50 protein-coding genes (1 of these 50 running past the window's edge) are annotated in these 57671 nt (G+C 62.0%); 30 read left to right on the plus strand and 20 right to left on the minus strand.

Annotated features, from left to right (window positions below; genetic code table 11):
- The 3 genes from L6D82_RS13250 to L6D82_RS13260 all read left to right on the plus strand — a co-directional run.
- A partial coding sequence (locus tag L6D82_RS13250) for a hypothetical protein (protein WP_236189515.1) occupies window positions 1–248 on the plus strand: 248 nt, incomplete at its 5' end.
- 227 nt (window positions 249–475) lie between these two features.
- A complete protein-coding gene (rhtA, locus tag L6D82_RS13255; protein WP_085744902.1) occupies window positions 476–1363 on the plus strand; it encodes a threonine/homoserine exporter RhtA in 888 nt (295 codons plus the stop codon).
- A 168-nt stretch (window positions 1364–1531) separates the two neighbouring features.
- On the plus strand, window positions 1532–1813 hold the full coding sequence (locus L6D82_RS13260; RefSeq protein WP_007955851.1) for a hypothetical protein: 282 nt from the start codon (window positions 1532–1534) through the stop codon (window positions 1811–1813).
- Between the two features lie 10 nt (window positions 1814–1823).
- Here the strand turns inward: L6D82_RS13260 and L6D82_RS13265 are convergent, their stop codons facing one another.
- Entirely contained in the window at window positions 1824–2393 is a 570-nt protein-coding gene (locus tag L6D82_RS13265) for a TetR/AcrR family transcriptional regulator (RefSeq protein WP_236189517.1), read from the minus strand.
- 91 nt (window positions 2394–2484) lie between these two features.
- On the opposite strand from L6D82_RS13265, the gene L6D82_RS13270 reads away from it, so the two are divergent.
- Both L6D82_RS13270 and L6D82_RS13275 read left to right on the plus strand, forming a co-directional pair.
- Window positions 2485–3213: an SDR family oxidoreductase gene (locus tag L6D82_RS13270; RefSeq protein ID WP_236189519.1), complete on the plus strand. Its 729-nt coding sequence runs from the start codon at window positions 2485–2487 to the stop codon at window positions 3211–3213.
- 33 nt (window positions 3214–3246) lie between these two features.
- The gene (locus tag L6D82_RS13275; RefSeq protein ID WP_102718538.1) at window positions 3247–3837 is read left to right on the plus strand and encodes a 2-hydroxychromene-2-carboxylate isomerase; all 591 of its coding nucleotides are present in this window, start codon (window positions 3247–3249) and stop codon (window positions 3835–3837) included.
- On the opposite strand, the gene L6D82_RS13280 is transcribed toward L6D82_RS13275, so the two are convergent.
- Window positions 3834–4832 carry a zinc-dependent alcohol dehydrogenase family protein gene (locus L6D82_RS13280; protein WP_236189521.1) on the minus strand — a complete coding sequence of 333 codons (999 nt, stop codon included), beginning with the start codon at window positions 4830–4832 and terminating at the stop codon, window positions 3834–3836. The two genes, L6D82_RS13275 and L6D82_RS13280, sit on opposite strands and share 4 nt — an antisense overlap.
- A gap of 112 nt (window positions 4833–4944) precedes the next feature.
- Between L6D82_RS13280 and L6D82_RS13285 the strand changes: the two genes are divergently transcribed.
- Window positions 4945–5853: a LysR family transcriptional regulator gene (locus L6D82_RS13285; protein ID WP_236189523.1), complete on the plus strand. Its 909-nt coding sequence runs from the start codon at window positions 4945–4947 to the stop codon at window positions 5851–5853.
- Here L6D82_RS13285 and L6D82_RS13290 read toward each other — a convergent pair.
- From L6D82_RS13290 to L6D82_RS13305, 4 genes are all read right to left on the minus strand, one after another.
- Window positions 5846–7654, minus strand: a complete 1809-nt coding sequence (locus L6D82_RS13290; RefSeq protein WP_102718535.1) for an aminopeptidase P family protein — start codon at window positions 7652–7654, stop codon at window positions 5846–5848. The genes L6D82_RS13285 and L6D82_RS13290 overlap by 8 nt on opposite strands.
- 57 nt (window positions 7655–7711) lie before the next feature.
- On the minus strand, window positions 7712–8878 hold the full coding sequence (locus L6D82_RS13295; RefSeq protein WP_236189525.1) for an aminotransferase class V-fold PLP-dependent enzyme: 1167 nt from the start codon (window positions 8876–8878) through the stop codon (window positions 7712–7714).
- Between the two features lie 206 nt (window positions 8879–9084).
- The gene (locus tag L6D82_RS13300) at window positions 9085–9699 is read right to left on the minus strand and encodes a LysE family translocator (protein ID WP_236189527.1); all 615 of its coding nucleotides are present in this window, start codon (window positions 9697–9699) and stop codon (window positions 9085–9087) included.
- A 101-nt stretch (window positions 9700–9800) separates the two neighbouring features.
- Entirely contained in the window at window positions 9801–10070 is a 270-nt protein-coding gene (locus L6D82_RS13305; RefSeq protein WP_085744911.1) for a hypothetical protein, read from the minus strand.
- A gap of 389 nt (window positions 10071–10459) precedes the next feature.
- Here L6D82_RS13305 and msuE point away from each other — a divergent pair, with 389 nt between their 5' ends.
- Genes msuE through L6D82_RS13325 form a run of 4 tightly spaced genes read left to right on the plus strand, consistent with a single transcriptional unit; the run spans window position 10460 to window position 14504 of the window.
- The gene (gene msuE, locus L6D82_RS13310) at window positions 10460–11023 is read left to right on the plus strand and encodes an FMN reductase (RefSeq protein WP_134021129.1); all 564 of its coding nucleotides are present in this window, start codon (window positions 10460–10462) and stop codon (window positions 11021–11023) included.
- 10 nt (window positions 11024–11033) lie between these two features.
- A complete protein-coding gene (gene ssuD / locus L6D82_RS13315) occupies window positions 11034–12179 on the plus strand; it encodes an FMNH2-dependent alkanesulfonate monooxygenase (protein WP_102686421.1) in 1146 nt (381 codons plus the stop codon).
- A gap of 10 nt (window positions 12180–12189) precedes the next feature.
- Window positions 12190–13377 (plus strand): acyl-CoA dehydrogenase family protein, encoded by a 1188-nt coding sequence (locus L6D82_RS13320; protein WP_007955826.1) that lies wholly within the window; start codon window positions 12190–12192, stop codon window positions 13375–13377.
- A 23-nt stretch (window positions 13378–13400) separates the two neighbouring features.
- Window positions 13401–14504: a sigma-54 interaction domain-containing protein gene (locus L6D82_RS13325; protein WP_127799091.1), complete on the plus strand. Its 1104-nt coding sequence runs from the start codon at window positions 13401–13403 to the stop codon at window positions 14502–14504.
- Here the strand turns inward: L6D82_RS13325 and L6D82_RS13330 are convergent.
- Window positions 14501–14866, minus strand: coding sequence for an antibiotic biosynthesis monooxygenase (locus L6D82_RS13330; RefSeq protein ID WP_085744915.1), 366 nt, complete (start codon window positions 14864–14866; stop codon window positions 14501–14503). The genes L6D82_RS13325 and L6D82_RS13330 overlap by 4 nt on opposite strands.
- Window positions 14867–14956: 90 nt before the next feature.
- On the opposite strand from L6D82_RS13330, the gene soxR reads away from it, so the two are divergent.
- The gene (gene soxR, locus L6D82_RS13335) at window positions 14957–15415 is read left to right on the plus strand and encodes a redox-sensitive transcriptional activator SoxR (protein WP_085744916.1); all 459 of its coding nucleotides are present in this window, start codon (window positions 14957–14959) and stop codon (window positions 15413–15415) included.
- Window positions 15416–15451: 36 nt separating this feature from the next.
- On the opposite strand, the gene L6D82_RS13340 is transcribed toward soxR, so the two are convergent.
- The 3 genes from L6D82_RS13340 to L6D82_RS13350 form a co-directional block, all read right to left on the minus strand.
- Window positions 15452–16222 carry a MetQ/NlpA family ABC transporter substrate-binding protein gene (locus tag L6D82_RS13340; protein WP_039770347.1) on the minus strand — a complete coding sequence of 257 codons (771 nt, stop codon included), beginning with the start codon at window positions 16220–16222 and terminating at the stop codon, window positions 15452–15454.
- A 72-nt stretch (window positions 16223–16294) separates the two neighbouring features.
- Window positions 16295–16960, minus strand: coding sequence for a methionine ABC transporter permease (locus L6D82_RS13345; protein WP_129973792.1), 666 nt, complete (start codon window positions 16958–16960; stop codon window positions 16295–16297).
- 2 nt (window positions 16961–16962) lie between these two features.
- Window positions 16963–18177: an SfnB family sulfur acquisition oxidoreductase gene (locus tag L6D82_RS13350; RefSeq protein ID WP_236189536.1), complete on the minus strand. Its 1215-nt coding sequence runs from the start codon at window positions 18175–18177 to the stop codon at window positions 16963–16965.
- A 283-nt stretch (window positions 18178–18460) separates the two neighbouring features.
- On the opposite strand from L6D82_RS13350, the gene L6D82_RS13355 reads away from it, so the two are divergent.
- From L6D82_RS13355 to L6D82_RS13400, 10 genes are all read left to right on the plus strand, one after another.
- The gene (locus tag L6D82_RS13355; protein WP_236189537.1) at window positions 18461–18919 is read left to right on the plus strand and encodes a VOC family protein; all 459 of its coding nucleotides are present in this window, start codon (window positions 18461–18463) and stop codon (window positions 18917–18919) included.
- A gap of 141 nt (window positions 18920–19060) precedes the next feature.
- Window positions 19061–19936 carry an alpha/beta fold hydrolase gene (locus tag L6D82_RS13360; RefSeq protein ID WP_236189538.1) on the plus strand — a complete coding sequence of 292 codons (876 nt, stop codon included), beginning with the start codon at window positions 19061–19063 and terminating at the stop codon, window positions 19934–19936.
- A 253-nt stretch (window positions 19937–20189) separates the two neighbouring features.
- Entirely contained in the window at window positions 20190–21392 is a 1203-nt protein-coding gene (locus tag L6D82_RS13365; RefSeq protein WP_102686427.1) for a PepSY-associated TM helix domain-containing protein, read from the plus strand.
- On the plus strand, window positions 21389–21928 hold the full coding sequence (locus tag L6D82_RS13370) for a thiamine pyrophosphate-binding protein (RefSeq protein ID WP_102686428.1): 540 nt from the start codon (window positions 21389–21391) through the stop codon (window positions 21926–21928). Before L6D82_RS13365 ends, L6D82_RS13370 begins: the two co-directional genes overlap by 4 nt.
- The gene (locus tag L6D82_RS13375; protein WP_102686429.1) at window positions 21925–22266 is read left to right on the plus strand and encodes a hypothetical protein; all 342 of its coding nucleotides are present in this window, start codon (window positions 21925–21927) and stop codon (window positions 22264–22266) included. The genes L6D82_RS13370 and L6D82_RS13375 overlap by 4 nt, the downstream gene beginning before the upstream one ends.
- On the plus strand, window positions 22263–22829 hold the full coding sequence (locus L6D82_RS13380; RefSeq protein ID WP_102686430.1) for a DUF6162 family protein: 567 nt from the start codon (window positions 22263–22265) through the stop codon (window positions 22827–22829). Before L6D82_RS13375 ends, L6D82_RS13380 begins: the two co-directional genes overlap by 4 nt.
- A gap of 35 nt (window positions 22830–22864) precedes the next feature.
- Window positions 22865–23794: a metal ABC transporter substrate-binding protein gene (locus L6D82_RS13385; RefSeq protein ID WP_064598220.1), complete on the plus strand. Its 930-nt coding sequence runs from the start codon at window positions 22865–22867 to the stop codon at window positions 23792–23794.
- On the plus strand, window positions 23791–24534 hold the full coding sequence (locus tag L6D82_RS13390) for a metal ABC transporter ATP-binding protein (protein WP_102686431.1): 744 nt from the start codon (window positions 23791–23793) through the stop codon (window positions 24532–24534). Before L6D82_RS13385 ends, L6D82_RS13390 begins: the two co-directional genes overlap by 4 nt.
- A complete protein-coding gene (locus L6D82_RS13395; protein WP_033059198.1) occupies window positions 24534–25433 on the plus strand; it encodes a metal ABC transporter permease in 900 nt (299 codons plus the stop codon). Before L6D82_RS13390 ends, L6D82_RS13395 begins: the two co-directional genes overlap by 1 nt.
- Window positions 25434–26333, plus strand: a complete 900-nt coding sequence (locus tag L6D82_RS13400) for a metal ABC transporter substrate-binding protein (RefSeq protein ID WP_102686432.1) — start codon at window positions 25434–25436, stop codon at window positions 26331–26333. It begins immediately after the preceding gene.
- Between the two features lie 205 nt (window positions 26334–26538).
- Here L6D82_RS13400 and L6D82_RS13405 read toward each other — a convergent pair whose 3' ends face one another.
- The 5 genes from L6D82_RS13405 to L6D82_RS13425 all read right to left on the minus strand — a co-directional run bounded on the left by L6D82_RS13405 (window position 26539) and on the right by L6D82_RS13425 (window position 30997).
- Window positions 26539–26763, minus strand: coding sequence for an MbtH family protein (locus L6D82_RS13405; protein WP_007917715.1), 225 nt, complete (start codon window positions 26761–26763; stop codon window positions 26539–26541).
- Window positions 26764–26846: 83 nt separating this feature from the next.
- On the minus strand, window positions 26847–28259 hold the full coding sequence (locus L6D82_RS13410) for an aspartate aminotransferase family protein (RefSeq protein ID WP_102686433.1): 1413 nt from the start codon (window positions 28257–28259) through the stop codon (window positions 26847–26849).
- A 142-nt stretch (window positions 28260–28401) separates the two neighbouring features.
- Window positions 28402–28887, minus strand: a complete 486-nt coding sequence (locus L6D82_RS13415) for a GNAT family N-acetyltransferase (RefSeq protein ID WP_085744930.1) — start codon at window positions 28885–28887, stop codon at window positions 28402–28404.
- Window positions 28888–28994: 107 nt separating this feature from the next.
- The gene (locus tag L6D82_RS13420; RefSeq protein WP_236189548.1) at window positions 28995–30317 is read right to left on the minus strand and encodes an ATP-binding protein; all 1323 of its coding nucleotides are present in this window, start codon (window positions 30315–30317) and stop codon (window positions 28995–28997) included.
- Window positions 30317–30997, minus strand: a complete 681-nt coding sequence (locus L6D82_RS13425; protein ID WP_236189556.1) for a response regulator — start codon at window positions 30995–30997, stop codon at window positions 30317–30319. Before L6D82_RS13425 ends, L6D82_RS13420 begins: the two co-directional genes overlap by 1 nt.
- Window positions 30998–31309: 312 nt before the next feature.
- Here L6D82_RS13425 and L6D82_RS13430 point away from each other — a divergent pair, with 312 nt between their 5' ends.
- The 4 genes from L6D82_RS13430 to dsbG all read left to right on the plus strand — a co-directional run bounded on the left by L6D82_RS13430 (window position 31310) and on the right by dsbG (window position 35454).
- On the plus strand, window positions 31310–31981 hold the full coding sequence (locus tag L6D82_RS13430; RefSeq protein ID WP_085744932.1) for a hypothetical protein: 672 nt from the start codon (window positions 31310–31312) through the stop codon (window positions 31979–31981).
- Between the two features lie 124 nt (window positions 31982–32105).
- Window positions 32106–33836: a protein-disulfide reductase DsbD gene (gene dsbD / locus L6D82_RS13435; protein WP_102686436.1), complete on the plus strand. Its 1731-nt coding sequence runs from the start codon at window positions 32106–32108 to the stop codon at window positions 33834–33836.
- The gene (locus tag L6D82_RS13440; RefSeq protein ID WP_064378572.1) at window positions 33836–34708 is read left to right on the plus strand and encodes a TlpA disulfide reductase family protein; all 873 of its coding nucleotides are present in this window, start codon (window positions 33836–33838) and stop codon (window positions 34706–34708) included. The genes dsbD and L6D82_RS13440 overlap by 1 nt, the downstream gene beginning before the upstream one ends.
- Window positions 34684–35454, plus strand: a complete 771-nt coding sequence (gene dsbG / locus L6D82_RS13445; protein ID WP_007955786.1) for a thiol:disulfide interchange protein DsbG — start codon at window positions 34684–34686, stop codon at window positions 35452–35454. The genes L6D82_RS13440 and dsbG overlap by 25 nt, the downstream gene beginning before the upstream one ends.
- 32 nt (window positions 35455–35486) lie before the next feature.
- Here the strand turns inward: dsbG and L6D82_RS13450 are convergent, their stop codons facing one another.
- Window positions 35487–36299, minus strand: a complete 813-nt coding sequence (locus L6D82_RS13450; RefSeq protein ID WP_236189566.1) for an alpha/beta fold hydrolase — start codon at window positions 36297–36299, stop codon at window positions 35487–35489.
- 120 nt (window positions 36300–36419) lie between these two features.
- A complete protein-coding gene (locus L6D82_RS13455; RefSeq protein ID WP_236189575.1) occupies window positions 36420–49421 on the minus strand; it encodes a non-ribosomal peptide synthetase in 13002 nt (4333 codons plus the stop codon).
- A gap of 380 nt (window positions 49422–49801) precedes the next feature.
- Between L6D82_RS13455 and L6D82_RS13460 the strand changes: the two genes are divergently transcribed.
- Window positions 49802–50356: an RNA polymerase factor sigma-70 gene (locus L6D82_RS13460; RefSeq protein WP_236189582.1), complete on the plus strand. Its 555-nt coding sequence runs from the start codon at window positions 49802–49804 to the stop codon at window positions 50354–50356.
- A gap of 73 nt (window positions 50357–50429) precedes the next feature.
- Here the strand turns inward: L6D82_RS13460 and L6D82_RS13465 are convergent, their stop codons facing one another.
- The 3 genes from L6D82_RS13465 to L6D82_RS13475 all read right to left on the minus strand — a co-directional run bounded on the left by L6D82_RS13465 (window position 50430) and on the right by L6D82_RS13475 (window position 53043).
- The gene (locus L6D82_RS13465; protein ID WP_102686439.1) at window positions 50430–51443 is read right to left on the minus strand and encodes a GNAT family N-acetyltransferase; all 1014 of its coding nucleotides are present in this window, start codon (window positions 51441–51443) and stop codon (window positions 50430–50432) included.
- 87 nt (window positions 51444–51530) lie between these two features.
- On the minus strand, window positions 51531–52328 hold the full coding sequence (locus L6D82_RS13470; protein WP_102686440.1) for a substrate-binding periplasmic protein: 798 nt from the start codon (window positions 52326–52328) through the stop codon (window positions 51531–51533).
- Between the two features lie 91 nt (window positions 52329–52419).
- A complete protein-coding gene (locus L6D82_RS13475; RefSeq protein WP_007955773.1) occupies window positions 52420–53043 on the minus strand; it encodes a TetR/AcrR family transcriptional regulator in 624 nt (207 codons plus the stop codon).
- A 193-nt stretch (window positions 53044–53236) separates the two neighbouring features.
- Between L6D82_RS13475 and L6D82_RS13480 the strand changes: the two genes are divergently transcribed.
- The 4 genes in view from L6D82_RS13480 to atuD are tightly spaced (at most 29 nt apart) and all read left to right on the plus strand, a layout consistent with a single transcriptional unit that may run on beyond the window.
- Window positions 53237–55027, plus strand: a complete 1791-nt coding sequence (locus L6D82_RS13480; RefSeq protein WP_236189584.1) for an acyclic terpene utilization AtuA family protein — start codon at window positions 53237–53239, stop codon at window positions 55025–55027.
- A 12-nt stretch (window positions 55028–55039) separates the two neighbouring features.
- A complete protein-coding gene (locus L6D82_RS13485) occupies window positions 55040–55909 on the plus strand; it encodes an SDR family oxidoreductase (protein WP_129972571.1) in 870 nt (289 codons plus the stop codon).
- A 3-nt stretch (window positions 55910–55912) separates the two neighbouring features.
- Window positions 55913–57529 carry an acyl-CoA carboxylase subunit beta gene (gene atuC, locus L6D82_RS13490; RefSeq protein ID WP_236189600.1) on the plus strand — a complete coding sequence of 539 codons (1617 nt, stop codon included), beginning with the start codon at window positions 55913–55915 and terminating at the stop codon, window positions 57527–57529.
- Window positions 57530–57558: 29 nt separating this feature from the next.
- On the plus strand, window positions 57559–57671 hold the 5' portion of the coding sequence (gene atuD, locus L6D82_RS13495) for a citronellyl-CoA dehydrogenase (RefSeq protein WP_102718490.1). The gene runs 1045 nt beyond the window's last position; 113 of the gene's 1158 nt are visible here — the first part of the coding sequence; it begins with the start codon at window positions 57559–57561; the stop codon falls past the right edge of the window.

A 57671-nucleotide genomic window follows, 5' to 3' on the forward strand; every position in this document is an offset into this window, starting at 1 on the left:
CAACCGAGGCGCGCATTCTACAGCAGCCTCATTTGCTGTCAAGTGATTATTTTCAGAAGTTTTCGAAGATTTCTTCAACAACTTCAACCACTTGCGCTTCCGATCTCTCGTTAGCGGGAGGCGAATTTTACAGCGTTACACGCTGCTGTCAACACCTCTTTTTCTCCGCTTTCGACCGAGAAGATCGAACCGTTGAAAGCGCCGAACAAGTCGACATTTCCAACTGCTTCCAGGCTTCGATGAACTGAAGCGACCCGCTTTCGAAACCTACTTAACTCATTGAATCTCAAGGAGTTTTCCGTTTCGACTGCGCCGGAAGTGGGGCGAATTATAGAGACTCAAAATCTGCCGTCAACCCCTAATTTGCGTTTTCTATCAAGAGAGGGAAAAAGGCTGCTCCTATATAGACGCGAACGCAGTGAGTGCGCACTATATTGCCCAACACACCAGCTACTTCCTCGGATGATGCCACGCAATGAACGACCAACCTCGCAGCCTTGCCTCAACCCTGTTCCCGGTTGGCCTTCTATTAATAGCTATGGCATCAATCCAGTCCGGCGCTTCGCTGGCTAAAAGCATGTTCCCCATCGTGGGCGCCCAAGGCACAACGACGCTGCGTTTGATTTTCGCCAGCGTGATCATGCTGTTACTGCTCAAACCCTGGAGGGCGAAGCTGACAGCCAAGTCGCTGCGCACAGTGATTGTCTACGGGATGGCGCTGGGGGGGATGAACTTCCTCTTCTATATGTCGCTACGCACTGTTCCGCTCGGCATCGCAGTTGCCTTGGAGTTTACCGGCCCGCTGGCGGTCGCCATCTATGCCTCACGTCGCGCAATCGACTTTGTTTGGATTGCCCTGGCTGCAATCGGCTTGTTGCTATTGATACCGACTGGCGCTACGTCCGCGGGCATCGATCTGGTCGGTGCAGGTTATGCACTGGGAGCCGGCGTTTGCTGGGCGCTATACATTCTGTTCGGCCAAAAGGCCGGCGCAGATAACGGCGTGACCACCGCAGCGCTTGGCGTGATGATCGCAGCCCTGTTCGTCGCCCCCATCGGCATCGTCCATGCCGGCAGCGCACTGCTGACTCCGGCATTGATCCCGATCGCTATCGGCGTCGCGATCCTGTCTACCGCCCTCCCCTACACACTGGAAATGGTCGCCCTCACCCGCATGCCCGCCCGCACTTTCGGCACGCTGATGAGCATCGAACCGGCCTTTGGCGCGCTGTCGGGCCTGCTATTCCTTCAGGAATACCTTTCTTTGTCACAATGGATGGCGATCCTGTGCATTATTCTGGCCTCCGTCGGTGCAACCATGACCATGGGCAGCACTGCCAAACCCGCCATCGCCGCGGATTAAAAGGGGATTGAACGAAGGTCTGGCATTTGGCGCTCATTTAGGCCATGTTTAGCCTCGCAACCCAATGCCAGACATGGATTTTTTCGGATAGGGACATCGGAACGCGTCAAGCGAGAGCGCATACAGGCAGACCCGAGCGCCAGACTCGAGGCCGCCATAAGGACGGTAATGAAACGAATTTTGATACTGATCGCCATACTCGCCGTTGCGGGCTGCGCGGCGACGTCGAAGACCCAGGTCAAGCATGGCAAGAAAGGGCTGCACATCAACTGTTCGGGGTTGTCCTCTTCTTGGGACAAGTGCTACGCCAGCGCTGCAAACTCTTGCGCGCCGAAGGGCTACAAGGTAATCGCCAAATCAGGCGATACCGTGGAAGAACCGGGTGATTACCCCTTCGGCCTCAACCCCGCCGGCTATACCAGCCGCAGCATGATCGTCATCTGCAAATAAACCATCGCCACTAGTGCGTTCGCGAAGCGGCGAGCTGGTGTCCGATCTCCTCATGACAGGACTTCAGCATCCGTTGCTGAATCTTCGGTGACGCCAACATACGCGCCACCACCAGTGCCCCGACACATTGCGACAGAATCGCCCAGGCCAGGCTGTCGCTTTCCAGAATCTGCGCCCAACTTTCCTGAAGCTTACAAATCCACAGCTCGGCCTGCTCCCGCACAACAATATCCGACCGCGCTATCTCGACGCCCAGTGCAGGCAATGCGCAGCCCAGCTCAGGCTGCTCGACATGGGCCATGTTCAGATACAGTTTCAGGCACCGCTCCAGCCGTTCGCGATCCTGCGTACCCTGCCCGCCCAAGCGTTCAAGACTCTGGCACAACTCGCGCTCGACGATAGCCGCGAACAGGGCGTCCTTGGACGAGAAATGGCTGTAGAACGCCGCCCCGCTCAAGCCGATCGCCTTCATCAGGCCATCGACGCCCATTGATGAAAACCCGGTCTTTTTCGCAGACAGCGAGCTGCTTTGCAGGAGCTTTTCTTTGGTTTCCAGCTTGTGACCGGCGGAATACCGCATGTATTTGTCCTCACATTGAGTGCCTTGACGCTGAGCAAATCCTAGCATAACGTTCGTTCACTTAACGATCGTTTACTAAAGGGATCCACCCATGAATAACAAGAAGGTCGTATTGGTTGTCGGTGCAGGTGATGCCACGGGCGGCGCCATCGCCAAGCGGTTCGCCAAGGAAGGTTTCGTCGCGTGCGTCACGCGGCGCAGCGCCGACAAATTGCAGCCCTTGGTGGAAGCCATTCAAGCGAACGGTGGCGAAGCCCACGGTTTTGCCTGCGACGCGCGCAAGGAAGAAGACGTAATTGCGCTGATCGAAGATATCGAAACCCGCCTCGGGCCGATTGAAGCATTCGTCTTCAACATCGGCGCAAACGTACCCTGCAGCATCCTCGAAGAAACCGCACGCAAGTATTTCAAGATCTGGGAAATGGCCTGTTTCTCCGGATTTCTTAATGCCCGGGAAGTCGCCAAACGGATGGTGACCCGTAGCCGCGGCACTATCCTGTTCACCGGCGCAACTGCCGGATTACGCGGCGCCTCAGGCTTCGCCGCATTCGCCGGAGCCAAGCACGGTATCCGGGCTCTGGCACAGAGCATGGCCAGAGAGCTTGGCCCGATGAACATCCATGTCGCCCACGTCGTGGTCGACGGCGCCATCGATACCGACTTCATCCGCGACAATTTCCCTGACAAATATGCCACCAAGGATCAGGACGGTATTCTCAATCCCGAGCACATCGCCGAGAACTACTGGTATCTGCATAGCCAGCCACGGGACGCCTGGACGTTCGAACTGGATCTGCGTCCGTGGAACGAGCGCTGGTAATCCCCCCAATAACAAAAACAGAGTGCAGCGAACATGAGCAAAACCGTGGAGTTCTATTTCGATCTCGGCAGCCCCGCCACCTACCTGGCGTATTCCCAACTGCCGAAAATCTGCGCTGAAACCGGCAGCCAGTTGATCTACATTCCGATGTTGCTGGGCGGCGTCTTCAAAGCCACCGGCAACGCGTCGCCGGCAATGATCCCGGCCAAGGGTCGTTACATGTTTCAGGACCTGGACCGTTACGCCAAACGCTACGGCGTGCCCCTGAAATTCAACCCGCATTTCCCGATCAATACCCTGATGTTGATGCGTGCGGTCACCGGCATTCAACTGCGTGATCCCGATCGCTTTCAGGCGTTCATCGATTGCCTGTTCAAAGCGCTGTGGGTTGAAGGCCGCGCCCTTGATGAACCGTCAACAGTTGCCGCCGTGCTCACCGAACATGGCTTCAATCCTGAAGAAGTACTGGCATTGACCAACGATGAAGCAGTCAAGGCTGCGCTCAAAGACAACACCGAAACCGCCGTGAAGCGTGGCGTCTTCGGTGCGCCGAGCATGTTCATCGACAACCAGTTGTTCTTCGGTCAGGACCGGCTCGACTTCGTTGTGGAAGCCCTTCGCTAAATCTCCACGACCACACGCCCCTGAGCTGCTTTCGCTGCCAGCAGCTCATGGGCTTCTCCGGCGGTTTCCAGCGTGAACCGATGCGGATCGAGCATAGGTCGCAGCTGACCGGACTCAATCAGCGCGGCAGCCTGTCGCAAAATCTCGCCATGATGCTCACAGCCCCTGCCGGTCAGTAACGGCAACAAGGTGAACACGCCCGAATACGTCGCCCCACGAAACGACAACGGCGCAAGACTGTGCTGCCCCCAACCGAGGCAACTGAGTACATGCCCGCTGTAGATCCGTGCGGCCTTGAACGAGGCGTCCAGCGTATCGCCCCCGACCGTGTCATAGACAATGTCGAACCCCTCCCCCGCCGTGAACTCGGAGACATAGTTCTCCACCGAGCTCTCTCGATAATCAATGAACGTCGCGCCATACCCCTCGATGATCGAGCGTTGTCCCGCAGAACCCGTTGCATACACTTCAGCACCGAATGCACGGGCCAGTTGTACAGCCACATGCCCGACGCCGCCCGCTCCACCGTGAATCAATACTTTATGCCCCGCACTCATCCGAGCCCGATCCACCAGGCCTTCCCACGCCGTGACCAATATCAATGGCAGGCTCGCGGCCTCGCGCGGGCTCAGGTTCAAAGGCTTACGCGCCAGCAGTCGTGCGTCCACCACTGCAAACTCGGCCAACGAACCTTGCGCGCCACCAATGCCTGTGGCCAACGCATACACCTCGTCGCCCGGCGCCCAATTCTGCACGCCCTCACCCACCGCTTCGACCACACCCGCCAGATCCAGCCCCAATACCGCCGGCAACGGTTGCCGGGCATGGGCGGCCTGCCCCGCACGGATTTTCAGATCCAGCGGATTCACACCGCTGGCCTTGATCCGCACCAGTACCTGCCCGGCCTCTGCCACGGGGCGCTCAAGGGAAACCAAGCGTAACGGCCCGTTCGCGGTGTCCACTATCAGGGCTTTCATGTTGAGTGAGTCAGTCATTTCGGTCATTCCTGTGGGAGAAAGTGAAGCCATGCTCCCGCAGCAGACCCATGCCGATAAGACGTCAAATGACTATAGTGAGCATGCCGAATCGGCATGAATGAGGCGCTTCATGGACAAGCTCAACGCAATGGCCATCTTCGTCCGGGTGGTCGAACGCGGCAGTTTCTCCGCCGTTGCCCGGGAACTGCACACCACCCAGCCGACCATCAGCAAAGTCCTGCGCGCCCTTGAGAATGAATTGGGCGGCAAGCTGATTGCCCGCAGTACACGCAAGCTGTCACTGACCGATGAAGGTCAGCGGTACTACAACGAATGCCGAAATATCCTCGCCGCCGTGGATGCCGCCGAGCACAGTTTCCAGTCCGGCAGGGAAACCGTGGCCGGTCCTTTACGGATTGGCTCCTCCGTCAGTTTCGGCCGTTTGCAGATCGCCTCGCGACTGGCGGAATTTCTGCAGCGCTATCCGCAGGTGCAGATCGACCTGCAACTGAGCGATCAGAATCTGGATCTGGTCAGCGAAGGCCTGGACGTCAGCCTGCGCATCGGTGAGCTGAACGACAGCGGCATGATCGCCCGACGCATCGGCACCACCCACCGGCTCACGGTGGCGACGCCCGATTACCTGCAACGCCACGGTCACCCACAATCACCTCAGGATCTTGCGCAGCACAACTGCCTGCAATTCAACCTGCTCAGCACTCAGAACCTGTGGACCTACGAGAGGGATGGCCAGCACCACGACGTACGCATCCAGGGCAACGCCCAGAGCAACAACTCGGAAGCGATCCGAGAAATGGTCTTGGGAGGATTGGGGATTTCGCTGTCACCGGTCTGGCTGTTCAGCGAAGATTTGAAGGCGGGTCGAGTGGTCGCCCTGTTGCAGGACTACCAGACGTTACCGCTGCCGATTCACGCCGTGTCCCCGGCGAACCGTCGCCAGTCCGCCAGGGTCAACGCGTTTGTCGATTTCATAACCCAGGCGCTGGCTGCAGCGCCCGAGCTTCAACCTGTTAAATAGCAGCAGTACGCGTGTTCAACCATTGCAGTGCCGCGCCTTCAAGCAGCGGACTCAGGCGCTCGCGCACTTCGGCGTGATAGGCGTTAAACCACTGTTTCTCTTCCTGCGTCAGCAACGACGGCTCCAGGCAGCGAGTGTCGATCGGGCACAGGGTCAGGGTTTCGAACTTGAGGAACTCGCCGAACTCGCTGCTTCCCGCTTCAACGTTCATCGCCAGGTTCTCGATCCGCACACCCCAGCGGCCCGGTCGATAAGTGCCCGGTTCAATGGAAGTGATCATCCCTGGTTGCATGGCAGTTTGCGGCGCCGGCGCCGCCTGATAGGCGATCACCTGCGGACCTTCGTGAACGTTGAGGAAATAACCCACGCCGTGGCCGGTGCCATGACCATAGTCGACGTTCTCTGCCCAGATCGGCGCGCGGGCAATCGCATCCAGCAGCGGCGACAGAATGCCTTTCGGGAAATGTGCGCGGGACAAGGCAATCACGCCTTTCAGCACACGAGTGCAATCGCGCTTCTGCTCTTCGGTTGGCGTACCAACAGCCACCATACGCGTGATGTCGGTAGTGCCGCCCAGGTATTGACCACCGGAATCGATCAGCAACAATCCATCACCCTCGATCACCGCGTGCTCCTCCGGGGTGGCGTGGTAATGCGGCATCGCGCCGTTGGCGTTGAATGCGGCGATGGTGTTGAAACTCAGCGACACATAATCCGGACGACGCTCACGAGCAGCAGTGAGTTTCTCGTCAATGGTCAGCTCGGTAATGCGCTCGCGACCCCAGGCCGATTCCAGCCAGGTGAAAAACTCGCACAGCGCCGCGCCATCCTGCTCCATCGCCTGACGAATGTGCCCGGCATCCGCCAGGCTCTTCTGCGACTTGGCCAGTGTGGTCGGGTTCAGGCCTTCGACCAGCTTCACGCCAGTGTCGAGGTTATCCAGCAGACCGCTGGTGACTCGCGCCGGATCCACCAGCAGGCTCGCGCCACTCGGAATAGCACGCAAGGCGTCAGCGACTTCGCTGTAGTCACGCAGGGTCACGCCGTCTTTTTCCAGCACCGCACGCAGCTCAGCATCGACCTTGCTCAGTGCCACAAACAGCGTGGCTTGTTGCTGGCTGATCAGCGCGAAGGAAACGAATACCGGATTGAACGACACATCGCCGCCGCGCAGGTTGAACAGCCAGGCGATGTCGTCGAGGGTGGCGATGAAGTGCCAGTCAGCACCGCGCTCCTGCAGGGTTTCGCGCAGTTTGCCGAGTTTCTCGCCACGGCTGACAGTCGCCTGCGGTGGCAGGTGCTGGTAGATCGGCGCATTCGGCAGCGCCGGGCGATCGCTCCAGACTTCTTTCAACAAGTCGATGTCGGTACGCAGACTGGCGCCCCGCGCTTCGAGCTTGCTGCCCAGCGTACGCGCCGACGCGACGGCCATCACTGCGCCGTCGACCGCGACCACGCCACCTTCCGGCGTCTGCTCGGCCAGCCAGTCCAGCGGGCTCGGCTGACCCGGTTGCAGTTTCACCAGTTCGATACCGCTGCCCTTGAGTTCCTTGGTCGCCTGTTCCCAGTAGCGACTGTCGGCCCAGACCCCGGCGAAATCGGTGGTGACAATCAACGTGCCGACCGAGCCATGGAAACCCGACAGCCATTGCCGGCCCTGCCAGTAACCCGGCAGATATTCCGACAGGTGCGGATCGGCGGACGGCACCAGCAACGCGTGGATACCTTCGCGACGCATCAGTTCACGGGTGTGCGCGAGGCGCTGGGGAACCGTTCCTTCGGTCAAAGTCTGGGTACTCATCATGTCTCCTGCCAATCACTTCATCGTTATTGTTCGGTGCCGTTCGAAGCCGGCTCGTTAAAGCCCTGTCGCCCAGAATGCCGGAGCACTGGCGCAGGCGGTCTTGATCAGATCTACAGCCTTGTCGATGTCCTCGGCGGTGGTGAAACGACCGAGGCTCAGACGAATCGTGCGTCCCGCCAGGTGGGCGTCATGCCCCAGTGCCAGCAAGACGTGGGACGGTGTGTTGCTGGCGGAATTGCAGGCCGAGGTCGCGGAAAACGCGATCGAATGGCTCAGCGCCGCCGGATTGAACTCGCCTTCGCTGAAGGTCAGGCTCAAGGTGTGCGGGATACGTTGGGTGGAACTGCCGTTGAGGCGTACGCCGGGCAGGCTCAACAGTTGTTCGAGCAGTCGCTCGCGCAGCGCGACGATGGTTTTCTTCTCGTCATCGAAAGCCTCGGCGGCCAGGGCAAAAGCCGAGCCCATGGCAGCAATCTGGTGAGTCGCCAGGGTACCGGAACGCAAGCCGCCCTCGTGGCCACCACCGTGAATCTGCGCCTGCAACCGCTGCTGCGCACGCGGACCGACGTACAGCGCGCCGATGCCTTTGGGGCCGTAGAGCTTGTGCGCCGAGAACGACATAAGATCCACCGGCCATTGCGCCAGATCGATCGCGACCTTGCCGACGCCCTGGGCCGCATCGACGTGGAACAACGCTCCACGCCCACGCACCACTTCGCCGATGGCCGGGATGTCGTTGACGGTGCCGAGTTCGTTGTTGACCAGCATCAGCGACACCAGAAAGGTGTCATCGCGCATCGCTTCGCTGACCGCTTGCGGGGTAATCAGGCCTTCGGCGTCCGGTACCAGATAGGTCACGGCGACACCGGCGTCCTGCAATTGCCGGGCGGTGTCGAGGATGGCCTTGTGTTCAATCTGACTGGTGATGATGTGCCCGCCGGACACACCACGAGCCTGAGCCACGCCTTTAAGGGCGAGGTTGTTGGATTCTGTAGCGCCGGAGGTCCAGACGATCTGCTGCGCCTGGGCGCCGACCAGTTCGGCGACTTGCCGGCGAGCGTTCTCGACCGTTTGCCGGGCCTGCTGGCCGAAGGCGTGGGAACTGGAGGCCGGGTTGCCGAAGTTACCGTTGAAACCCAGACACTCGATCATCACCTGGATGACCCGCTCGTCCACCGGGGTGGTGGCGGCGTAATCGAAATACAGCGGACGTGTGTTCATAAAAAGACTCGCAGAGCGTGTTCCGGGATCAGGAAGCTCGTGTCTACAAACGGCACGACGCAGCCTTGTGAGCTGCGTCCGGGTTCGAGAGCGTCATCAATACCTGATCGGATGCCGTTAAAGAAGAACAACTTCATTTAAAAGTGCGTAGGAACGCTCCTGAACGCGACTTTAACAGGCATCAGGCCGGCGGTTGTAGCACTGCGTCAGCTAAAGCTTTCAAGGAGTAACGGATACAGCGAAATCACCAGCAGCGCCGCCATACCCCAGTTGAACACCCGCAACCAGCGGCGATCCTTCAGTACGTTGCGCAACAGAGTCCCGCACGCGGCCCAGACGCCGACGCTCGGCAGGTTGATGATGGCGAACACTGCCGCAATCACGATCACGTTGGTGAAATAACCCTGCATCGGCGTATAGGTGCTGATGGCACCGATGGCCATGATCCACGCCTTGGGATTGACCCACTGGAAGGCTGCCGCACCGAGATAGCTGATCGGTTTTGCCTCGCCCTGCTCGCTGTCGCCGACGGGGCCGGAATGGGCGATTCTCCACGCCAGGTACAGCAAGTACGCCGCGCCGACGTAACGCAGAACCGTATAAAGCAGCGGATAAGTCTGGAACACCGCGCCCAGGCCAAAACCCACCGCCACCACCAGCACGAAGAAACCGCAGGTAATGCCGAGCATATGGGGGATGGTGCGGTTAAAGCCGAAGTTCACGCCCGATGCCAGCAACATGGTGTTGTTCGGCCCCGGTGTGATCGAGGTGACAAGGGCAAACAGGGCGAAGCCCAGCAGCAGGTCGAGCGAGAGGGTCATGGCAGGCAGTCCGTCAGGGTCATTCAGGTGTTGACCCTATCCCACGGCGCCGTGCAAACCCACGGACAGTTGGGTAAAACTTCAAGCAGTACAGTTATGAATCAGCTTGGACGACCGTGCAGCTGTACGGCCCGCTCGGCGCTCATCTCACCTTTGCTATCAAACCCGAAAGTCTTCTGTGGCTGGCCGAGCAATTCGGCTTTTTTCGCATGATATTCCTCAAATGACAGACCGCGACGGTTCAAGGTTTCAAGGGCCAGTTCGCGGGTTTCTTCCGCCGTGTAAGGGCGCAGTTCCGGGGAAACATGGCTCGCGCAACCGGCGAGAACGGAGACAGCGAGCATCAGCGAAACAGTCAGTAAACGATTCATGGGAGCGTCCTGGCGAGCAGTGTGGGTCGATGGAGAAAGGCTACGCCCGGGCACGCTTTGGCAGAAATCAACGCTCTCAATAGTGGCTATCAGAATTCGAACAGTATCCCCGCTTTATATTCTAAAAAGACCTATCAATATCAATTAACAGTCTTTTACGGAATAACAGTCAGCCTTTATAAATCCCTCATCGCGTTCGGCACTGTTGCTCCAGCAACTGTTTCCCAGGCAACAGTGGTTCAACAAACCGGCCTGAAAGTCACATGAGCACAGCCACCGAAAACGCTCAAAGCCCCGGAATACGGGCCTTACAGGAATTGGTACAGCGCTTGCTCTGCTCCAGTGACTACTCACTGCTCGCCGAGCAACTGTTGAAAAAGGAACTGACCATGTCGCGTCCACTGAAAGTCGTCGCCCTGTCCGGCGGAACCTGGCGTCCGTCCCGCACCCTGGTGCTGACCCAAGCCCTGCTGACCGAATTGTCCGGGCACCTGCCGGTCGAGAGCCATCTGATCGAACTCGGTGACATCGCCCGCCCGCTGGGCGCCGCACTGTCCCGTCAGGAACTGCCGGCCGAGATCGAAGCCGAGCTGCAGGCCATCGAGCAGGCTGATCTGCTGATCGTGGCGGCGCCGGTATATCGCGGCTCCTATCCGGGACTGCTCAAGCATTTGTTCGACCTGATCGACCTGAATGCGCTGATCGACACGCCTGTGCTGCTCGCCGCCACTGGTGGCAGCGAACGCCATGCGCTGGTGCTCGATCACCAGTTGCGCCCGCTGTTCAGTTTCTTCCAGGCCGTGACCCTGCCGATCGGTGTGTACGCCACCGAAGCCGATTTCGCCGACTACCAGATCACCAGCGAACCGCTAAAAGCGCGCATCCGCCTGGCCGCCGAACGCGCCGCGCCGCTGTTCGGCACTCACCTCAAACCGTTGCTGAAGATCGCTTAAGGAGCAGTTCATGGATGTTTTCTGGTTCCTGCCGACCCACGGCGACGGTCACTATCTGGGCACCACCCAAGGCGCGCGCCCGGTCACCCTCAATTACCTGAAACAGGTGGCGCAAGCCGCCGACAGCCTCGGTTACCACGGCGTGCTGATTCCCACAGGGCGTTCCTGCGAAGACTCGTGGGTGATCGCCTCGGCGCTGGTGCCGCTCACCGAACGCCTGCGTTATCTGGTGGCGATCCGTCCGGGAATCATCTCGCCGACCGTCTCGGCGCGCATGGCCGCGACCCTGGATCGACTGTCCAACGGCCGCCTGCTGATCAACGTCGTGACCGGCGGCGACCCGGACGAAAACCGTGGCGACGGCAGTTTCCTCAGCCACAGCGAACGCTACGAAGTCACCGACGAATTCCTCAAGATCTGGCGCCGCGTATTGCAAGGCGAAGCAGTGGATTTCGAAGGCAAACACCTGAAGGTGCAGAACGCCAAAGCCCTGTATCCACCGGTGCAGAAACCTTATCCGCCGCTGTATTTCGGCGGCTCCTCCGACGCGGCTCACGATCTGGCCGCCGAGCAGGTCGACGTGTACCTGACCTGGGGCGAACCACCGGCCGCCGTCGCCGAGAAACTCGCCGATGTACGCGAACGCGCCGCGCGTCACGGGCGCAAAGTGAAGTTCGGCATCCGCCTGCACGTGATCGTGCGCGAGACCGCCGAAGAAGCCTGGAAAGCCGCCGACAAACTGATCGAGCACATCAGCGACGAAACCATCGAGGCCGCGCAGAAATCCTTTTCGCGCTTCGACTCCGAAGGCCAGCGGCGCATGGCCGCCCTGCACGACGGGCGCCGCGACAACCTGGAAATCGCCCCCAACCTGTGGGCCGGCGTCGGCCTGGTGCGCGGCGGTGCCGGTACTGCATTGGTCGGCGATCCGCAGCAGGTGGCGGCGCGAATCAAGGAGTACGCAGACCTCGGCATCGAGAGTTTCATCTTCTCCGGCTACCCGCATCTCGAAGAGGCCTACCGCTTTGCCGAGCTGGTGTTCCCGTTGTTGCCCGAGCCATATGCAAGCCTGGCTGGACGCGGCGTGACTAACCTCACCGGGCCGTTCGGCGAAATGATCGCCAACGATGTACTGCCCGCCAAAGCCAACACCTGAGGAAGACCGAGTGACTGCCAAACCGCAAAGCACCCTGCTCTCCCCATTGCAGACCGCCCGCCAACTGGCCGCCGAATTTGCCCTGACCGCTGTCGAGCGCGACGAACGCGGCGGCACGCCAAAAGCCGAACGCGACGCCCTGCGTGATAGCGGTCTGCTGGCCCTGAGCATTCCCACCCGTTACGGCGGCCTCGGCGCGCGCTGGAGCGAAACGCTGGAAGTGGTGCGCGAGTTCGCCAAGGTCGACAGCTCGATCGCCCACGTCTTCGGTTTTCATCATTTGATGCTCGCCACCGTGCGGCTGTTTTCTCGCCCGGAACAATGGCAGCCGTGGTTCGAACAGACCGCGCGGCAGAACTGGTTCTGGGGCAACGCGCTCAATCCGCTGGACACCCGCACCGTGGTCAAGGACCTCGGTGGCTGGCGCGAGTTTTCCGGCAAGAAGAGCTTCTGCTCCGGCGCCAGCGATTCGCAGATGCTGATCGCCTCGGCGGTGGATGAAAGCAACGGCGGCAAACTGCTGATCGCGGCAATCCCCAGCGGCCGCAGCGGCATCACCCTGCACAACGACTGGAACAACATCGGCCAGCGCCAGACCGACAGTGGCAGCGCCACGTTCGAACGGGTGCGGGTCGAAGAATCGGAACTGCTGCTGGATCCGGGGCCGCTGAGTACACCGTTCGCCTGTCTGCGCCCGTTGATCGCACAACTGACGTTCACCCACATGTTTCTCGGCATTGCCGAAGGGGCTTTTGAAGAAGCGCGGCAATACACCCTCAGCGAAACCCGTGTCTGGCACAAATCCTCGGTGCGCGAGGTACGTGAGGATCCTTATGTGCTGGCCCATTACGGCGAGTTTTGGGTCGCCCTCGAAGGCATCCGATTGCTGGTGGAACGCGCCGCTGCGTTGCTCGACGAGGCCTGGGCCAAAGGCCCGAACCTCAGCGCCGAAGAACGCGGTCACCTGGCCACGGCGATTGCCACCGCCAAGGTCGCCGCCAGTCGCCAGGGCCTGGAGATTTGCAGCCGACTGTTCGAAGTCACCGGCGCCCGTTCGACCCACGCGTCGCTGCGCCTCGACCGACACTGGCGCAACCTGCGCACGCAAACCCTGCACGACCCGCTGGATTACAAACTCCACGAGCTGGGCGACTGGGCGCTGAACCAGTCCCTGCCGGTGCCGACGTTCTATTCCTGATTTCCTTTCGTGGAGCGAGACCCATGCAACTGCTGACCCTGCCGCCTTCACCCGCCCTGGCCACCTCAATCCGCGCCACCGCCCAGGTGTTCGAAGACCCGAAATCCCAGGCCCTGCTCGCGCATCTGCAACAGGTCGCACCGAGCGAAGCCAGTGTGCTGATCATCGGCGAAACCGGCACCGGCAAGGAGTTGGTAGCGCGGCACATCCACAACCTGAGCAACCGGCGCAATCGGCCGTTCATTGCGGTGAACTGCGGGGCATTTTCCGAATCGCTGGTGGAAGCCGAACTGTTCGGCCACGAAAAAGGCGCCTTCACCGGCGCCCTCAGCGCCAAGGCCGGTTGGTTCGAAGAGGCGGATGGCGGCACTTTGTTCCTCGATGAAATCGGCGATCTGCCGATGGCGATTCAGGTCAAGTTGCTGCGGGTCTTGCAGGAGCGTGAAGTGGTGCGCCTGGGTTCGCGCAAGAGCATCCCCATCGATGTGCGGGTGCTGGCGGCAACCAACGTGCAACTGGAGAAAGCCATCAACGCCGGGCATTTCCGCGAGGATCTGTATTACCGGCTGAACGTGGTCAATCTGGAACTGAGCCCGTTGCGCGAGCGGCCCGGCGACATCCTGCCGCTGACCCGGCATTTCATCGAGGCCTACAGTCAGCGCCTGGGCTACGGACGCATCACCATCAGCCCCGGCGCCGAACACAAACTGCGCGGCTACAGTTGGCCGGGCAACATCCGCGAACTGGAAAACGTCATCCATCACACGCTGTTGATCTGCCGTAACGGCGTGATCGAACGCGACGATCTGCGCCTGTCGAACCTGCGCATCGACCGTCCCGACGATCAGCACGCGACCGCCGACGACTCACCGGAAGCGCTGCTGGAACGCGCCTTCCAGAAACTCTTCGAACAACAGGCCGGCGCCCTGCATGAGAAGGTCGAAGACGCGTTGCTGCGCGCAGCTTATCGCTTCTGCCATTACAACCAGGTGCACACCGCGTCCCTGCTCGGCCTGAGCCGCAACGTCACCCGCACGCGGCTGATCAAGATCGGCGAACTGGCGGTGAACAAGCGGCGGCCCACGGAAAACCTGCAAGGCGAGCGCTTGATCCAGCTGTCGATCTAGCCGACCAGTTGGCAGTGCAAACCGTCGTCGTGACTGCGGGCGATGCTGCTCAGCACCTGGAATGAACCGAAGGTCACGGTGCGCGCCTGATGGGTACGAATCAGTTGCCAGAAATCCTGCTCGCCGGATTCGAAACTCTGGAACGCCGCCTCCCCCGCCTCGCGGGACTGCCATTGCAGAAAGCTCAACACTCGCCGGCCATCGTCGCTGGCCTGGACGCTGGCGCTGACGAAGCCGGCGTAACGCTGGGCCAGACGTTCGGTCTGCACCGCCAGCGCCGAGACCAGCGCCGGTTGCTGGCCGGGTTCGATTTCAAATTCGATCAATTGGGTAAAGCTGCGGTTTTTCGCTGGTGCTTGCATGACATCCCCACTCTGTCAGACGAATCTTGCGATTCGAAGGCCTGCAGGGTAAAACCTCGAGTTAACTAGAGGTCAAGGGGCATTTTGCAAATGATCACTGCGGAAAATGTGCACAAACAACTGACCGTCGGCGAAGTCGCGGCCCGCAGCGGCGTGGCGGTCACCGCCCTACATTTCTATGAATCGATAGGCTTGATCAAAAGTCAGCGCAACGCCGGCAACCAGCGGCGTTATCCACGGGAAGTGCTGCGGCGGGTCGCGTTGATCAAAGTGGCGCAACGCCTGGGCATTCCGCTGGCGGAAATCGGCGAGGCGTTAAAACAGCTACCGGACAACCGCGCACCGACGGCGGCGGACTGGAAAGTGTTGTCGGAGCAGTGGCGGCGGGAGCTGGACGAGCGGATCAATCAGTTGATGCTGTTGCGGGACCGGCTGACCGGTTGCATCGGTTGCGGATGCCTGTCGATGGAAGCCTGCCCACTGCGCAATCAGGGCGATGTGCTGGGCGAGCAAGGGCCGGGGGCGCACTTTCTCGACGTACCCAAGTGAGGGTTCCCATGCCGTGGGAACCCTCAATTCGATCCATCAGAAGCCCGGCGCAATCTGCCCTTTGTAGCGGGTCAGAATGAACTGACGCACTTCATCGGAATTCAACGCCTTGGCCAGTTTCTGCAGGCCCGGGTCGTTGATGTTGTCGGGACGCGCGACCAGAAACTCGATGTACAGGCTCTTGCCTTTCTCGACGATCAGCGCGCTGTTGGTGTCGATCCCGGCTTCCAGCGCGTAGTTGGCGAACACGAACGCCAGGTCCACCTGACTCACTGAACGAGCCAGCAACGCGCCTTCCAGCTCACGGATTTTCAGGTGCTTGGGGTTTTCGACGATGTCGCGCTGGGTGGCCAGGGTGTTGCTCGGATCCTTGAGCTTGATCAGCCCCGCCTCGTGCAGCAGCACCAAGGCGCGACCGGTGTTTACCGGGTCATTGGGGATCGACACGCTGGCGCCGTCCTTCAGCTCCGAGATGTTTTTGATTTTGGTCGAGTAAGCACCGAACGGTTCGATGTGCACGCCGACCACCGGCACCAGATCGGTGTGGCGAGTCTTGTTGAAATCATCGAGAAACGGCCGGTACTGGTAGTAGTTGGCGTCAAGGTTTTTCAGCGCCAGTTGCTGATTGGGCTGGATGAAGTCGGTGAAGACCTTGATATCCAGATCCACGCCTTCCTTGGCCAGGGTCGGTTTGACGAATTCGAGGATTTCCGCGTGCGGCACCGGGGTGGCACCGACGATCAGTTTTTCGTTGGCATGGGCGCCGAACGACAGAACGGCAGCCAGTACGGCCAGGGTCTTTTTCATGCTGTGCTCCAAGGCAGATTTGAGTGGCCGTCGTGGGGTGAACGTGGGGCCTTTATGGGTGAACTTGTTTTTTCAGCGTCGGCTGTAGTGCGCCACCAGGCGGTCGCCGGTCATTTGCAGGGCCTGCACCAGAATCAGCAGCAACACCACGGTGACCACCATCACGTCGGTCTGAAAGCGCTGATATCCGTAGCGGATCGCCAGATCGCCGAGCCCGCCGCCACCGATCACGCCGGCCATCGCCGTGTAATCCACCAGCACGATGGCGGTGACCGTCACCGCCGCCAGCAACCCGCCGCGGGCTTCCGGCAGCAAGGTGTGGCGAATGATTTGCCAGGTGTTGGCGCCCATCGCCTGGGTCGCCTCGACCACGCCGCGATCGACTTCGCGCAACGCGGTTTCCACCAGCCGCGCAAAGAACGGCGTGCAGCCGACCACCAGCGGCGGAATGGTCCCGGGCACGCCCAGCGATGTACCCACCAGCAGCGTGGTGAGTGGAATCAGCACGATCAGCAAAATGATGAAAGGCAGCGAACGCAGCATGTTCACGATCACCGACAGCACCCGGTACAGGCCGACCGTTTCATGCAACTGGCGCTTGCCGGTGAGAAACAACAGCAGCCCCAGCGGCAAGCCCAGCAACACCGTGAACAGCAGCGCCGCGCCGAGCATGCTCAGGGTGTCGAGACAGGCCTGGGCGATGTCGGCCCAGTAAAGGTGCTTGAACCACTCGGCCATGATCAGGACCAGTCGTGGCGCGGTGGTTTGACGCCCTTGAGCAGCCAGTTGCCGACCACGTGGTACTTCCAGCGCACCGGATCATGCAGCGTGTGAACCCGGGCGTTGCGCCAGTGGCGGTCGAAGTTGTGCTTCTTCAGGGTCGAACGGGTGCCGCCGAGTTCGAACAACTTGTTGCTGGCCTCGATGGCGATTTCGGTGGTCAGCACTTTGGCCTTGGCTACCGCGAGTGACGCCAGTGCGACGTTGTCTTCATCGGGTGCCGGACGTGCGGCGTCGAGCGCCCAACCGGCGCGTTCCAGCAACGCCTCGGCGGCTTCCAGACGGATTTCCAGTGCGCCGATCTGAATGATGGTCAGCGGATCTTCGCTGGCCTTGTCCACACCCGCATCGATCCATGGCCGGGCGAACTGGCGGACAAATTCGACCGTATCGCGCAGCGCCGCACGGGCAATGCCGGCGTCGATGGCAGCGGTGGTCAACTGGGCGAACGGCCCGGCCAGGGTCGGGTTCTCGTAGGAACGGTACGTCGGAAACAGATTGAATGGCGCCACTTGCAGATTTTCCGCCAGCACCGTGCCGCTGGAGGTAGTGCGCTGGCCGATGCTGTCCCAGTCATCGACGATCACCAGCCCTTTCGTGCCGCGCTCGACGAAGGCCAACTGGCCCTTCTGTTCTTCATCCAGCGCCAGCACCGCCAGCCAGTGGGCGTAGAGCGAACCGGTGCAGTAGCCCTTGCGGCCGTTGATCACGAAGCCGTCGCCATAACGACGGATGGTCGCCTGAATATCCTGCACATTCTTGCCGCCGGTTTCCGACAACGCGTTGGCGAAACGATGACCTTGCAGCGCCAGCTCAAAGAAATGCGCCTGCTGCGCCAGGGTGCCTTGCAGGCGGATGTCTTCGAGCAGGCAGTAATGGTTTTGCGGGATCTGCCCGAGGGACGGATCGGCGGCGGAAATGATCGCGATCACCTGCGCCAGCACCGCACAGGACACCTGCGCGCCGCCGTATTCCTTCGGCACGGTGATGCCCCACAGGCCACTGTTGGAATACAGATCGACGATCTCGGCGGGCACTTCGCGGTTGCGGTCACGCTCGGCGGCGTGTTCCTGCAAGACGGCGGCGACCTGTGCAGCCACGCGCAAGGCTTCGGCGTCGTCGGCGATCCGGTGGGCGGCCGGCGGGTTGATCGGATAAACGGCAGATTCAGACATGGATGACTCTCGGTATCGGTGTTGTACCGGGTCATTGCAGCTTCTGTGCCTGACGAAAAGGCCTTGTTTTACGAGGGCTGCAACGGAACTTCAGGGCGTTTGGCGATGAAAACTTGCGCATTCTGTTGCTTCGCTGTCGATGGCTGAACAGTGCGAGGCCTGCTCGTCGGCTACTCGGTCACGACGGCGGCACGGATCTATAGTTGAGCGACCGGCAACCCCGGCGAAGGCACACCTTCAACCTCTAATAAAAACCAGGCAACAAATAACAGGGAGTACCGCCATGAGCGTCAAACCCATTCCCGAGGGGTATCACAGCATTACCCCGTACCTCGGCATTCACAAAGCTGCCGAAGCCATCGACTTCTATAAAAAAGCGTTCGGTGCCACCGAAGTCATGCGCCTGAGCATGCCCGACGGCGGCATCGGCCACGCCGAACTGCGCATCGGCGACAGCGCGATCATGCTCGGCTCGCCGTGCGATCAAGGGCCGTTGAGCAATCCCGACAAAGCGGTGTCGGTCGGTCTGCATCTGTACGTGACCGATGTCGACAAATCCTTCCAGCGTGCGCTGGAGGCCGGCGCCACCTCGGTGTCCGAGGTCAAGGATCAGTTCTACGGCGACCGCAGCGGCACGTTGAAAGATCCGTACGGGCATCTGTGGTTCCTGGCCTCGCGCAAGGAGGACCTGACCCAGGCGCAGATCGAGCAGCGGGCGAAAGAGATGTTCCAGCAGGGTTAGCAACGCCGAGTGTCCATTCCCGCGCAGCGCGCGGGGATGGGCGAACACGATTCATGAACCGTCGAACCACGCTTCACGTCTTGTCATGAACGCCCGGCGATTTCAGGATGCAGGCCACTCGCCTGAATAAAGGATCACCCGATGTTTGCCGGATTCGTCAAAGACCAGCGCCACGTCAACGGTGTGGACATCAGCTACCGCCTCAAAGGCAGCGGCCCGGGCCTGCTGTTGTTGCACGGGCACCCGCAGACCCACGTCATCTGGCACAAGATCGCCGGGCAGTTGGCGGAGCACTTCACGGTGATCGCCGCCGACCTGCGCGGTTATGGCGACAGCAGTCGCCCGCCGGCCGATGAGGCTCACCTCAACTATTCCAAACGCGAGATGGCTCGCGACGGCGTGGAATTGATGAAGGCGTTGGGCTTCGAGCAGTTCTCGATCCTTGCCCATGACCGTGGTGCGCGGGTTGCCCATCGCCTGGCCCTCGATCATCCCGCCGTCGTGCAGCGCATGGTCCTGCTCGACATTGCGCCGACCCTGGCAATGTACAGCCAGACCAACGAAGCCTTTGCCCGGGCCTACTGGCACTGGTTCTTCCTGATCCGCCCGGCGCCGTTGCCGGAAACTTTGATCGAAGCCGATCCCGAAGGTTATCTGCGCAGTGTCATGGGCAGCCGCAGCGCCGGGCTCGCGCCCTTTACCGACGAGGCATTCAGCGAATACCGGCGTTGCCTGGAACGTCCCGGCAGCGCTCGGGGGATCTGCGAGGACTACCGCGCCAGTGCCGGCATCGACCTGGAACATGACCGCGCCGACCTTGCTGTCGGCCGCCATCTGAACCTGCCGTTACTCGTGCTGTGGGGCGCCGAGGGCACCGTCGGTCGCTGCTTCGATCCGCTGGGGGAATGGCAACAAGTTGCCACTGATGTACGGGGCAAGGCTTTGCCTGCCGGGCATTACCTCGCCGAAGAAGTGCCCGAATTGTTGCTGACCGAAGCACTCGACTTTCTCCGCTGATTCCCCTCCTTCAATCCGGCGGCATGCGCTGCCGGACTGCTTCGCCTCCCCCGCAAAAATCCGCCCACGCGACAGCCACCTGCAATCGCGAAACATTTACTTTCATATCGTTTATCGGGATTTGCTTCGGTCATCCGTCTTATAGAAATGCGGGCTGGTCGCGTAGGCAAAAGCCACGACCGGCCTTTCAGGGGACTCCCGTGCTGCGAAGCCCGTAGTACCGCTCCCTCTCACTGAAACAAGACCCGTCATCATGTCGAAGAAATCCCGCTCGAAACTGTGGTTCCTGGTACACAGCTGGCTAGCGTTGCCGATCTGGTTTTTCGTTCTGATCGTCTGCGTCACCGGCACCCTGGCAGTGGTCAGCCAGGAAATCGTCTGGCTGGCCAACCCGCAAATGCGCGCCAGTGCCCCATCGGACGAAGCACCGTTGCTCAGCTACGATCAGGTCCTGGCCGCGATCAAGAAGGCCGAACCGCAGACCGTGGTGCAAAGCGTCAGTCGTCCGGACGAATCGCACTTTGCCCTCGACGTCGAGGTCAGCTACCCCGACGGGCGTTCGCTGACGGTCTACGTCAACCCGTACACCGGGGTCATCCAGGGCCCCGCGCCAACCTTCAACTTCAAGGCGTTCACCCGCGCACTGCATGGCTGGTGGCTGGTGCCGTTCACCAACGGCTTCAGCTGGGGCTGGTATCTGGTGTCGTTCCTCGGCCTGCCGATGCTCGCTTCGCTGGTAACCGGGCTGGTGGTGTACAAGCGCTTCTGGAAAGGCTTTCTCCGCCCGACCCTGCGCATTCGCCACGGTGCGCGGATTTTCTGGGGCGACTTTCACCGCCTCAGCGGCATCTGGTCGATCTGGTTCATCGCGGTGATTTCCATTACCGGCGTGTGGTTCCTGATCCGCGCCCTGCTGTTCGACTTCCAGATTTCCATTTCCAGCGAACCGATCATCCCGGCGATGTCCAGGGAAAGTGTGCCGATCTCCGCCGACGGCACACCGCCACCGCGGATCAGTCTCGACTCGGCCATCGAGATCGCTCAACAAAAGATCCCGGGGCTGGAAGCCAGTTTCGTCAGCCTGCCCGGCAACGCCTACAGCCACATGAGTGTCGGTGGTCGTGGCTGGTATCCACTGATGTTCCAGACCGCCACGCTCAACCCTTACAACGGTGACATTGCCGCCTCGCGACTGCTGTCCGACCGCTCCGCCCTGGAGTTCGTCACCGAATCGATGCGTCCGCTGCACACCGGCGATTTCGGCGGAATCTGGATCAAGCTGATCTGGTTCTTCTTCGGCCTGCTGCTGAGCATGATGGTTCTCAGCGGCCTCCTGATCTGGACCAAGCGCACCGCCCTGGCCACGCTCAACGCACTCAAGCGCGAAGACAAGAGAAACCGCAAGGTCGCGCCGCGATCGACGTCCCGACATGAACCTTCGGAGGTGCGTCCGTGAGCCACATTGGAATAACACCACCGTCGCGCCTGAACCGGTTCTGGCACAAATGGCGTTTCCACCTCAACGTCCTGTTGCTGCTGATCCCGCTCGGTTTCATGCCCAAATACTTCGCCGATGCTTCGCTGTTTCGTGGTGACAGCGGACTGGGTGAACGGGAGATCGGCGAAATCCAGGTCGGCCCCTGGAGCCTGCGACTGGCCGAACTGCGCAATCAGGCCCCGATCCTGACCGGCCCCGCCGGCTACATGAAAGATTTCAGCGCCGCCCTCTGCGACGCCTGTGTCGACCACGTCAAGGCGACGTACCTGCGCATCGGCAAACCTCGCAGCCTGCGCGCGGCCGGGGTGATTTTCTTCGGCACGCCGTACCGCATGGGCACCCAGTTGCCGGTGCCGGAAAAGACCGCTGCCGACGCCGAACTGTGGATCACCATGGAAGGCTGGGACGGCAGCATGCACCAGGCCTCGATTCCGCTGCGCCAGGCCTCGCCTGCCACCCTCGCCTGGCTGAACAAACAAGGAGCCAAACCATGAGTCATGCCCAACGCCCCTTCCGCCTGCAGCTGAGCGCTGCCTTGGTGGTGCTGTCTGCCGGTTTCAGCACAGGCGCCCTGGCCCACAACCCGATGTGCGAGTGCAAGGCCATCGACGCCGAGCAGATCAAATGCACCGGCGGCTTCTCCGACGGCAGCGGCGCGCCGGGGGTAACCCTCGACGTGATCGGCTATGACGAAACCATTCTGGTGCCAGGCAAGCTCGGCGCCGATTCGACCCTGACCTTCAAGAAACCCGGCGCCGAGTTCTACGTGCTGTTCGACGCCGGCCCTGGCCACGTGGTCGAAATCGACCAAGCGGATATCGAAGCCCCATGACCACGCCGACCACCCAGGTTGTACGCCCGGCCGGTGCCGGGCACGAAACCCTCAATGTGCTGCTGATGTGTCTGTTGATCCTCACCGTCGCCGGATCGGTAGTCGCATGGCGCGGCGTTTCCCACGAACCGGAGCCGGTTTCCAGCCATCAACTGGACGCCCGCCGCGACCTAGGCGCCAGCGAGCAAGGCATCTATGCGGATCTGCGGGTGACCCTCGACGAGATCCACCTGTTGTGCGAAGAACAGCAAACACTGCCGACCCCGCAGAACCTGGCGGACGAAGGTTTCGCCCCGTTTGCCCAGGACGCCAGCTCGGTCAGTCGAGGTGGTCATGCCTGGCAGTTGCTGGCCGACCGCGCCTACTTCGGCCACAGCCAGGCACCGGCTGTGGCCGGTTCGTTTCTGATGCGCCTGAACGACGCCGCGCCGGACATCTGGCTCAACCGCGCCACCGACCTGCAAGCGCCGGCAGACCTGTCCGACGCAGCGCTGTCCGCCGCCGGCTGGAAACAGATCGTCGCGCAATTCGATGCCGGGGTGACCCGCGAACATCGTCATTGAACCCTCGCCTTCATTCGAGAGAAGACCGCTTGCCCATGCCTAGTTCATCTCAACGCCGTCCTTTCCTGCGCCTGCTGCTGATCGGTCTGTGCGCCTGCCTGCTGAGCCCGCTGGCCAGCGCCGATCAGGCCAAGCGCCTGCGCATCGGCATCACACTGCATCCGTATTACAGCTATGTGGCGAACATCGTCGGCGACAAGGCCGAGGTCGTGCCACTGATTCCCGCCGGTTTCAACCCGCACGCCTACGAGCCGCGCGCCGAAGACATCAAGCGCATCAGCGGGCTGGACGTGATCGTGCTCAACGGCGTCGGCCATGACGACTTCGCCGACCGCATGATCGCCGCCAGCGAAACGCCGAACATCAAGACCATCGAAGCCAACGAAAACGTGCCGTTGCTGGCCGCCACCGGGGTTGCTGCGCGCGGCGCCGGCAAAGTGGTGAACCCGCACACGTTCCTGTCGATCAGTGCCTCGATTGCCCAAGTCAACAACATCGCCCGGGAACTGGGCAAGCTCGACCCGGACAATGCCAAGACCTACACCCAGAACGCCCGCGCCTACGGCAAACGCCTGCGGCAGATGCGCGCCGACGCCCTGGCCAAACTGACCCAGGCGCCGAACGCCGAACTGCGAGTCGCCACGGTGCACGCCGCTTATGACTACCTGCTGCGCGAATTCGGTCTGGAAGTCACCGCCGTGGTCGAACCCGCCCACGGCATCGAGCCGAGCCCGAGCCAGTTGAAGAAAACCATCGACCAACTGCGCGAGCTGGACGTGAAGGTGATCTTCTCCGAGATGGATTTCCCGTCCACCTACGTCGAAACCATCCAGCGTGAATCCGGTGTGAAGCTGTACCCGCTGTCGCACATTTCCTATGGCGAATACACCGCCGACAAGTACGAAAAGGAAATGACCGGCAACCTCAACACCGTGGTGCGGGCGATTCAGGAGTCCGGCGCATGACGGCTCAGGAAAACCTTTCAATCAGACATAGCGGCCCGACCCTGGATTTCGCCGACGTCAGCCTGACCCTCGGCCGCACGACGATCCTCGACAAAGTCACCTTCCAGGTGCAGCCCGGCAGCGTGCATGCGCTGGTCGGCCCCAACGGCGGCGGCAAGAGTTCGCTGATCAAGACCCTGCTCGGGCAGATGCCGCATCACGGCCGGCTCAGTCTGCAATGGCCCGGCGAACCCGGCACCATCGGTTACGTGCCGCAGGCGCTGGAATTCGATCGGGGTCTGCCGATGACCGTCGATGATTTTATGGCCGCCATGTGTCAGCGTCGCCCGGCCTTCCTCGGCTTGAGCAAACGCTACGCCGGCGCTATCGATGATGCGCTGGAGCGAGTCGGCATGCAGGACAAGCGCAAGCGCCGGATGGGCGCACTATCCGGTGGTGAACGCCAGCGGGTTCTGCTCGCTCAAGGCCTGATTCCGGCCCCGCAATTGCTGGTGCTGGACGAACCGATGTCGGCCCTCGACGAAGCCGGGATTCAGGTCTTCGAGCGATTGCTCGGCGACTGGCGTGCGGCAGGCATCACGGTGCTGTGGATCGAGCACGATCTGGAAGCGGTCGGGCGCCTGGCCAATCGCGTCACCGGCCTCAATCGCCGGGTGCTGTTCGACGCCACGCCGCAACAGGCCCTGACCCCGGAACGCCTGCTGACCCTGTTCTCGACCCATCCACGGAGCGCTGCCTGATGAGTTACGAAGCCTTTCGTTTGATGGTGCAAGGCTGGGCCTCTTCCGGTTACCTGCCGGAAGCCCTGGCCTATGGGTTTGTGGTCAACGCCTTGCTTGCCGGTCTGCTGATCGGCCCGGTGCTCGGTGGCCTCGGCACGCTGGTGGTGGTCAAGCGCTTCGCGTTTTTCTCCGAAGCAGTCGGTCACGCGGCGTTGACCGGCGTAGCCATCGGCATTCTGCTCGGCGAGCCCTACACCGGGCCGTACGGCAGCCTGTTCGGTTACTGCCTGCTGTTCGGCATTCTGCTCAACTACCTGCGCAACCGCACCGGTCTGGCACCCGACACATTGATTGGCGTGTTCCTGTCGGTGTCCCTCGCTTTGGGCGCCAGCCTGCTGCTGATTCTGGCGGGCAAGATCAACGTGCACATTCTGGAAAACGTGCTGTTCGGCTCGGTGCTGACCGTCAACGGCAACGACCTGCTGGTGCTGGCGATTGTCGGCTCGCTGGTCATGGCGCTGGCCCTGCCGCTGTACAACCGGATCATGCTCGCCAGCTTCAACCCGCAACTGGCGGCGGTGCGCGGCGTCGCGGTGAAGACCCTGGATTACCTGTTCGTGATTCTGGTGACGCTGATTACGGTTGCTGCAGTGAAAGTCATCGGTGCGATTCTGGTCGGTGCGCTGCTGGTGATTCCGGCGGCGGCAGCACGTCTGCTCAGCCAGTCGCTCAAAGGCTTTTTCTGGTGTTCGGTGCTGATTGCCACGATCAGCACGCTGTGCGGGATTCTCGCGCCGATCGTGTTCGACCTGCCGATTCCGTCCGGCGCCGCGATCATCCTAGTCGCCGGTATCGCCTTCGCCCTCGCCGCGATTGCCCGGGGCGTCGTCCCCAGTCTGAAAGGGAACCTTGGATAAATGGCTTTTTCATTACGAAAACTGACTCTGGCCATCGCCCTCAGCGGTGCAGTTTCAAGCCCTCTGCTGGCTGCCGAGAAACCGTTGCGAGTGCTGGCCTCGTTGCCCATCACTTATGGTCTGGGTGAAGTCCTGCTCAAGGGCACCGACATCAGCCTCGAACGTGCGGCGCCAGCGAATCTGCCGGGCAGCCGCCAGACCGCCTATTTCACCGGTCGCGGCGCCCCGGCGCTGAGCAAACTGGCCACTGGCGCCGATGCCGTGATCGGCGTGCGCTCGCTGTGGGCCGATGACCCGCTGTATCCGATCGCCCGCCGCAGCAACATCCGCATCGTCGAAGTCGACGCCGCCCGCCCTGTGGACGGCGCCCTGCCCGGCATTGCCGTACAACCGGGGCTCAAGGTCGACGGTTTGAACAGCCAGCCGTGGCTGGCGAGCAACAACATGGGGCGCATGGCCGACGTGATGGCGGCAGACCTGGTGCGCCTGGCACCGAAGGACAAACCGAAGATCGAGGCCAATCTGGCGGCACTGAAACAGCGCCTGCTGAAACTCAGTGCCGACAGCGAGGCGCGTCTGGCCAGTGCCGACAACCTGAGCGTGATGAGCCTGAGCGATCACTTCGGTTACCTGATCGGCAGCCTCAATCTGGAATTGATCGGACAGGATGCCCGCGCGGATGCCGAATGGACGCCGGAGGATCTGAAAAAACTGACCGCCACCCTGAAAGACAATGACGTGGCGGTGGTGCTGCACCATCGGCAGCCGTCGGACGAGGTGAAAGCGGCGATTGCCGAATCGGGCAGTCATCTGCTGGTGCTGAGCACCGATGCGGCAGATCCGGTGGCAGAGCTGGAAGGCAATGTGGATGTGCTGCTCAAGGGCCTGAGCGGCGCCTAAGGCCAGTTGCCCCCCCGTTGATCGTTCCCACGCTCCGCGTGGGAATGCAGCCCGGGACGCTCCGCGTCCCTTGCGAAGCGGACGCGGAGCGTCCAATGAGGCATTCCCACGCAGAGCGTGGGAACGATCATCAAGGCCGATCTTCCAGACATGAAAAAACCCGCTGACTGTTTCCAGCCCAGCGGGTTTCTTTTTGCCTGAAGACTTACTGTGCAGCCGCTTGCGCTTCCATCTTCTGACGCAGGCTCAGCGGGCGCATGTCGGTCCAGACTTCTTCGATGTAGGCCAGACATTCCTTTTTCAGGCCACTCTTGCCGACGGTGCGCCAACCTTCCGGCACGGCCTTGTAATCAGGCCAGATCGAGTACTGCTCTTCGTGGTTGACCACGACTTGAAAGAGGATGTCCTCGCGGTCGAATACTGAAGTCATGCTGTGTCTCCATCGCTGTAAGGGTGGGCTGCACGACGGGTGCAGCCGGGTATGTAGAAAGAACGTTCGACGCGGCGAAAAATTTACAGGCCGGCGGTCGCGGCGCTCAACGCACGGCCGAAGATCTCGGCGACGCGGTCGATTTCCGCGGCGGTGATCACCAGCGGCGGCAGGAATCGCACCACCGCACCATGCCGACCGCCCAGCTCCAGAATCAGGCCACGCTTGAGGCATTCGCGCTGAACCAGCGGCGCCAGACGCGCAAACGCCGGTGGATGGCCGAGTGCGTCCGGCGTACCGTTCGGATCGACCAGTTCGACACCGAGCATCAGGCCACGACCACGAATGTCGCCCAGTTGCGGGAAGTCGCGCTGCAGGATGTGCAAGTGCTCGCTCAGGCGTTCGCCCATCGCAGCGGCGTGTTCGCAGACCTTGTGCTCGACCAGGTAACGCATCACGGCAGAGCCGGCGGCCATCGCCATCTGATTGCCACGGAACGTACCGGCGTGGGCGCCCGGCTGCCAGGTGTCGAGCCAGTCGCGATAAACCACCACGGCCAGCGGCAGGCTGCCGCCGATGGCTTTGGACAGCACCACCACGTCCGGGGTGATGCCGGCGTGTTCGAAGGCAAACATCTTGCCGGTACGGGCGAAACCGCTCTGGATTTCGTCGATGATCAACGCTACGCCAACCTTCTCGGTGATGCGGCGCAGACCGCGTAGCCACTCGATGTCCGCCGGGATCACACCGCCCTCGCCCTGCACCGCTTCAACGATGACTGCGGCCGGCAATTGCACGCCGGCCTCGGGATCATTGAGCAGGTTTTCCAGGTAACTCAGGTTGGCCTTCACACCCGCCGCGCCACCGAGGCCGAACGGGCAGCGGTAGTCGTACGGGAACGGCATGAATTGCACGCCGGTGCTGAGCAATGCGCCCAACGGTTTCTTCGGACCGAGGCTGCCCATCAGACTCAAGGCGCCCTGGCTCATGCCGTGGTAACCGCCGGAAAACGACAGTACGGTGCTGCGCCCGGTGGCGGTGCGCACCAGTTTCAGCGCAGCTTCCACGGCGTCGGTGCCGGTCGGGCCGCAGAACTGGATTTTCGCTTCCTTGGCCAATGCTGGAGGCAGCAGGCCGAACAGGTCCTGAACGAATTGGTCTTTCACCGGCGTGGTCAGGTCCAGGGTGTGCAGCGGCAGCTCATCGGCCAGCACCTGCTGGATCGCCTCGATCACCACCGGGTGGTTATGCCCCAGCGCCAGAGTGCCGGCACCGGCCAGGCAATCGATGAAGGTACGGCCTTCGACGTCTTCGACGTACAGGCCCTTGGCGCGCTTCAGTGCCAGCGGAATTCGGCGCGGGTAGCTGCGGGCATTGGATTCCTGCTGGCTCTGCCGGGCAAGCAATGGTGATTCATTGAACTGATACAGCGTTTCAGCCGGCGCGGAGGCGATCCGGGCCGACGACTCTTCAATAAGGCTGGTGGCGACTGACATCTCTCGACCCCTCAATACGCTATGGATAGTGACCAAAACTGCACACCGGGCAGGTGCGCGTTCCGGTCGCGGGGCGCACATGCAGGTTTTCCTGTTCTGGAAACGCACCAGCGTGTCGAGGATTTACACCCTTGATCGAATGTCAGGCCGACAATGCCAGCGGCTTGTGCATCGGCAGGCTCAAAACGCCGTGATGCGTGAAGGCAGACGCCGCTTCGCGATACCCCAGGCGCCGGTAGAACGCCTCGCCGGTTCGCGTGCTGGCGAGCGTGACGCAAGGCCGGCCGCGAATCCTCAGCCAACCCTCGAGATCGCCCACCAGCGCGCGGCCCGCGCCCCGGCGAAACCACTCCGGCTGCACATGACAAAACGTGATCTCGCCATTGGCGGCGGCCATGCCGACCCCGACCGGCTTATCGTGAAGAAGCGCGATATTCAGATAGAGATGCGGATCGGCGAGCCAGCCGCTGATGTGTTCCGCCGATTGTCGGCGAACCCAGCGGTCGACCAGTTGGGGATCGTTGCGATGATCGAGCGCGCAACCGACACGGATCGAGCGCTCGAGAATCCGGCTGATGATGCCGGCGTCGGCGGGTGTGGCGGGACAGATGTGGATAGGTGCTTCCATGGCGCTGTTTCCCTCAATCCATTGAGTCAAAGGCTGGGGCGACAATAACGTCGCGGCCGGCGGATGACTAATGGAGAGAGGTTACATTTGATGTGCCTGGCAACCTTTCAGACCGGTTGCAGCGGCATGGTCAGCTCGACCCGCAAACCATCCGGGCGGCTGTCGAAATGCAGGGTGCAGGCGCAGCGTTGAACGATGGCCTGGACAATCGCCAGCCCCAATCCGCAGCCGGTGCTCTGGCCGTTGCGCCAGAAGCGCTGGGTCAGATGTTGCAGATCGTCCGGGGCAATGCCCGGCCCGTGATCGCGCACTACGAAACGCACACGATTGGCGATGGTTTCCAGGCTCAACTCCACCGCGCCGTCGGTCGGCGTGTGGCGCAGGGCGTTGTCCAACAGATTACGCAGAGCCGCGATCGACAGCACCGCCGGCATTTGCAGGGGCGCATCGGACAATCGCTCAGGCAGGTGCAGCTTGATGCGCTGGCGCTGGTCACTGGCCGAATCCTGAATCGCCAGTTTCGCCACCTCTTCGGCGCTGCACTGCACACCGTCGTCGAACGACAGACTGCCCTCGACCCGCGCCAGCAACAGCAATTGCTCAAGGGTCCGGTGCAGGCGGTCGGCGCCCTCCTCGGCCCGGGCCAGGGACTGATCGCGGGCACTGCCTTCGGTCATGCGCGCCACTTGCAGGTGGGTCTTGATCGCCGTCAGCGGGCTGCGCAGTTCATGGGCGGCATCGCCGGTCAGGCGACGTTCGCGTTCGATGGTCTTGCCGATGCGCTGGAACAACTGATTCTGGGTTTCGAGCAGCGGTTTCAATTCGCTGGGGAATGACTGCAACTGCAAAGGTTCGAGCGAATCCGCGTTGCGACGCATCAAGGCTTCACGCAAGCGATTGAGCGGCGCCAGGCCCTGACCGATCCCCAGCCACAACAGGCACAGGCAGCCGAGCAGCGCCACGCCCACCGGCACCGAGGCCGCCAGCAGGATCGACATGTTCAGGGCTTCGCGCTCGATGACCCGGTCGGCAGTGGTAATTCGCACATCGCCCCGAGCCAGGGTGAAGCTGCGCCAAGGCGCGCCATCGATCATCTGATCGTGGAAACCCATTTTCTGCGCTTCCAGCGCCTGTTCCGGATTGTTGTGGCTGCGGGCAAGAATTTCCCCGCGCAACGAGCTGACCTGACAGGCCATGCCGCCGGGAATGTTCAGTTGCTCGGCGCTGAAGTGAGTGCCTTCGCCTTTGCTCGGGATGGCCGGCAATTGTTCCAGCAATCCGGCGACCATCCGCGCCGACGCCACCAGGCGCTGGTCGAGGGAAAACATCATCTGGTTACGCAGGTCGCTGAGCATCCAGGCGGCCGCCAGGGCCCAGATCAGCGCGAACGCGGCGCCGAGGGTCAGGCTCAGACGCAGGCGCAGACTCATCACTTGTCAGATTCTCCACCATCGGCCGGGCCCAGGCGATAACCCAGACCCCGTACAGTTTCGACGATGCCCTTGCCAAGTTTGCTGCGCAGGTGATGGATGTGCACGTTGAGCGCGTTGCTCTCCAGCTCATCGTTGAAACCGTAGACGCTGTCCTTCAATTGCTCGGTGGACAGCACCCGGCCACGGTTGTGCAGCAAGGCTTGCAGCAGGGATTGTTCACGACGGGACAGGTCCACCGGACGGCCCGCCAGCGTGGTTTCACGACTGCTCGGGTCGTAGGTCAGCGCACCGTGTTCGATCAGGTTGACACTGCGCCCGGCTACCCGGCGCAGCAGGGTTTGCAGACGCGCGAACAATTCGCGCAGATCGAAAGGCTTAAGCAGATAGTCATCGGCACCGGACTGCAAACCGTCGACACGGTCGGTGACCGAGTCCCGCGCGGTAAGGATCAGTACCGGAATCTCCAGGCCCTGCTGGCGCAGTTGCTGCAGCAGTTTGAGGCCATCTTCGTCCGGCAGGCCGAGATCGAGCACCATCACGTCGAACTGGGCAACCTTGAGAATCGCCCGCGCCTTGGAGGCGGTGTTGACGTGCTCGACCGTCAGGCCTTGCGCCGTCAGCCCGGCGACGATCCCGCTGGCGATCAACTCATCGTCTTCGCAAACCAGTACGTGCATGGGAGCTCCATGAGAAAAAACGCGATTCAAGCAGGAGAGGATTAAGCGGCAATTATGGACACTGCCCGCGCCAAGGAAAAGCATGATCCCGATGTATACGACTGCGGGCAATGGTTTTCTCAATAGCGATTATCGCGATGACAACTAAAAACCAACAGACAATAACTTATCAAGTTCAAAGCGACACAAATGGCAATCACATAATCAGTGCGCAAAAGTTATTTATCACGTTAACCTTCAACTGCAGAACATACAAACACCACACTTACTACAACACCGAACAACCAATTATCTATTCCAAGGAACTATCAAATGTCCAAACTCAACAACTTTGTTGCTATCGACTGGCGCTCCGGCCCTGACCGGATTTACTTTTTCTTCAAAGATACTGAAACATTTTCCTGCTACAACAATGGCGACGAAGAAGTACCCGGCGAATATCCAAAACCGATCAAGGGGCACTGGGAAGGGTTCGATGCCTATGCCAAGCATCTGCGGTTCGGCTTCACCCAGACCCAGGCGGGCGACAAGGATATTGTCTGGTTATTCTTTTACAATGGTGATCGCCCGATGGTTTGCGCCTATAACCAGGACACCGGAAAGGCTGATGCCTTTTACAATCTTTCCAACTCCCTGTGGACGCCGATCCTGCCCTACTTCGACAGAATCGTTGCCGGTACTTGGCTGGAAGCCATCGGGTACAAAAATCTGTTTCGCTTCTTGTTGAATGACGGGACCCACTTGACGCTGGATACTGTAACGCGAAAAGTAAATCACCATCCAACAGCAGTACTGCCCGGACTTGAACTTTATAAAGATCGCCTTGTTACCGCGGCTCAGATTGATCCGACCTTTAGCGACAACCTCTGGTATATCTTCCTGACCAATGACCAGTTCGTGGTTTACAACATGCAGAAAGGCCGAGTCGAGGGTGGTGTGCACAACGTGAGCGGTACATTCGCCGGGCTGACACGGGGTCTCTGACTCCATCATTCGTTTGCAATACTGCAGCGTCTCGCAGGTTTGACGCATGGATATACCCGGTTAATCACCGGTTAATCGCCGCCGCCCATTGTGCCCCTCAATTGCACAGGGACAAGGCTCCTCCATGCGTCATTTTTTTCTATTGTTTGCACTGTTGATTTCGAGTCTGGCTCAGGCAGGGAATGATCCCTTTGCGTCAAAACCGGAGTTCCTGCCGGTCGACAAGGCATTCGTACTGACCTCTGAGCGTCTGGATTCCGGTGAGACCCAGCTGTTCTGGCAAATCGCCGACGGTTATTACCTGTACCAGAAGCGTCTGAAGTTCGATGGGCTGGCGACACAAAACGTCCCGGCCCTGCCGGAGGGCGAATCCCACAGCGACGAGTATTTCGGCGAACAGCCGGTTTATCGTCAGGGTCTGGAACTGAAGATTCCCGCAGCCGCCACGGGCCAGATAAAGGTCAGCTATCAGGGCTGCGCCGACGCCGGCCTTTGCTATCCGCCACAAACCCGAGTGATCGACCTCGGCGGCAAAGCCGCAGCAACGACAGATGAAGCGCCGGATCAGGCACTGGCCAGCGGTCTGCAACAGCACTCGCTGGGCTGGAGTCTGCTGGTGTTCTTCGGCCTCGGTCTGCTGCTGGCCTTTGCTCCATGCTCATTGCCGATGCTGCCGATTCTGGCCGGCATGGTAGTCGGCAGCGGCGCCACGCCGCGTCGCGGTTTCGCGCTGGCCGGCAGTTATGTGGTTTGCATGGCGCTGGTGTATGCGGCGATGGGCGTCATCGCTGCGCTGCTGGGGGCGAACCTGCAGGCGTGGTTGCAGAACCCTTGGTTGCTCGGGACTTTTGCGGCCGTATTTGTGGTTCTGGCGCTGCCGATGTTCGGCTTCTTCGAGCTGCAATTGCCGGTGGCCCTGCGGGATCGACTGGAACATGCCTCGCGCAGTCAACGCGGTGGCAGTCTGGTCGGCGCGGGCGTACTGGGCGCGTTGTCCGGTCTGCTGGTCGGCCCATGCATGACCGCACCGCTGGCGGGCGCCCTGCTTTACATCGCGCAAAGTGGCAACGCGCTGCACGGCGGTCTGATTCTGTTTGCCCTCGGGATCGGCATCGGCGTACCGCTATTGTTGCTGGTAACCGTCGGCAATCGCTTCCTGCCCAAACCCGGCGCGTGGATGAACCTGCTCAAGGGCGTGTTCGGTTTCCTGTTCCTCGCCACCGCGCTGCTGATGCTGCGTCCGGTGCTGGATCCGTCGCTGTGGCTGGGTCTGTGCGGCGCGCTGCTGTTGATCGCCGCTTACAGTGCCTGGAAACAGTCAGAAGGCTTCGGTCGCGTGGCACAGTTGTTCGGTGCCGGTTCGCTGTTACTGGGCTTGTGGGGCAGTCTGTTGGTGGTCGGTGCGGCGGGTGGCAGTGACGATCCGTATCAGCCGTTGCAGGTGTACAGCGCCGGCCGTGTCGGATCTGCGGCGCCCAGCGGCCACGAAGCCTTCACGACGATCAAGGATCCGGGCGCCCTGCAACGCGAGCTCGACACCGCCAAAGCGCAGGGCCAGTGGGTGCTGCTCGATTACTACGCCGACTGGTGCACGTCGTGCAAAGTCATGGAGAAACAGGTGTTCGGCCAGGCGCGGGTGATGCAGGCCCTGAGCGATGTGCGCTTGCTCCGACTCGACGTGACCGCCGACAATGCCGCCAGCCGCGAACTGCTCGGCCGTTATAAAGTGCCGGGGCCACCGAGTTTCGTGTGGATCGGCGCCGACGGCGAAGAGCGCCGCAGCCAGCGCATCACCGGCGAGGTCGATGCCGATACTTTCCTGCAACGCTGGACCACCACCCGAGACGCCCGTTAATGCTGACCTTCACCCTCGGCACCTTTGCCATCGCACTCAACCACCTGCTGCTGATCAGCGCGCTGGCGCTGGCGACCTTCGTCGGCTGGCGGGTGGCCAAGCGCGGCGGTGACAACCCCGAGTCGGCGCTGTTCAGCCTGTTTCTGCTCGGCATGCTGGCGGCGCGCATGGCGTTTGTCGCCATGTACTGGGGGCACTATCGCAACGATCTCTGGCAGATCATCGACTTGCGCGACGGCGGTTTTCTCGCCTGGCCGGGGGTGATCGTGCTGTTGCTGGCGGCGCTGTATCGCGGCTGGCGCCGGCCGGGTTTGCGTCGACCGCTGGGCTTCGGCGTGGTCAGCGGCGTGGCGTTCTGGGTGCTGGCGACCCTGTCGCTGAACATCTACGAGCAAGGCACACGCCTGCCGGACATCACCCTGCGCAACGCCGCCGGGGAAACCGTGAAACTCACCGACTATCAGGGCGGGCCGCTGGTGATCAATCTGTGGGCCACCTGGTGCCCGCCGTGCCGACGGGAAATGCCGGTGCTGGAAAACGCCCAGCAACAACGCCCGGACCTGACGTTCCTGTTCGTCAACCAGGCCGAAAGCATGCAAAGCGTTGCGACTTTTCTCGAAACCCAGGGCCTGAGCCTGAACAACGTGCTGTTCGACCGCAGCGGACGTCTCGGCCAGGCCGTGGGCTCCATGGCCCTGCCGACTACCCTGTTCTATAGCCCGGACGGTCGCCTGCTGGGCAGCCATCTGGGCGAGTTGTCGAACGCCAGCCTGGCCCGCGCCCTGGAAAACTTCGATACCCCGGCTTCCAGTCCGAACCCGGCCACCTCTTCTTCAAGGAAACTGCCATGCCCCGCCTCCGCCACCTGCTGACACTGACCATGAGCGCAGCCCTGCTGCACTTGCCGTCGGTCCAGGCCGCCGAAGAACTGCCTGAAGCGATCAAGAAGATCGAAGCCAAGGGCGCGAAAATCGTCGGCCAGTTCGACGCGCCGGACGGCTTGCGCGGTTACGCCGCGCAATACCAGAACCGCGGCATGGCGCTGTACCTGACGCCGGACGGCAAGCATGTGCTGCTGGGCAACCTGTACGACGCCGACGGCAATGACCTGAGCAGCGCGCCGCTGCAAAAACTGGTCTACGCGCCGATGGCCAAGGAAGTCTGGGCCAAGTTCGAAGCAAGCAACTGGATTCAGGACGGCAACAAGGATGCGCCGCGCACGGTGTATCTGTTCAGCGACCCGAACTGCCCGTACTGCAACATGTTCTGGGAACAGGCCCGTCCATGGGTCAAGGCCGGCAAGGTGCAGTTGCGGCACATCATGGTCGGCATCATCCGCGAAGACAGCCCGGCCAAATCCGCCGCCCTGCTCGCCGCCAAAGACCCGAGCAAGGCCCTGGAGGATCATGAGAAGGCCGGCAAGGCCAGCACCCTCAAGGCCTTGAAGGACATTCCGGTCGCCGTGCAGACCAAACTCGCGGCGAACATGCAGTTGATGGAAGACCTGGACTTGCAGGCCACCCCGGCGATCTTCTACATGGACGACAAGGGCGAACTGCAACAACAGCAAGGCGCGCCGACGCCGGACAAACTGGCGAAGATTCTCGGCCCGAAATAAAAAAACGCCCACGCAATGCGTGGGCGTTTTCGTTACTTCCGCTCAGCCAGAAACTTCAGCAGCGTGTCGGTCACAAACTCCGGATTCTCCAGATTGGAGATATGCCCCGCCTCCGGCACCAGCACACACGGACAGCCAATCAGCTCAGCCATTTCCCGTGCTTCCGACGGCGGGCGTGGTTTGTCCTGATCGCCGCAGACCACCAGCGTGGTGGCCGCATTCAGTTCGCCCAGACGCGGCAACAGATCGTCACGGCCAAAGGTGATGCGCCCCATCGGCACGATGCTGTCGCGCAGGCGTTCGGCCGAATAGCCGGCGAGTTTTGCGCGGAAATCCTGATACAGCGCCGACTCTCGATCGATGTCCGGGCGGAAAAAGATCGGCACCACGATATCCAGCAGTTGCTCGGAGATCCCGCCGCTTTCCTCGATCTGTTTGAACAGCGAGAAATAGTACTGGCGAGTCGGCTCCGGCTCGACGCCTACGTAAGTGTCCATCAGCACCAGACCGTTGAGCCGCTGCGGCGCCGACAACGCCAGACGCACGCCCCACATGCCGCCGACCGACAGCCCGACCAGTGTCACCCGATCGATGTCCAGATGATCGAGCAACGCCAGTGCCTGACGGGCGATGTCGTCCAGCGAAGCGGTGCCTTCAGGCAAGCGACCGGATTCGCCGTGCCCCCACAGATCCAGTGCAATCACCCGATAGTGCGGCGACAGCGCAGCGATCTGCGGCGCCCACATGGCCTGGTCCCACAGGTAACTGCCGGCCAGCAACACCGCCGGGCCTGTGCCTTGATCAATGTAGTGAAGCGCCTGTCCGTCAACTTCGAAGAAAGCCATCGATCACCCCCGCGACAAAAAAGAGAACCGGCAGACTGAGCTGCCGGTTCGGGATCGTCAACTATACAAACGTACATCCATGTTCCGGTTGATCGATGTTGAGTTCACAGACGCTGAAGACTACAACCCCTCCAGCTCCGCCATCAGGTCATTCAACCGATCAACCTTCTCCTCGGTAATGTCGCTGGCCGCCAGCCCTTCGATGTACCCGGCCAGTTCCTCCACCGTGCTGCATTCGAACATCGCCCGCAGCGGAACGTCCCGTTGCAGGGCTTTCTGCACCCGCGAGGCGATCTGCGTGGCGAGCAGCGAATGGCCGCCGAGTTCGAAGAAGTTGTCGCGTAGCCCGACCTTCTCGACCTTCAGCACCTCGGCCCAGATATCGGCCAGAGTCTGTTCCAGCACGCTGCGCGGCGCCAGGTAATCCTGGCTTTGCAACTGGCCGATCTCCAGCACCGGCAAAGCCTTGCGGTCGAGTTTGCCGTTGGCGTTGAGCGGCAACCGGTCGAGCCACAACCAGTGCAGCGGCACCATGTATTCCGGCAGTTCGGCGCGCAGGCGCTGCTTGATCCGCTCCAGCCGTTCGCTCTGATTCAGTGCGGAATCTGCGGCCACCAGGTAGCCCACCAGATGCTTGCCGTTGACGCCTTCCTGCACGCCGACCGCGCCATCGCGAACTTCCGGTTGCTCATGCAGACGCGCCTCGATTTCACCCAGCTCGATCCGGTAACCGCGAATTTTCACCTGATGGTCGACCCGGCCGACGTACTCCAGCACACCGTCACTGCGACGGCGCGCCAGGTCACCGGTGCGATACAGCCGCTCGCCCGGCGCACCGAATGGATTCGGCACAAACACCGGCGCGGTGCGCAGCGGATCGCTGACATAACCGCGACCGACACCGGTGCCGGCGACGCACAACTCACCCACCGCACCCAACGGCACCAGATCCAGCGCACCATCGAGCAGGTACAACAAATTGTTGTCAGTCGGCGTACCGATCGGCAAGTAACTGCCGCGAGTCGAGGCCAGGTCGACGCGGAAGAACGCCACGTCGTCCGAGCACTCCGCCGGGCCATAGGCGTTGACCAGACCGATCTCTGGGTAACGCAGAAGCCATTGGTGCGCCAGTTCCGGCGGCATCGCTTCACCGGTTGGCAGCATCCAGCGCAGACCGTCGAGGCTCAGGCGATCCGAAGCGAGCATGCCCTGGATCAGCGACGGCACGCTTTCCAGCACGGTGATGCCCTGCTGTTGCACATGCACCAGCAAGCCTTGCGGATCGTGGGCGATGGTGTTCGGCACGATGTCCACCCGCGCACCGAACAACGGCGCGGCGAGGAATTGCCAGACCGAAATGTCGAAGCTTTGCGAAGCGGTCTGGGCGATCACATCGGCGTCACTCAGGTTCAGATACGGCACCTTGCTCAACTGGTTGTTGAGCATGCCGCGCTGCTCGACCATCACGCCTTTCGGCAACCCGGTGGAGCCCGAGGTGTAGATCACGTAGGCCAGATTGTCCGGGCCACTGAAGATGCCCGGATTCGCCGACGACACCGCGCCGGCCTGAACCTCTTCCCACACCAGCAAGCGTGGACGGTTGGCGCAGCTGAATTCATCCAGCAAGGTCGTCGCCTGTTCACGGCAAGCCTTGGTGCACACAAGCACCGGCGTGCGGCTGAGTTCAATGATGCGTTGCAGACGCTGGCTCGGCAGGCCCGGATCCAGCGGCAGGTAACCGGCACCGGCCTTGAAGCTGCCGATGATCATGCCCAGCAGATCCAGATTCCGTTCAGCCAGCAGCGCCACCGGTTGATCCCTCTGCACCCCGGCTGCGACCAGTGCGTGGCCGAGACGGTTGGCGTTCTGGTTCAACTCGGCATAGCTCAGTTGCTGATCAAGGCAACTGGCGGCAATGCGTTGCGGATGTTGCGCGACCTGGGCTTCGAACAGCTCGACGTAGCTCTGTTCCAGCGGATAGTCGTGCTCACTCTGGTTGCAGCCGTGGAGCAAGAAGTCCTGTTCCTCGAGGCCCAACAGCGGCAGGTCGGCCATATCGCCATGGAAGCCGTCGACCAGTGCCAGCAACAGACGCTTGAACTCGCCGAGCATGCGCTCGATGGTCGATTCGTCGAAGTAACGCTGGTCGTAAGACAGGTGCAGACCGAGGTCGTCGCCCGGATAGCAAACCGCCGTCAGCGGGAAGTTGGTGTGGGTACGGCCCGAGTCCGAGGTCGCGTTGAGGCTCTGCGCGCGGTCCAGCACCGAGACTTCCACCGGGGCGTTTTCGAACACGAACAGGCTGTCGAACAGCGGCTGGCCTTTCGGCAGTTCGCTTTGTTCCTGGATGTTCACCAGCGGCAGGTATTCGTACTCGCGCAGTTGCATGTTGCTGTCGAGCAGACCGCTCAGCCACTGACGCACGCTGGCGCGCTGATCGTCCGCCGGGATCTGCACCCGCAGCGCGATGCTGTTGATGAACAGGCCGACGGTGCGCTGCATCTCCGGCATCTCCACCGGGCGCCCGGCCACGGTCACGCCGAACAGCACGTCGCGATCACCGCTCATGCGGCGCAGCACCAGTGCCCACGCCGCCTGGGCGAAGGTGTTGATGGTCAGTTGATGGGCCTGGGCCAGTTCACGCAGACGGGCGCCGTCCTCGACATTCAGTCGCGTGTAGCGGTCGCCGACGATCATGCCGCCGCTTTCGCCGGCGTGTTCACGCAGAAACGGACGGTCGCTCGGGATCGGCGTGGTGCGCTCGAAGCCTTGCAGGTTCTGCTGCCACCACTGACGCGCTTCGGCCAGGCTCTGGCGTTGCAGCCAGCCGATGTAATCGCGGTAGCGCGGCGGCATTGCCAGTTGCGCTTCGCGACCTTCGCCGAGGGCGGTGTAGATCTCGAAGAAATCGTTCATCAGCAGCGAACGGCACCATGCATCGATCAGGATGTGGTGGTTGCTCATCATGAACCAGTAACGCGCCGCGCCGACCTTGATCAGGCGCAGGTGGAACGGTGCCTGATTGAGCAGATCGAACCCGGCTTCGCGCTCGGCCTTGAGCAGCGCTTGCAGTTTCGGCTCTTGCTCGGCGTCAGCGATGGCGCTCCAGTCCAGATACTCGATCGGCGTGCGCCCCGGTGTGTGGATCACTTGCAGCATGTCTTCGCCGACGTTCCAGCAGAACGACGCACGCAACGCTTCATGACGGGCGACTACTGCTTGCCACGCCTGGGCGAAACGTTCGGGGTCAAGTTCGCTGTTGATGCGGTAGCGATCCTGCATGTAGTACAGACCGGTGCCCGGTTCGAGCAAGGTGTGCAACAGCATGCCTTCTTGCATCGGCGTCAGCGGGTACACGTCTTCGATGTGCGCCGCCGGTACCGGCAGTGCGTCGAGTTGGGCCTGGGTCAATTTTGCCAGCGGGAAGTCCGACGGCGTCAGGCCACCGGCCTCGTCCTGCAGGCAATGTTCGATCAGGCTCTGCAACTCGCCGACGTAGGCATCGGCCAGCTCGTTGATGGTCTGCGCGTCGTAGCGTTCGGCGCTGAAGGTCCAGCGCAGCAGCAACTCACCGCCGTACACCTGACTGTCGACGCTCAACTCGTTCGGCAGCGGTGCGTGCGGATCGTGGGCAGCGCCGACCGACTCATCCAGCGGACGGAACAGCGCATCGCTGCCGAAGCTCTGGTCGAACTGGCCGAGGTAGTTGAAGGTGATCGGTGCGTTCGGCAACGCCGTCATGCTCTGACGGCTGGCATCATCGGCGAGATAACGCAGCACGCCATAGCCCAGACCTTTGTGCGGCACGGCGCGCAGTTGTTCCTTGATCGCCTTGATCGAAGCGCCCTGCCCGGCAGCCTCTTCGATGTTGTGTGGGGTCAGGCGCAGCGGATAGGCGCTGGTGAACCAGCCGACGGTGCGGGTCAGGTCGATCTCGTCGAACAGGGTCTCGCGGCCGTGGCCTTCCAGTTGAATCAGCGCCGAGGGCTGACCACTCCAGCGGCACAGCACGCGGGCCAGCGCAGTCAGCAGCAGATCGTTGACCTGCGTGCGATAGGCGCTCGGTGCCTGTTGCAGCAGTTGCCTGGTGCGTTCGGCATCCAGACGCACGCTGACGGTTTGCGCATGACGATTCTCGCGACCGCCCTCAGGACGTTCGCACGGCAAATCGGCAGTCGGACCGGCCAGTTGCGCTTGCCACCAGCTCAGTTCTTCACGCAGGGATTCGCTGCCGGCGTAAGCCTGCAAACGCGCCGCCCAGTCCTTGAAGGCGCTGGTTTTCGCCGGCAGTTTCACCGACTGATCGGCGTCGAGCTGGCGATACACGGTTTGCAGATCGTCGAGCAGAACCCGCCACGACACACCGTCGACCACCAAGTGATGGATCGCAACGAACAGCCGTTGCTGACCTTCCGGCCCATCGACCAGCACGGCGCGCAGTAGCGGACCCTGGGCAAGGTCGAGACTGCGCTGGGCGTCGGCGAACAGTGCAGCGCACTTGTCCATCGACGGCACGCGAACCTGCCACAGCACGGCGGCATCGGTGACCGGTTGATGGGTCGCTTGCCATGCGCCGTTGACCCCGGTGAAGCGCAGACGCAGGGCGTCATGCTGCTCGATCACCGCCAACAGCGCTTGCTCCAGACGGTGCTGTTCCAGCGCAACCGTCGGTTCCAGCAGAAGCGCCTGGTTCCAGTGCTGACGCTCGGGAATCTCGGTGTCGAGGAACCAGTGCTGGATCGGTGTCAGACGCGATTCGCCCGTCACCAGACCTTGCTCGGCGGTCACGGTTTCACTGCGGCTGGCAACGGCGGCCAAGGTCTGCACGGTCTGGTGCTGGAACAGATCACGCGGGCTAAAGTGAATGCCCTGCTGGCGCGCCCGGCTGACCACTTGAATCGACAGGATCGAGTCGCCGCCCAGTTCAAAGAAGTTGTCGTTCAGACCGACCTGCCCGACGTTGAGCACCTCGCACCAGATCTGCGCCAGGGTTTGCTCCAGCTCGTTGCTCGGCGCCACGTAATCCTGACGATTGAGCTCCGGATCCGGTGCTGGCAACGCGCGACGGTCGAGTTTGCCGTTGGCGGTCAGCGGCATGCTCGCCAGCAGAATCAGGTGGGTCGGCACCATGTAGTCTGGCAGTTGCGTCTTGAGGTGCGCCTTCAGCGCATCGCGCAGTTCGGCCTGCTCGGCTTCGCTTCGCGAAGCGACCTCGGTCACGAGATAGCCGACCAGTTGCTTGCCGCTCGGCGCATCCAGCGCCAGCACCACCGCTTCGCGGATCGAATGGTGATCGAGCAGGCGGGTTTCGATCTCGCCCAGCTCGATGCGGAAACCACGGATCTTCACCTGATGGTCGATCCGCCCGAGGTACTCCACCAAGCCGTCGGCGCGCTGGCGCACCAGGTCGCCGGTGCGGTACATGCGCCCGCCATCGACGGCAAACGGGTCAGCGACGAAACGTTCGGCAGTGATGCCCGCACGCTCGTGATACCCAACCGCCAGACCGGCGCCACCGACGAACAATTCACCGGTCGCGCCTTGCGGCACCAGCGCCAGATCAGCGTCGAGAATGTAGGCCACGCGATCACCGATCACGCTGCCGATCGGCACACTGCCGGCGCCCTCTTCCAGCACTTCAGGCGCAAGGCTGGCCAGCGGCATGACCACGGTTTCGGTCGGGCCGTAGGCGTTGAAGAACAGGCTCGGTTTGAACGCCGCACGAATCCGTTGCAGGTGTTCGCCGGTCAGCGCTTCGCCGCCGGTGATGATCATGCGCACCGGCAGAATGTCGTTTTGCGTCGCAAGGAATTGCGCCAACTGGCTGCCGTAACTCGGGGTGAAACCGAGAATATTGATCCGATGTTCGCGGATCAGGCCGCAGATTTCTTCAGCGTCCCACTGGCCTTGCGCACGCAACACCACCTGCGCACCGCTGAGCAGCGGCACCAGCAGTCGCTCGGTGGCAGCGTCGAAGTTGATCGAATAGAAGTGCAGTTCGCAGTCGTCCGGACGCATGCCGAAACGCTCGATCACCGCCTGGCAATGCATGGCGATTTCACCGTGGGACACCACCACGCCTTTCGGCTTGCCGGTGGAACCCGAGGTGTAGATCAGGTACGCCTGATGCTGCGGCAGGCTGATAAATGGCAGCTCGGTAGCCGGGTAATCGGCCAGCGCGGCGCTGTCATCTTCCAGGCACCAGCGCGCCACGTTCGGCGGCAGTTCGCCGAGGGCCTTGAACATCGCGCGGTCGCTGAGCAGCAGGCCGACGCCGCTGTCTTCGATCATGTAATGCAGGCGGTCGAGCGGGTATTCCGGGTCCAGCGGCACATAGGCGCCACCGGCCTTGAGGATCGCCAGCAGGCCGACGACCATTTCCAGCGAACGCTCCAGCGCCAGACCGACCCGCACTTGCGGGCCGACACCGCGTTCACGCAGGGCCCAGGCCAGACGGTTGGCGCGGGCGTCGAGTTCGGCGTAGCTCAGGGTCTGCCCGGCGAAGGTCAGGGCCGGCGCATCTTTGCGCGCCAGTGCCTGCTCGGCGAACAGGTGATGAATGCACTGGTCGAGACGACGCTCGCCCGGCTCGACGCCAAGGCTGTCGAGCAATTGCTGTTGCTCAGGTGCATCGAGCAGCGGCAGCTCGCTGAGGCGTTGCTGCGGGTTGGCGATCAACGCTTCCAGCAGGTTGCGCCAATGTCTGGCCATGCGCGCGATGGTCGGTTCATCGAACAAGTCGGTGCTGTAGGTCAGGCAGCAACCGAGGCGATGGTCGAGGTCGGTGACTTCTAGGTTGAGGTCGAACTTGGTCGCCCGCGCATCGTTGGCCAGGTACTCGACGGTCATGCCGGCGAGCATGCGGCTCTGCTGGAATTCCCAGCGCTGCACGTTGCACATCACCTGGAACAACGGGTTGTAGGCGGCACTGCGCGGTGGTTGCAGCGCTTCAACCAGATGATCGAACGGCAGATCCTGATGGGATTGACCTTCGATCACGGTGTGGCGCACTTGCTCCAACAACTCGCCGACCGACATCTGGCCGTCGAGCTGGCAACGCAGCACCTGGGTGTTGAGGAACGCACCGATCAGGCCTTCGCTTTCCGGGCGGATACGGTTGGCCACCGGCGCGCCGATCCGCAGATCGGTCTGGCCGCTGTAGCGGTAAAGCAAGGTCGCAAGGGCGGCGGTCATGGTCATGAACAGGGTCAGACCGTTCTGCGCATTGAACGCGCGAACCCGCGCGGCCAGATCGTCGCTGAGGTCGAAACGGAACAGTTCACCCTGGTGACTTTGCACCGGCGGACGCGGACGGTCGCCCGGCAGTTCCAACAGCGGGTGTTCGCGGCCCAGTTGCGCAGTCCAGTAGTCGAGCTGACGCTGACGCTCGCCGGACTCCAGCCAGTTGCGCTGCCACACGCTGTAGTCGAGATACTGCACCGGCAGCGGTTGCAGCGGCGATTCGCGGTCATCGACGAACGCTTCGTACAGTGCGCTGAGCTCACGGGCGAAGATGTCCATCGCCCAGCCTTCGGTGACGATGTGGTGCAGGGTCAGAACGAAGTAATGCTCCTGCTCGGCGGTCTTGACCAGGCAGGCGCGCAGCAGCGGGCCGGTTTCCAGATCAAACGGCAGGTGTGCTTCGTCGTCGGCCAGTTGCTGGACTTTCTGCTCGCGCACATCGGCGGCGAGTTTCGAGAAATCCTTCCAGTCCATGCGCACGCCGGTTTCGGCATGCACCTGCTGACGGGCCACGCCGTCGATGCTCGGGAACGTGGTGCGCAGGGTTTCGTGACGCAGGATCAGCGCTTGCAGCGCGGCCTCGAAACGCCCGACATCCAGCACGCCACGCAGGCGCGCCATGCCGCCGACGTTGTACGCCGGGCTGTCCGGTTCCATCTGCCAGAGGAACCACATGCGCTGCTGGGAATAGGACAGCGGCACCGGTTTGCTGCGATCAACCTTGTCGATCGGCGGCTGTTTGTTGGTGCGGCCGCTGGCCTGGATCTGGCGGATCTGCTCGGCGAAATCACCCAGTTCGCTGTGCTCGAACAAGGCACGCAGCGGCAGCTCGACGTCGCAGGCCTGGCGGGTGCGGGAGATGATTTGCGTGGCCAGCAGCGAGTGACCGCCGAGGGCGAAGAAGTCGTCGCGCAGGCCGATCTGTTTCAGGCCCAGCACTTCGCGCCAGATCGCAGCGATCTGCTGTTCCAGCTCGGTGACCGGCTCGACGTGTTCGCGCACCTGCCATTGCGGCTCGGGCAAGGCGCGGCGATCGAGCTTGCCGCTCGGGCTCAGGGGCATTGCGTCCAGGCGCATCAGTTGCGCGGGGACCATGTATTCCGGCAGCTCGGCGGCGAGTGCGGTTTTCAGGCGAGCGATCTGCGCGTCTTGATCTTCATTGGCATCGGTGGCGGTGAAGTAACCGATCAGTTGCGGGCCGGCGACGGTTTCACGCACCAGCACGGCGGCCTGAGCAACGCCGTCCTGAGCCAGCAGACGCGCTTCGATTTCTTCCGGCTCGACGCGGAAGCCGCGCAGTTTGACCTGCTGATCGAGACGGCCGAGGTATTCGATCACGCCATCATTCGTCCAGCGTGCGCGGTCACCGGTGCGGTACAGCCGCGCGCCCTGCTCGCCCAGCGGATCAACCACGAAACGCTCGGCGGTCAGCGCCGGACGGCCGAGGTAACCCCGGGCCAGGCCGATGCCGCTGATGCACAGTTCACCCGGCACACCGGCCGGCACTGGATTGAGATCGCTGTCGAGCACGCGGCAGACCACGTTGCCCAGCGGGCGGCCAATCGGCGAACGCTCGCCATCGGCCACGGTGCAATGCCAGTGAGTGACGTTGATCGCGGTTTCGGTCGGGCCATAACGGTTGTGCAGTTGCACCGCTGGCAGTTGCGCCAGCACGCGGTTGCGCAGCTCTGCCAGCAGCGCTTCACCGCCGGAGAACACGCGGCGCAGGCTGGTGCATTCGGCACTCAACGGTTCGTCGATGAACAGCGAAAGCAGCGGCGGCACGAAGTGCAGCGTGGTCACGCCGTATTGCTGAACCAGTTGCGCGATGCGATGCGGATCGCGGTGTCCACCGGGGCCGGCGATCAGCAGGCGCGCGCCAGTGATCAGCGGCCAGAAGCACTCCCACACCGACACGTCGAAACTGATCGGCGCCTTTTGCATCAGCACGTCGGTGTCGTTCAGGCGATAAGTGTTTTGCATCCACTGCAGACGTTCGGCCAACGCCGCGTGAGTGTTGCCCACGCCTTTCGGCTGGCCGGTGGAGCCGGAGGTGTAAATCACGTAGGCGAGGTTGTCGCCGTGCAGGTGCAGACCCGGTGCCTGGCTCGGCCAGTTTTCCAGGTGCAGGGTGTCCATGGCGATCACGCTGACACCTTCGCTGGCCGGCAAGCGGTCGAGCAATGACGTCTGGGTCAGCAGCAGTTCGACGCCGCTGTCGCTGAGCATGTAGGCCAGACGATCGGCCGGGTAATCCGGGTCCAGCGGCACGTAGGCGCCACCGGCCTTGATGATCGCCAGCAGGCCGATCAGCAGTTGCGGCGAACGCTCGGCGGCGATGGCCACGCACACGTCCGGGCCGACGCCTTTGTCGCGCAGGTAATGGGCCAGACGGTTGGCCTGGGTGTGCAGTTCAGCGAAGTCGAGGCTGCCGCCGTCCCATATCAGGGCGGTGCGATCAGGGGTTTGCCGCGCTTGTTCGTTGAGCAGTTCCGGCAGCCATTGTTGCGCCGGGGTGCACGGGGCGATGCTCCACGCATTTTGCTGAGTGTGCTCGGCGGCGGTCAGCAGTTGCAGCTCGCCGATGGTTTGTTCCGGACGTTCGCAGACGGCACGCAGCAGGTTGCTGAAATGCTCGGCCAGTCGCTCAATCGTCGCAGCGTCGAACAGCTCATCGGCATAGTCGAAGGACAGCGTCAGACGCCCATTGCGGTCTTCTTCACTGTGCAGTTGCAAATCGAACTTGGCCTCGCGGCTGTGCCACGGCAGTTCTTCGGCGAGCAGGCCCGGCAGACGTTTCAGCGCGCTCAGATCGCGTTGCTGGTGGTTGAACATGACCTGAAACAGGCCCTGCTCGCGCGCCTGTGGGAAGGCTTCCAGCAGTTGTTCGAACGGCAGATCCTGATTCGCCTGGGCGCCGAGTGCAGCTTGTCGGGTTTGCGCCAGCAGTTCGGTGAACGGCAGACGCGAATCGACGTCGGCGCGCAGCACCTGAGTGTTGATGAAGAAGCCGATCAGGCCCTGGGTTTCCAGGCGCGGACGGTTGGCGTTGGGTACGCCGATGCGGATGTCGCGCTGGCCGCTGTAGCGATGCAGCAGGCTCTGGAAAGCCGAGAGCAGCAGCATGAACGGCGTGGATTGATAGGCTTGGGCCGTCTGGCGGATCGCGTCGCTGAGGCTGTTCCCCAGACGAACAATGTGGCGTGCGGCGCTGTGAATTTGTTTGGCAGAACGCGGATGGTCGGTCGCCAGTTCCAGGGTCGGATGCTCGTCACCCAACTGCGCTTTCCAGTACGCCAGTTGCCGTTCGCCCTCGCCTTGCGCCAGCCATTGGCGCTGCCAGCTGCCGTAGTCGGCGTATTGGGTTGGCAGCGGCGCGAGTTCGGCGCGCTGGCCTTGGGAAGCGCCGGCGTACAGGCGCGAGAACTCGTCGATCAACACGTTCAGCGACCAGCCGTCGGCGATGATGTGGTGCAGGGTCACCAGCAACTGGTGATCTTCGTCGTCGAGGCGAACCAGCGTCACCCACAGCAACGGGCCTTTCTCCAGATCGAACTGGGTGCGGGCTTCGTCCTCGCGGATCTGTTGTGCGCGGGCTTCACGTTCGGAGACTGGCAGGTCGCTGATGTCGATCAGTTGCAGATTGAATTCGCCCGCCGCTTCGACCTGTTGCAGGGCCACGCCATCGCGCTCGAAGAAGCGCGTACGCAGGGATTCATGGCGCTCGATCAGTTGCTGGAAACTGGCGCGCAGGGCGTCTTCGTCCAGTTCGCCGCGCAGGCGCAGGGCACCGGGGATGTTGTAGGCGCTGCTCTGCGGGTCGAGCTGCCAGGTGATCCACAGTCGGTTTTGCGCCAGCGATTGCGGCAGCGCTTCGTTGCGCGACAGTGCGGTGATCTCGCCTTGGGCGCTACCGCCGTCCTGCTGCTGTTGCGCCACGGCGGTGGCGAATGCGGACAGGGTCGGGGCTTCGAACAGCAGGCGCAGGTTCAGCTCCAGGCTCAGCGCTTCGCGAACCTTGGCAATCACTTGGGCGGCGGCGATCGAGTTGCCGCCGAGCAGGAAGAAGTGATCGTCGGCGTTGACCTGTTTGACGTTGAGTTGCTCGGCCCAGACTTTGCCGATCAACGCTTCCAGTTCGGAGGCGGACGCGGTCGACTCATGAGCGGTTTCAGCGGTGGCCGACGGGAACACCGCGTAGCTGTCGAGGCTGCCGTCGGCCAGACGATTGCGGCAGGCCGAACGTTGCAGCTTGCCGCTGGAAGTCTTCGGCAATGCGCCCGGATTGAGCAGCACAACCACGCTCGGTGCTTCCTGATAGGCCTCGGCCACGGCCTGGCGGATGGCTTTGATCAGTGCTTCAGGCGGGAGGATTTTCTGCACGCTGCGGCTGATTTCCGCCGCAATGCCGATGCCTTCTTCGCCATTCTGATTAACCGCGAATGCTGCAACGCGCCCCTTGCGCACCACCTCAACTTCGTTCTCGACCGTCTTCTCGAGATCCTGCGGGTAGAGATTGTGACCGCGCACGATCAGCATGTCTTTCAGGCGTCCGGTGATGAACAGTTCACCGTCGCGCATGAAACCCAGGTCTCCGGTGCGCAGCCAGGTCTGGCCGGCGTGCTGGACGAAAGTCTTGGCGCTGGCCTCGGCGTTGCGCCAGTAGCCGAGGGCAATGCTCGGGCCGGCGGCCCAGACTTCACCGACGGCATTGTCGGCCAGCTCTTCAAGGGTGTTCGGTTCGACGATCAGCACCGCATGATCGGGCTGACTGATGCCGCAGCTCATGATCGGGCTGCCCTCGCCCGGCTCGGCGCGGTTTTGTGCCAAGGCTTGATCGTCGACGCGCAACGCCGGAATCCCTGTGCCCCGCGGTGTGCCGGCGACGAACAGGGTCGCTTCCGCCAGACCGTAGGACGCCATGAAGCTGTTTTCGCTGAAACCGCACGCGGTGAATTTCTCGGCGAAGCGTTCGAGGGTGTCGAGACGGATCGGCTCGGAGCCGGAATAGGCCACACGCCAGCGGCTCAGGTCGAGACGTTCCAGCGCCGATTCGCTGACCCGCTCGCTGCACAGACGATAAGCGAAGTCAGGCCCACCGCTGATGGTGCCGCCGTACTGGCTGATCGCTTCAAGCCAGCGCAACGGCCGGCCGAGGAAGTACGCCGGCGACATCAGGATGCACGGCACACCGCTGAAGATCGGTTGCAGCAGACCGCCGATCAGGCCCATGTCGTGATACAGCGGCAGCCAGCTGACGATCACGTCGTCCGGGTTCACGTCGATGCCGAAGCCGTGGCGGATCAGCAGTTCGTTGGCCACCAGGTTGCCGTGGCTGACCTGCACCCCCTTGGGCAGCGCGGTGGAACCGGAGGTGTATTGCAGGAAAGCGATGTGGTCTTGCGGCAAGGTCGGTTCGACCCAGCGCTCGGCCAGCGCAGCGTCGAGGGTGTCGACGCACAGCAGCGGCGGCGCGCCTTCGATTTGCTGCAGGGCGTCGCGCAGGTCGGCGCTGGTCAGCAGCAGACGCGGCTCGGCGTCGGCAATGATCGACAGCAGGCGCTCCTGATGATGACGCTTGGCCGATTCCGGCGGATAAGCCGGCACCGCGATCACGCCCGCGTACAGGCAACCGAAGAACGCCGCGACGTAATCCGGGCCGCTCGGGAACAGTAATACCGCGCGATCACCGAATCCGGCCTCGGCCTGCAACGCCGCGGCGATGGTGCGCGCACGCTGATCGAGTTCGCGATAACTGAGCACCACAGCCTGCGCCTCGGTTTCAGCGAGAAAGCGCAAGGCCAGCCGATCCGGCGTCAGAGCCGCGCGGCGCTGGAGGGCTTGGACCAGGGTGCTGGGGAGTTCGAACGCGTCGGTCATGAGGTTTCCTGCCTGAATTCGGCTTGCTGGTGGAATCGGGTTGGCTGCGGCATGCCCATGCAAGGCATGCGGGACACGGTCTTTGCCGACCGTGCAAGGCATTGGAATGCGGTAGGTCCGGGGCTGCGTACCCGGATCCATTCACCAATGAGAACGGATGACGTCTTGAAATAATTAGTCGGCAGGCTGGATCGCCAACGGGGCTGGGCGCTTGGGCGAGTGCGGCGGCGTGTCGCAGTTCTCAGATCGCACTGTTATGGATCATTAGTTCTCTTTCTCAATTGACAATCATTATCATTCAACATAATTTGTCGCTCGATGTGTAGGACGGCCCCGTCCCCCAGGCGTCCCACTAACCTATTGGCAGCAAGGTGATTTCCATGACGGAACAAGTATCCACAAGCAGGTGCGATTCACCGCTACTTCAGGCATTCGTCGACAATCGACTGATTCTGGTCAAGATTGCAGCCCGCATTACCGGCTGCCGGTCACGCGCCGAAGATGTGGTGCAGGATGCGTTCTTCCGACTGCAGTCGGCGCCGCCGATCACGTCGTCGATCAAGGCCCAGCTGAGTTATCTGTTCCAGATCGTGCGCAATCTGGCGATCGATCACTACCGCAAACAGGCGCTGGAGCAGAAGTACGCCGGCCCCGAGGAGGAAGGGTTGAACGTGGTCATTCAGGGCGCTTCGCCGGAAACCTCGCACATCAACTTCTCGACCCTGGAACACATCGCCGACGCGTTGACCGAGCTGCCGGTCCGCACCCGCTATGCGTTCGAGATGTACCGTCTGCACGGCGTGCCGCAGAAGGACATTGCCAAGGAACTCGGCGTTTCGCCAACGCTGGTCAACTTCATGATTCGCGATGCGCTGGTGCACTGCCGCAAGGTATCCGGCAGCCGCGCCGATGCGGTGTCCGCGAACAGTCGCTGACCTGAAACAGAGCCAAAAAAAAGATCGCAGCCTTCGTTGAAGGGTTGCGATCTTTTTTGTTTTCAGCGAAATATCACACCAGCGTGCACCGGTCGAAGAACCGCTCGCGCCCGAGAATCATCAGCGCCGCGCGCTTGTGCGGGAAATCGAATTCTTTCTCGCAGTGGAAGCACTGGTTGTGCATGTGGCCGATCATCTTCGCGTTGTCGGCACGCGGTTCGGCAACAACGCGCTGCGTGCGCGGATCATCCAGGAACAGATAATGCACCAGCGCCGACAGCCAGCTCGCCACCTTGTGCGGGCCGCGATGGTCTTCTTCCCCGACCAGCATGTGAATGCCGCGATCGTAATTGTCGGCATCGTAGAACGGCGCGATGCGATCTTCCTTGGCCCAGTAAGCTTCGAAATAGGCAAACGGCTGATCATCGAAACAACCGATCAGGGTCAGCGTGTGCGGATCGGCGTCGAGCTTGCTCAGGTACTCGCGATGCTGTTCGAGGCTGCCCTCTTCCTGCCAGAAACTCGCGACGCGCGGGCTGTTCTGCCAGCGATTGAAACGCGCCAGATCCTGCTCGATCTCCACCGTTCGCAGGGAAATCCAGGCACCGAGACGGGCATCGAAACGCCGATAGACTTCCCCACGCGGTTTCACCGGGCGCAGCGGATGACGCTTGCCGTTGCTGATGACCATCTGCTGCGGATAGCTGCCGGTCAGCGATGTGCCGAGCCACGGCTGCGGCAGTTGCCAGAACAGCGTGCGCTCGCAGCGGTATTCACCCGCCACTTCAGTGCCCACCAGCAAACCGCTGAGCAAGGCTTCGGTCGGCGCCTGATCGAGTTGCCAGATCAATTGCTGACGCGCCGGATCCCGGGCAAACAGCCAATAACAGGCTGCCCACAGCGCCTGGCCCGGCGGCAGTGCATAGCGCTCATCGATCTGGATCGGCCCCTGGCCTTCACGATCAAGACGCAGGCGAATCAGCGGTTGCCCGTCCAGGCTCAGGCTCAGACGGCTTTCGGTGGCATCGGCTACCAGTTGGCTGCCCGAAGGCAGGGCCAGGGCAGTCAGGTCATTCAGATTGGACATGGGTCGGGCTCACGATAATCGTCGACAGTTCAACGATGGGACGTGAGCCGGGGCGGGAAATTTAGGCCGTTCGGCAAAAACCGCCGGTCATTGATGCGGTACCGGCACCACCGCAATCTTGTACGGATCGAAGATCTTCAGCATCTGCCCGTTGTCGCGCAGGCCCTGCAGCAGCTTGCCGAACGCTTCACCGGTGATCGGCGCCTTCGGACTGAGAATCGCGTAGTGGTGGTAGATCTGGTCGATGCGCTGGGACACCAGCAACTCGTCGCGCACCTTTTCGTTGCGCAGCAGGTAATCGAACAGGTACGAGCGAGTCACCAACGCAATGTCCGCGCGCCCGCGCAAGACCATCAGCAGGTTGCTGTCGTGGGAATAGGTCAGCGTGGCGTTGTAGGTTTCGGCGAGGTACTTGGGATCGGCGTTGAAGTTGGCGAATTCGTAGTGATAGCCGCTGTACAGCGCCAGCCTTTTGCCCTTGAGATCCGCGAAGTAGTTCTGCTGGCGTCCGGGCTTGTTCTGCGCGACGAAAATCTCTGCGTCCTCAAGCCCCATGTCGACGGTGGTGTGGGGAATGTCTTTCCAGCCCCACTCCGGATTTTCGAAGATCGCCATGTCGGTGCGGCCATCCTTGAAATCGCCGAACCGGCGAGGAATCGAGGTGGGCACCAGTTCAAAACGATAGTCGCTCTGGGCGCTGTTCAACGCGGCGACCAGTTCCGGCAGCAGGCCGGTGTCGGCGCCGTTTTCCGGGCGAATGGTGTAGGGCGGAAAATGCGCTGCGCCCACCCGAACCACCTGCGCCGCCGGAGCAGGCAATACCCATAAAGCAGCCAGCGCTGCGAGCATCAGCCCGGCGGCCGTCCGAATTGGCGAAGACTTCAAAACACCCCACTCCCCGAAAAAGTACCGATCATTGCATTCAAGCTAGGCGGTTTCGCCCAGTTAGCCAGTTTCCCGGCCCGATAGAAAGCGCCTAGCGCTCCTCGAGCACCAGAATCAGCGCTTCTTCGGCCAGTTGGTCCAGGCTCAGGCTGCCGCCGGCGCGGAACCAGGTGGTGGTCCAGGACAGCGCGCCCGTGAGAAAACGTCGGGTAATGAACACGTCGCCACGGATGAATCCCGCCTCCTTGGCCTCGCCCAGCACTTGCAGCCAGAGGTCTTCGTAGATGTCGCGCAGCGCCAGCACCTTGGCCTGGCCGTCTTCGGACAGCGAGCGCCATTCATACACCAGCACCGCCATCGCCTCGCCGCTGCCGCCCATGATCGACTGCAATTCGCAGCGGATCAGCGCCAGCACCCGCTCGCGCACATCGGCGGCATCGGCAAGGGCCGCACGCATCAGCGCAGTGTTGTAGCGGATGGTTTCTTCCATCACCGCTCGCAGGATTTCATCCTTGCTCTTGAAGTGATGAAAGATGCTGCCGGACTGAATCCCCACGGCACCGGCCAGATCGCGCACGGTGGTGCGCTCGTAGCCTTTGTTGCGGAACAGGTGGGCCGCCACTTGCAGCAGTTTGCCGCGAGCGCTGTCCGGATCGGTCAACTGGCCGGCATCGACCAGTTCACGCATGACCCTCAGGGCTTTTTGCTCGTCCACCCGTTCTCTCCTACAGTCGTCAGTCAAATGCGCCGTACGCCTCAGAAACGGCGGGGTTGCGCGGGCAATTTAAGCCGCCGGCGGTGACCAAGCAAGCGCTTGGGCTGAAGATAATTTCAAGCGTTTACAAACCAAGCGCTTGCTTGGTAGTCTCGATGCACTTCTGTCACAGGTTGCTGAGTCGGAGATCAAAATGCCCACCACGGTTCGCATCGGATGCGCCAGCGCATTCTGGGGAGACACCTCGACCGCCGCCGCGCAGCTTGTGGCCGCAGGACAGCTGGATTATCTGGTCTTCGACTACCTCGCCGAAATCACCATGTCGATCATGGCCGGCGCGCGCATGAAGGATCCGCAGGCCGGGTTCGCCGGCGATTTCATCGAAGTCCTCGCGCCTCTGTTGCCGCAACTGGCCGAACAGAACATTCGCGTCATCAGCAATGCCGGCGGGGTCAATCCAAAGGCCTGCGCCGCCGCGCTGCAAGCGGCCTGCGACAAGGCTGGCGTGGCACTGAAAATCGCCGTGCTGTCGGGCGATGACCTGCAACCGCACTTCAAACACCTCGCCTCCCAAGGCATCACGGAAATGTTCAGCGGCGCCCCACTGCCGCCGATGTGCGTGTCGACCAACGCCTACCTCGGCGCGCCGGGCATCGTCGAAGCCCTGCGCCTTGGCGCCGACATCGTGATCACCGGCCGGGTGGTCGACAGCGCAGTGGTCAGTGCCGCGCTGGTGCACGAATTCAGCTGGTCCTGGCACAACTACGACAAACTCGCGCAAGCCGCCCTGGCCGGGCACATCATCGAATGCGGCGCGCAGTGCACCGGCGGCAACTTCACCGACTGGCGCGACGTGCCGGATTACGAACACATCGGTTTCCCGATCGTCGAAGTCAGCGCCGACGGCCAGTTCATCGTCAGCAAACCCGAAGGCTCCGGCGGACTGGTTACGCCACTGACCGTCGGCGAGCAGATGCTCTACGAAATCGGTGATCCGCAGGCCTATCTGTTGCCCGATGTGGTCTGCGATTTCAGCCAGGTCAAACTCCAGCAACAAGGCAAAAACGCGGTCCGGGTCCACGGCGCCAAAGGCTTGCCGCCCAGCGACCAATACAAGGTCAGCGCAACGTATCCGGACGGTTTCCGTTGCACCGCCAGTTGCCTGATCGCCGGCATCGATGCCGTGGAGAAAGCCCGGCGCGTCAGCCAGGCGATTCTCGACAAAACCTCGGAGATGCTCGACCAGAAAGGTCTCGGGCCCTACACCGAAACCCACGTCGAACTGCTCGGCAGCGAAGCCACCTACGGCCCTCACGGCCAGCGCCGGGACAGCCGCGAAGTGGTGATTAAACTCGCCGTGCGCCACCCGAACAAACAAGCGTTGATCCTGTTCTCCCGGGAGATCGCCCAGGCCGCCACCGGCATGGCGCCAGGGCTGACCGGGATCGTTGGCGGACGGCCGACGGTATATCCGTTGATCCGGCTGTTCTCGTTCCTGATCGACAAAAGCGCCTGCACATTGCAGATCGACATCGCCGGCGAATCTCACCCGTTCACCCTGCCCGCCCCTGCAACACTCGACAGTCAGGATCTGCCCCTGCCCCACGAAACGCCCAAACCCCAGGGCCGCGCCGACGCGAGCGTGCCATTGGTGAAACTGGCCGTGGCGCGCTCCGGCGACAAGGGCAATCACAGCAACATCGGCGTCCTGCCGCGCCGTCCCGAATACCTGCCGTGGATCGCCGAAGCGCTGACCCCGGCGGTGGTCGTCGACTGGATGAGCCATGTCCTCGACCCGATTCACGGCCGGGTCGAGCGCTGGTATCTGCCGGGCACCCACAGCCTCAACTTCCTGCTGGAAAACGCCCTTGGTGGCGGCGGCGTGGCGAGCCTGCGCATCGACCCGCAAGGCAAGGCCTTCGCCCAGCAATTGCTGGAAATCCAGATCCCGGTGCCGCAGAGCATCGCCGAACAGTTCGACTAGAGGATTGGCACCATGGCGTTCGAATCGATTTTCCGGGCTGATCTGTTCAGCGGCCAGACCGTCATCGTCACCGGCGGCGGCAGTGGCATCGGGCGTTGCACCGCCCATGAACTGGCGGCGCTCGGGGCGACCGTGGTGCTGGTCGGACGCAAGCCGGAAAAGCTGCAAACCGTCGCCGCCGAAATTGCCGAGGACGGCGGTCGGGCGCACTGGAAGGCCTGCGATATCCGTGACGAAGAAGCGGTGAAGGCGCTGGTCAGCGAACTGATCCGCGAACACGGGCCGATCCACGGGCTGGTCAACAATGCCGGCGGCCAGTACCCGTCGCCCCTGGCCTCGATCAATCAGAAAGGTTTCGAAACCGTACTGCGGACCAATCTGGTCGGCGGCTTCCTGATGGCCCGGGAAGTGTTCAATCAATCGATGAGCAAACACGGCGGCAACATCGTCAACATGCTCGCCGACATGTGGGGCGGCATGCCCGGCATGGGCCACTCCGGCGCTGCGCGTTCGGGCATGGACAACTTCACCAAAACGGCGGCGTTCGAATGGGGTTATGCCGGCGTTCGGGTGAATGCGGTGGCGCCGGGCTGGATCGCGTCCAGCGGCATGGACACTTACGAAGGCGCGTTCAAGGCCGTGATCCCGACCTTGCGCGAACACGTGCCGCTCAAGCGCATCGGCACCGAATCGGAGGTCAGCGCAGCGATCGTGTTTCTGCTCAGCCCGGCTGCCGCGTTCATCAGCGGCAGCACCTTGCGCATAGACGGCGCGGCCAGCCTGGGCAGTCGCGCCTGGCCGCTGCACAAGGCGACCCACAGCGAATCCTTCAACGGTTTTCACCGGGCCTATATGCCGGACGTTTTGAAGGACAAGGAGTAAGCCATGCCGCAGATCCAGTCCCAACTCGACCCGCACAGCGAAGCCTTCGCCCGCAACCGTGCAGCCATGCTCGCCGCCATCGAGCAAGTCCAGCAGCTCGAACAGAACCTGCTGAACAAGGCGGCCGAGGCTAAGCCGAAATTCGACAAACGTGGACAACTGTTGCCCCGTGAACGTCTGAATCTGTTGCTCGACCCCGGCGCGCCATTCCTCGAACTGGCGAGCCTGGCCGGCTACAAACTCCACGACGACAAGGACGGCAGCTCGGCCGGTGGCGGCTTGATCGCCGGCATCGGTTACGTGTCCGGCGTGCGCGCCTTGATCGTGGCGAACAACAGCGCGATCAAGGGCGGGACGATTTCCCCGTCGGGTCTGAAAAAATCCCTGCGCCTGCAACAGATCGCCCAGGAAAACAAACTGCCGGTCATCACCCTCGCCGAAAGCGGCGGCGCCAACCTCAATTACGCGGCGGAGATTTTCGTCGAAGGCGCACGCAGCTTTGCCAATCAGGCGCGGATGTCGGCCATGGGGCTGCCGCAGATCACCGTGGTGCACGGTTCGGCCACCGCCGGTGGCGCGTATCAGCCGGGGCTGTCGGATTACGTGGTGGTGGTGCGCGGCAAGGCCAAGCTGTTTCTTGCCGGCCCGCCGTTGCTTAAAGCAGCGACCGGTGAAGTCGCCACCGACGAAGAACTGGGCGGCGCCGAGATGCACGCGCAAGTCGCCGGCACCGCCGAATACCTGGCCGAAAACGATGCCGACGGCGTGCGTCAGGTGCGGGAAATCGTCAGCCTGCTGAACTGGAACGAGCAAATACCATGGCTGCCCAAGCCGCAATTCAAAGAGCCGCTGTACCCCATCGACGAACTGCTCGGCCTGATCCCGGACGACCCGAAAAAGCCCTACAACGTGCGCGAAATCATTGCGCGGATCGCCGACGAATCGCGCTTCCTGGAGTTCAAGGGCGAGTTCGATCAGCAGACCGTTTGCGGGCACCTGAAAATCCAGGGGCGCGCCTGCGGTTTCATCGGCAACAACGGCCCGATCACGCCCAACGGCGCGAGCAAAGCGGCGCAATTCATTCAACTCTGCGATCAGAGCCAGACACCGCTGCTGTTTTTCCACAACACCACCGGGTTCATGGTCGGCACCGAATCGGAACAGCACGGCGTGATCAAGCACGGCTCGAAACTGATCCAGGCCGTTGCCAATGCGCGGGTGCCGAAACTGACGATCGTGGTCGGCGGCTCCTACGGCGCGGGCAACTACGCGATGTGCGGACGCGGGCTTGATCCGCGCTTCATCTTCGCCTGGCCCAACAGCCGCACCGCCGTGATGGGTGGCGCCCAGGCCGGCAAGGTGTTGCGCATCGTCACCGAAGCCAAACAGCTCAAGGACGGCCTGGTGCCCGACCCGAAAATGCTCGACATGCTGGAGCAGGTCACCGCGCAGAAACTCGACAGCCAGTCCACTGCCCTCTACGGCAGCGCCAACCTGTGGGACGACGGGCTGATCGATCCGCGTGACACCCGCACCCTGCTCGGTTACCTGCTGGACATCTGCCACGAAGCCGACATCCGCACGCTGCAACCCAACAGCTTCGGCGTCAGCCGGTTCTGATCGCCACGGATTAAAGGAGAACAATAAAAATGATCTTCACCCCGGAACACGAAGCACTGCGCCGTACCGTCCGCCAGTTCGTCGAGCACGAGATCAATCCGCACGTCGATGAGTGGGAACAGGCCGGGCGTTTTCCGATCCA

Source organism: Pseudomonas paraglycinae (genome assembly GCF_021601625.1).
Classification (GTDB): Bacteria; Pseudomonadota; Gammaproteobacteria; order Pseudomonadales; family Pseudomonadaceae; genus Aquipseudomonas; species Aquipseudomonas paraglycinae.

Bases quoted from the DNA above. Each gene is read 5' to 3' on its own strand.
- L6D82_RS13345 (WP_129973792.1), bottom strand. From the start codon at position 16,960: ATGGCCGAGTGGTTCAAGCACCTTTACTGGGCCGACATCGCCCAGGCC.
- L6D82_RS13450 (WP_236189566.1), bottom strand. From the start codon at position 36,299: ATGGCTTTCTTCGAAGTTGACGGACAGGCGCTTCACTACATTGATCAA.
- L6D82_RS13395 (WP_033059198.1), top strand. From the start codon at position 24,534: ATGAGTTACGAAGCCTTTCGTTTGATGGTGCAAGGCTGGGCCTCTTCC.
- L6D82_RS13420 (WP_236189548.1), bottom strand. From the start codon at position 30,317: ATGAGTCTGCGCCTGCGTCTGAGCCTGACCCTCGGCGCCGCGTTCGCG.
- L6D82_RS13290 (WP_102718535.1), bottom strand. From the start codon at position 7,654: ATGAGTACCCAGACTTTGACCGAAGGAACGGTTCCCCAGCGCCTCGCG.
- L6D82_RS13375 (WP_102686429.1), top strand. From the start codon at position 21,925: ATGAGTCATGCCCAACGCCCCTTCCGCCTGCAGCTGAGCGCTGCCTTG.
- L6D82_RS13295 (WP_236189525.1), bottom strand. From the start codon at position 8,878: ATGAACACACGTCCGCTGTATTTCGATTACGCCGCCACCACCCCGGTG.
- L6D82_RS13410 (WP_102686433.1), bottom strand. From the start codon at position 28,259: ATGTCAGTCGCCACCAGCCTTATTGAAGAGTCGTCGGCCCGGATCGCC.
- L6D82_RS13465 (WP_102686439.1), bottom strand. From the start codon at position 51,443: ATGTCCAATCTGAATGACCTGACTGCCCTGGCCCTGCCTTCGGGCAGC.
- L6D82_RS13300 (WP_236189527.1), bottom strand. From the start codon at position 9,699: ATGACCCTCTCGCTCGACCTGCTGCTGGGCTTCGCCCTGTTTGCCCTT.
- L6D82_RS13285 (WP_236189523.1), top strand. From the start codon at position 4,945: ATGGACAAGCTCAACGCAATGGCCATCTTCGTCCGGGTGGTCGAACGC.
- L6D82_RS13275 (WP_102718538.1), top strand. From the start codon at position 3,247: ATGAGCAAAACCGTGGAGTTCTATTTCGATCTCGGCAGCCCCGCCACC.
- L6D82_RS13440 (WP_064378572.1), top strand. From the start codon at position 33,836: ATGCTGACCTTCACCCTCGGCACCTTTGCCATCGCACTCAACCACCTG.
- dsbD (WP_102686436.1), top strand. From the start codon at position 32,106: ATGCGTCATTTTTTTCTATTGTTTGCACTGTTGATTTCGAGTCTGGCT.
- L6D82_RS13480 (WP_236189584.1), top strand. From the start codon at position 53,237: ATGCCCACCACGGTTCGCATCGGATGCGCCAGCGCATTCTGGGGAGAC.
- L6D82_RS13405 (WP_007917715.1), bottom strand. From the start codon at position 26,763: ATGACTTCAGTATTCGACCGCGAGGACATCCTCTTTCAAGTCGTGGTC.
- L6D82_RS13270 (WP_236189519.1), top strand. From the start codon at position 2,485: ATGAATAACAAGAAGGTCGTATTGGTTGTCGGTGCAGGTGATGCCACG.
- L6D82_RS13425 (WP_236189556.1), bottom strand. From the start codon at position 30,997: ATGCACGTACTGGTTTGCGAAGACGATGAGTTGATCGCCAGCGGGATC.
- L6D82_RS13485 (WP_129972571.1), top strand. From the start codon at position 55,040: ATGGCGTTCGAATCGATTTTCCGGGCTGATCTGTTCAGCGGCCAGACC.
- L6D82_RS13360 (WP_236189538.1), top strand. From the start codon at position 19,061: ATGTTTGCCGGATTCGTCAAAGACCAGCGCCACGTCAACGGTGTGGAC.
- L6D82_RS13325 (WP_127799091.1), top strand. From the start codon at position 13,401: ATGCAACTGCTGACCCTGCCGCCTTCACCCGCCCTGGCCACCTCAATC.
- ssuD (WP_102686421.1), top strand. From the start codon at position 11,034: ATGGATGTTTTCTGGTTCCTGCCGACCCACGGCGACGGTCACTATCTG.
- L6D82_RS13400 (WP_102686432.1), top strand. From the start codon at position 25,434: ATGGCTTTTTCATTACGAAAACTGACTCTGGCCATCGCCCTCAGCGGT.
- rhtA (WP_085744902.1), top strand. From the start codon at position 476: ATGAACGACCAACCTCGCAGCCTTGCCTCAACCCTGTTCCCGGTTGGC.
- soxR (WP_085744916.1), top strand. From the start codon at position 14,957: ATGATCACTGCGGAAAATGTGCACAAACAACTGACCGTCGGCGAAGTC.
- L6D82_RS13415 (WP_085744930.1), bottom strand. From the start codon at position 28,887: ATGGAAGCACCTATCCACATCTGTCCCGCCACACCCGCCGACGCCGGC.
- dsbG (WP_007955786.1), top strand. From the start codon at position 34,684: ATGCCCCGCCTCCGCCACCTGCTGACACTGACCATGAGCGCAGCCCTG.
- L6D82_RS13385 (WP_064598220.1), top strand. From the start codon at position 22,865: ATGCCTAGTTCATCTCAACGCCGTCCTTTCCTGCGCCTGCTGCTGATC.
- L6D82_RS13355 (WP_236189537.1), top strand. From the start codon at position 18,461: ATGAGCGTCAAACCCATTCCCGAGGGGTATCACAGCATTACCCCGTAC.
- L6D82_RS13265 (WP_236189517.1), bottom strand. From the start codon at position 2,393: ATGCGGTATTCCGCCGGTCACAAGCTGGAAACCAAAGAAAAGCTCCTG.
- L6D82_RS13350 (WP_236189536.1), bottom strand. From the start codon at position 18,177: ATGTCTGAATCTGCCGTTTATCCGATCAACCCGCCGGCCGCCCACCGG.
- L6D82_RS13390 (WP_102686431.1), top strand. From the start codon at position 23,791: ATGACGGCTCAGGAAAACCTTTCAATCAGACATAGCGGCCCGACCCTG.
- L6D82_RS13305 (WP_085744911.1), bottom strand. From the start codon at position 10,070: ATGAATCGTTTACTGACTGTTTCGCTGATGCTCGCTGTCTCCGTTCTC.
- L6D82_RS13280 (WP_236189521.1), bottom strand. From the start codon at position 4,832: ATGACTGACTCACTCAACATGAAAGCCCTGATAGTGGACACCGCGAAC.
- L6D82_RS13260 (WP_007955851.1), top strand. From the start codon at position 1,532: ATGAAACGAATTTTGATACTGATCGCCATACTCGCCGTTGCGGGCTGC.
- L6D82_RS13340 (WP_039770347.1), bottom strand. From the start codon at position 16,222: ATGAAAAAGACCCTGGCCGTACTGGCTGCCGTTCTGTCGTTCGGCGCC.
- L6D82_RS13380 (WP_102686430.1), top strand. From the start codon at position 22,263: ATGACCACGCCGACCACCCAGGTTGTACGCCCGGCCGGTGCCGGGCAC.
- L6D82_RS13430 (WP_085744932.1), top strand. From the start codon at position 31,310: ATGTCCAAACTCAACAACTTTGTTGCTATCGACTGGCGCTCCGGCCCT.
- msuE (WP_134021129.1), top strand. From the start codon at position 10,460: ATGTCGCGTCCACTGAAAGTCGTCGCCCTGTCCGGCGGAACCTGGCGT.
- L6D82_RS13365 (WP_102686427.1), top strand. From the start codon at position 20,190: ATGTCGAAGAAATCCCGCTCGAAACTGTGGTTCCTGGTACACAGCTGG.
- L6D82_RS13330 (WP_085744915.1), bottom strand. From the start codon at position 14,866: ATGCAAGCACCAGCGAAAAACCGCAGCTTTACCCAATTGATCGAATTT.
- L6D82_RS13460 (WP_236189582.1), top strand. From the start codon at position 49,802: ATGACGGAACAAGTATCCACAAGCAGGTGCGATTCACCGCTACTTCAG.
- L6D82_RS13455 (WP_236189575.1), bottom strand. From the start codon at position 49,421: ATGACCGACGCGTTCGAACTCCCCAGCACCCTGGTCCAAGCCCTCCAG.
- atuC (WP_236189600.1), top strand. From the start codon at position 55,913: ATGCCGCAGATCCAGTCCCAACTCGACCCGCACAGCGAAGCCTTCGCC.